The organism is Colwellia sp. BRX10-1 (assembly GCF_014077545.1).
Classification (GTDB): Bacteria; Pseudomonadota; Gammaproteobacteria; order Enterobacterales; family Alteromonadaceae; genus Colwellia_A.
Window position 1 is genome coordinate 1 of the sequence record NZ_JACGWC010000027.1, and the last position, 51,203, is coordinate 51,203.

At 38.0% G+C, this 51,203-nt stretch carries 45 protein-coding genes and 4 tRNA genes; 33 read left to right on the forward strand and 16 right to left on the reverse strand.

The window, feature by feature from the left end:
- Positions 1-431 precede the first annotated feature (431 nt).
- Both H4J75_RS16635 and H4J75_RS16640 read left to right on the forward strand, forming a co-directional pair.
- Complete coding sequence (locus tag H4J75_RS16635; protein WP_182216751.1) at positions 432-2,039, forward strand: methyl-accepting chemotaxis protein; 1,608 nt, start codon at positions 432-434, stop codon at positions 2,037-2,039.
- A 97-nt stretch (positions 2,040-2,136) separates the two neighbouring features.
- On the forward strand, positions 2,137-2,415 hold the full coding sequence (locus H4J75_RS16640) for a hypothetical protein (RefSeq protein WP_182216753.1): 279 nt from the start codon (positions 2,137-2,139) through the stop codon (positions 2,413-2,415).
- Positions 2,416-2,499: 84 nt separating this feature from the next.
- Here the strand turns inward: H4J75_RS16640 and H4J75_RS16645 are convergent, their stop codons facing one another.
- The 3 genes from H4J75_RS16645 to H4J75_RS16655 all read right to left on the reverse strand — a co-directional run bounded on the left by H4J75_RS16645 (position 2,500) and on the right by H4J75_RS16655 (position 5,408).
- On the reverse strand, positions 2,500-2,691 hold the full coding sequence (locus tag H4J75_RS16645) for a hypothetical protein (RefSeq protein ID WP_070375607.1): 192 nt from the start codon (positions 2,689-2,691) through the stop codon (positions 2,500-2,502).
- Between the two features lie 163 nt (positions 2,692-2,854).
- Positions 2,855-3,979 carry an anhydro-N-acetylmuramic acid kinase gene (locus H4J75_RS16650; protein WP_182222743.1) on the reverse strand — a complete coding sequence of 375 codons (1,125 nt, stop codon included), beginning with the start codon at positions 3,977-3,979 and terminating at the stop codon, positions 2,855-2,857.
- A 34-nt stretch (positions 3,980-4,013) separates the two neighbouring features.
- On the reverse strand, positions 4,014-5,408 hold the full coding sequence (locus H4J75_RS16655; protein ID WP_182222744.1) for an OapA family protein: 1,395 nt from the start codon (positions 5,406-5,408) through the stop codon (positions 4,014-4,016).
- 237 nt (positions 5,409-5,645) lie between these two features.
- On the opposite strand from H4J75_RS16655, the gene tyrS reads away from it, so the two are divergent.
- The 11 genes from tyrS (at position 5,646) to H4J75_RS16710 (ending at position 17,429) form a co-directional block, all read left to right on the forward strand.
- The gene (tyrS, locus tag H4J75_RS16660; protein ID WP_182222759.1) at positions 5,646-6,851 is read left to right on the forward strand and encodes a tyrosine--tRNA ligase; all 1,206 of its coding nucleotides are present in this window, start codon (positions 5,646-5,648) and stop codon (positions 6,849-6,851) included.
- Positions 6,852-7,215: 364 nt separating this feature from the next.
- Positions 7,216-7,482, forward strand: a complete 267-nt coding sequence (locus H4J75_RS16665) for a hypothetical protein (protein WP_070375611.1) — start codon at positions 7,216-7,218, stop codon at positions 7,480-7,482.
- A 429-nt stretch (positions 7,483-7,911) separates the two neighbouring features.
- Positions 7,912-10,044, forward strand: coding sequence for a transcriptional regulator NosR (nosR, locus tag H4J75_RS16670; RefSeq protein ID WP_182222745.1), 2,133 nt, complete (start codon positions 7,912-7,914; stop codon positions 10,042-10,044).
- A gap of 71 nt (positions 10,045-10,115) precedes the next feature.
- Positions 10,116-12,005, forward strand: coding sequence for a TAT-dependent nitrous-oxide reductase (nosZ, locus tag H4J75_RS16675; RefSeq protein ID WP_182216762.1), 1,890 nt, complete (start codon positions 10,116-10,118; stop codon positions 12,003-12,005).
- Positions 12,006-12,160: 155 nt separating this feature from the next.
- Positions 12,161-13,528: a nitrous oxide reductase family maturation protein NosD gene (locus tag H4J75_RS16680; protein ID WP_404842497.1), complete on the forward strand. Its 1,368-nt coding sequence runs from the start codon at positions 12,161-12,163 to the stop codon at positions 13,526-13,528.
- 12 nt (positions 13,529-13,540) lie between these two features.
- Positions 13,541-14,497 (forward strand): ABC transporter ATP-binding protein, encoded by a 957-nt coding sequence (locus H4J75_RS16685; protein ID WP_182222747.1) that lies wholly within the window; start codon positions 13,541-13,543, stop codon positions 14,495-14,497.
- On the forward strand, positions 14,497-15,315 hold the full coding sequence (locus H4J75_RS16690) for an ABC transporter permease (protein WP_182216767.1): 819 nt from the start codon (positions 14,497-14,499) through the stop codon (positions 15,313-15,315). Before H4J75_RS16685 ends, H4J75_RS16690 begins: the two co-directional genes overlap by 1 nt.
- Positions 15,315-15,836 (forward strand): nitrous oxide reductase accessory protein NosL, encoded by a 522-nt coding sequence (locus H4J75_RS16695; protein WP_182216769.1) that lies wholly within the window; start codon positions 15,315-15,317, stop codon positions 15,834-15,836. The genes H4J75_RS16690 and H4J75_RS16695 overlap by 1 nt, the downstream gene beginning before the upstream one ends.
- Positions 15,837-16,020: 184 nt before the next feature.
- Entirely contained in the window at positions 16,021-16,560 is a 540-nt protein-coding gene (locus tag H4J75_RS16700; protein WP_182216771.1) for a DUF4136 domain-containing protein, read from the forward strand.
- Positions 16,553-17,038 carry a hypothetical protein gene (locus H4J75_RS16705; protein WP_182222748.1) on the forward strand — a complete coding sequence of 162 codons (486 nt, stop codon included), beginning with the start codon at positions 16,553-16,555 and terminating at the stop codon, positions 17,036-17,038. The genes H4J75_RS16700 and H4J75_RS16705 overlap by 8 nt, the downstream gene beginning before the upstream one ends.
- A gap of 67 nt (positions 17,039-17,105) precedes the next feature.
- Positions 17,106-17,429, forward strand: coding sequence for a ribonuclease E inhibitor RraB (locus H4J75_RS16710; protein ID WP_182216774.1), 324 nt, complete (start codon positions 17,106-17,108; stop codon positions 17,427-17,429).
- 17 nt (positions 17,430-17,446) lie between these two features.
- On the opposite strand, the gene H4J75_RS16715 is transcribed toward H4J75_RS16710, so the two are convergent.
- The 10 genes from H4J75_RS16715 to H4J75_RS16760 all read right to left on the reverse strand — a co-directional run bounded on the left by H4J75_RS16715 (position 17,447) and on the right by H4J75_RS16760 (position 28,932).
- Positions 17,447-18,433 (reverse strand): sensor domain-containing diguanylate cyclase, encoded by a 987-nt coding sequence (locus H4J75_RS16715; RefSeq protein WP_182216776.1) that lies wholly within the window; start codon positions 18,431-18,433, stop codon positions 17,447-17,449.
- Between the two features lie 138 nt (positions 18,434-18,571).
- Positions 18,572-19,201, reverse strand: coding sequence for a trimeric intracellular cation channel family protein (locus tag H4J75_RS16720; protein ID WP_070375615.1), 630 nt, complete (start codon positions 19,199-19,201; stop codon positions 18,572-18,574).
- A gap of 5 nt (positions 19,202-19,206) precedes the next feature.
- Positions 19,207-20,190, reverse strand: coding sequence for a cobalamin biosynthesis protein (locus H4J75_RS16725; RefSeq protein WP_182222749.1), 984 nt, complete (start codon positions 20,188-20,190; stop codon positions 19,207-19,209).
- 178 nt (positions 20,191-20,368) lie between these two features.
- Entirely contained in the window at positions 20,369-21,079 is a 711-nt protein-coding gene (gene mtnN, locus H4J75_RS16730) for a 5'-methylthioadenosine/S-adenosylhomocysteine nucleosidase (protein WP_070375616.1), read from the reverse strand.
- Between the two features lie 694 nt (positions 21,080-21,773).
- Complete coding sequence (locus H4J75_RS16735) at positions 21,774-22,448, reverse strand: DUF2726 domain-containing protein (protein WP_182216781.1); 675 nt, start codon at positions 22,446-22,448, stop codon at positions 21,774-21,776.
- A gap of 252 nt (positions 22,449-22,700) precedes the next feature.
- Positions 22,701-23,330 carry a dUTP diphosphatase gene (locus tag H4J75_RS16740; protein ID WP_070375618.1) on the reverse strand — a complete coding sequence of 210 codons (630 nt, stop codon included), beginning with the start codon at positions 23,328-23,330 and terminating at the stop codon, positions 22,701-22,703.
- An 88-nt stretch (positions 23,331-23,418) separates the two neighbouring features.
- Complete coding sequence (locus H4J75_RS16745) at positions 23,419-23,988, reverse strand: hypothetical protein (RefSeq protein WP_182222750.1); 570 nt, start codon at positions 23,986-23,988, stop codon at positions 23,419-23,421.
- 142 nt (positions 23,989-24,130) lie between these two features.
- A complete protein-coding gene (locus H4J75_RS16750) occupies positions 24,131-25,435 on the reverse strand; it encodes a hypothetical protein (RefSeq protein WP_182222751.1) in 1,305 nt (434 codons plus the stop codon).
- 116 nt (positions 25,436-25,551) lie between these two features.
- Complete coding sequence (locus H4J75_RS16755; RefSeq protein ID WP_182222752.1) at positions 25,552-26,343, reverse strand: outer membrane lipoprotein-sorting protein; 792 nt, start codon at positions 26,341-26,343, stop codon at positions 25,552-25,554.
- A gap of 9 nt (positions 26,344-26,352) precedes the next feature.
- On the reverse strand, positions 26,353-28,932 hold the full coding sequence (locus tag H4J75_RS16760) for an RND family transporter (protein WP_259366449.1): 2,580 nt from the start codon (positions 28,930-28,932) through the stop codon (positions 26,353-26,355).
- 118 nt (positions 28,933-29,050) lie between these two features.
- Between H4J75_RS16760 and H4J75_RS16765 the strand changes: the two genes are divergently transcribed.
- A complete protein-coding gene (locus H4J75_RS16765) occupies positions 29,051-29,359 on the forward strand; it encodes a metalloregulator ArsR/SmtB family transcription factor (protein ID WP_083277999.1) in 309 nt (102 codons plus the stop codon).
- A gap of 59 nt (positions 29,360-29,418) precedes the next feature.
- Here the strand turns inward: H4J75_RS16765 and H4J75_RS16770 are convergent, their stop codons facing one another.
- Positions 29,419-30,537 (reverse strand): beta-ketoacyl-ACP synthase III, encoded by a 1,119-nt coding sequence (locus tag H4J75_RS16770; protein ID WP_070375624.1) that lies wholly within the window; start codon positions 30,535-30,537, stop codon positions 29,419-29,421.
- Between the two features lie 159 nt (positions 30,538-30,696).
- The gene (locus H4J75_RS16775) at positions 30,697-31,701 is read right to left on the reverse strand and encodes a GlxA family transcriptional regulator (protein WP_182222753.1); all 1,005 of its coding nucleotides are present in this window, start codon (positions 31,699-31,701) and stop codon (positions 30,697-30,699) included.
- Between the two features lie 126 nt (positions 31,702-31,827).
- Between H4J75_RS16775 and H4J75_RS16780 the strand changes: the two genes are divergently transcribed.
- Positions 31,828-33,729, forward strand: coding sequence for a beta-ketoacyl synthase (locus tag H4J75_RS16780; RefSeq protein ID WP_182216791.1), 1,902 nt, complete (start codon positions 31,828-31,830; stop codon positions 33,727-33,729).
- Between the two features lie 78 nt (positions 33,730-33,807).
- Here the strand turns inward: H4J75_RS16780 and argE are convergent, their stop codons facing one another.
- On the reverse strand, positions 33,808-34,956 hold the full coding sequence (argE, locus tag H4J75_RS16785) for an acetylornithine deacetylase (RefSeq protein WP_182222754.1): 1,149 nt from the start codon (positions 34,954-34,956) through the stop codon (positions 33,808-33,810).
- Positions 34,957-35,141: 185 nt separating this feature from the next.
- On the opposite strand from argE, the gene argC reads away from it, so the two are divergent.
- The 18 genes from argC to H4J75_RS16870 all read left to right on the forward strand — a co-directional run.
- Positions 35,142-36,176 (forward strand): N-acetyl-gamma-glutamyl-phosphate reductase, encoded by a 1,035-nt coding sequence (gene argC / locus H4J75_RS16790; RefSeq protein ID WP_182222755.1) that lies wholly within the window; start codon positions 35,142-35,144, stop codon positions 36,174-36,176.
- Positions 36,176-36,982: an acetylglutamate kinase gene (gene argB / locus H4J75_RS16795; RefSeq protein WP_070375629.1), complete on the forward strand. Its 807-nt coding sequence runs from the start codon at positions 36,176-36,178 to the stop codon at positions 36,980-36,982. The genes argC and argB overlap by 1 nt, the downstream gene beginning before the upstream one ends.
- Before the next feature lie 49 nt (positions 36,983-37,031).
- Positions 37,032-37,982 carry an ornithine carbamoyltransferase gene (locus H4J75_RS16800; RefSeq protein ID WP_182216797.1) on the forward strand — a complete coding sequence of 317 codons (951 nt, stop codon included), beginning with the start codon at positions 37,032-37,034 and terminating at the stop codon, positions 37,980-37,982.
- A gap of 77 nt (positions 37,983-38,059) precedes the next feature.
- Positions 38,060-39,331 carry an argininosuccinate synthase gene (locus H4J75_RS16805; RefSeq protein WP_182216798.1) on the forward strand — a complete coding sequence of 424 codons (1,272 nt, stop codon included), beginning with the start codon at positions 38,060-38,062 and terminating at the stop codon, positions 39,329-39,331.
- Positions 39,332-39,333: 2 nt separating this feature from the next.
- The gene (argH, locus tag H4J75_RS16810) at positions 39,334-41,277 is read left to right on the forward strand and encodes an argininosuccinate lyase (RefSeq protein ID WP_182170403.1); all 1,944 of its coding nucleotides are present in this window, start codon (positions 39,334-39,336) and stop codon (positions 41,275-41,277) included.
- 102 nt (positions 41,278-41,379) lie between these two features.
- On the forward strand, positions 41,380-42,699 hold the full coding sequence (gene argA, locus H4J75_RS16815) for an amino-acid N-acetyltransferase (protein WP_182222756.1): 1,320 nt from the start codon (positions 41,380-41,382) through the stop codon (positions 42,697-42,699).
- A gap of 248 nt (positions 42,700-42,947) precedes the next feature.
- Positions 42,948-44,141, forward strand: coding sequence for an outer membrane beta-barrel protein (locus H4J75_RS16820; protein WP_182216802.1), 1,194 nt, complete (start codon positions 42,948-42,950; stop codon positions 44,139-44,141).
- 15 nt (positions 44,142-44,156) lie between these two features.
- Positions 44,157-44,672: a polysaccharide biosynthesis/export family protein gene (locus H4J75_RS16825; RefSeq protein ID WP_182216804.1), complete on the forward strand. Its 516-nt coding sequence runs from the start codon at positions 44,157-44,159 to the stop codon at positions 44,670-44,672.
- A gap of 110 nt (positions 44,673-44,782) precedes the next feature.
- Positions 44,783-46,948, forward strand: coding sequence for a polysaccharide biosynthesis tyrosine autokinase (locus H4J75_RS16830; RefSeq protein ID WP_182216806.1), 2,166 nt, complete (start codon positions 44,783-44,785; stop codon positions 46,946-46,948).
- 225 nt (positions 46,949-47,173) lie between these two features.
- Entirely contained in the window at positions 47,174-47,302 is a 129-nt protein-coding gene (locus H4J75_RS20285) for a hypothetical protein (RefSeq protein ID WP_259369268.1), read from the forward strand.
- Between the two features lie 354 nt (positions 47,303-47,656).
- Positions 47,657-48,682 (forward strand): UDP-N-acetylmuramate dehydrogenase, encoded by a 1,026-nt coding sequence (gene murB, locus H4J75_RS16835; protein WP_182222757.1) that lies wholly within the window; start codon positions 47,657-47,659, stop codon positions 48,680-48,682.
- A 2-nt stretch (positions 48,683-48,684) separates the two neighbouring features.
- Positions 48,685-49,695, forward strand: coding sequence for a bifunctional biotin--[acetyl-CoA-carboxylase] ligase/biotin operon repressor BirA (gene birA, locus H4J75_RS16840; protein ID WP_182222758.1), 1,011 nt, complete (start codon positions 48,685-48,687; stop codon positions 49,693-49,695).
- On the forward strand, positions 49,692-50,408 hold the full coding sequence (locus H4J75_RS16845; protein ID WP_182216812.1) for a type III pantothenate kinase: 717 nt from the start codon (positions 49,692-49,694) through the stop codon (positions 50,406-50,408). The genes birA and H4J75_RS16845 overlap by 4 nt, the downstream gene beginning before the upstream one ends.
- A 152-nt stretch (positions 50,409-50,560) precedes the next feature.
- Positions 50,561-50,636: transfer RNA gene (locus tag H4J75_RS16850), tRNA-Thr, on the forward strand.
- Between the two features lie 25 nt (positions 50,637-50,661).
- Positions 50,662-50,746: transfer RNA gene (locus tag H4J75_RS16855), tRNA-Tyr, on the forward strand.
- Positions 50,747-50,770: 24 nt separating this feature from the next.
- A tRNA-Gly gene (locus H4J75_RS16860) sits at positions 50,771-50,844 on the forward strand.
- A gap of 13 nt (positions 50,845-50,857) precedes the next feature.
- Positions 50,858-50,933 (forward strand) — tRNA-Thr (locus H4J75_RS16865).
- A gap of 67 nt (positions 50,934-51,000) precedes the next feature.
- Positions 51,001-51,203, forward strand: a 203-nt coding sequence (locus tag H4J75_RS16870) for a GTP-binding protein (protein ID WP_259364653.1), incomplete at its 3' end; no start/stop codon positions are given.

Below are 51,203 nucleotides of genomic sequence, written 5' to 3' on the forward strand. Positions count from 1 at the left end.
GCGTACCTAATACATCGAAAGTAAAGCGGTAACCATCGAAATGATATCGTATCAATATTCGTATGAAATAGGCACATGATCTGAACATCCTAATTATAGGTTTATTCAGACTTAAAGGACTATATCGTATCAAAGAGATCGTTACGAAGGATGATTTTTATTCGTAAATTTAGACCGCTTTGTGGCAGATACTGCGCTTAAACGTAATCATTCCAGTTTCCGATTGTATTTAACGGTTTCCATGTTTATTCCATTTCTACAATTGCCCTCGATCTATGAAGATAATAAATAAGTAAAGCGATGAGTTATAAAACGGTTGGTTTTATCATAAATAGATAAAAATATATGCTCGATTGTTAAAGTAAATCAAAGTTTTATTATGATAATAATTTACACTTTAATGACTTTTAACTATCGGGTTCATGAACACAATGTTTTCTACACTATCATTGGCAGTAAAGATTAATGCTGCATTAGTACTTATCGCAATAGCGTTCTTAAGTACCACAGTCATATTCTTTTATTATGATGAAAAAGAGCTCAGTGAAAATTTTGTTGAACGTAACCTAGAAAGTTTAGCACTTAATTATTTTGACTCTGTGAATACTATGATGTTAACCGGGACAATAGTAAATCGTCAGTTAATACAAAATAAAATACAGAGCCAAGATGAAATTGTTGAGGCACGTATTATTCGAGCGCCTGCTTTAACGGCTATTTTTGGTGACGGTTTTGCTGATCAAAAAGCGGTCGGTAATTTTGAACAACAAGGTATAAACGGCACTAAAGCGTTTGATGTTTTTGAACGTGACGGTAAGCGAATGATGAGTTTTATTTCGCCTATTCGTGCCAGTTCAGATTACCGTGGCACTAACTGTTTAACCTGTCATCAAGTCAAAGAAAATGAAATATTAGGCGCGGTAAAGGTGACCTATGATCTGTCTAAAGTTGACCAGCAAATTATGAGTTCTATAACTCAAGCAGCGATCCTACAGTTAGTTATCACTGTTGTTAGCTTTTGGTTATTAAGTTTAACCATAAAAAAATTGATTTTTAGTCGCCTCAAACGACTTAGAAAAACCATTAACGATGTAGAACATAATTTAGATTTGAACAAAGAAATCAAAGTACATCATGATGATGAATTAGGTGCAGTAAGTGTGGCATTGAATAGCATGATGCAAAAATTTAGAACAAGTTTTTTATCCATCTCATCAACAACAGACAAATTAATTGATTCAGCAAAAAGTGTTGATGAAATATCGAATTTAATGCGTGCGGCTGTGCTTGAACAAAAGAACGGCACCGACTCTGTAGCCGCTGCAATTAATGAACTAGATACATCTGCGAGTGAAGTACATCGTAATACTCAAACCGCCGCTGAGAATTCACTGTCGGTACGAGAAAAAGCAACGCAAGGCCTGGAATTAGTTGAAAATGCTAAAGATGGCATTGGTTTATTGCGTGATAAGGTAATTGATAATACCGCTATGATAGCTGCATTAAGCGACAAAACTCATGAAGTAGGAGGTGTTTTAGAAGTAATAACCAGTATTGCCGAACAAACCAATTTATTGGCATTGAATGCCGCTATTGAAGCAGCAAGAGCCGGAGAGCAAGGGCGAGGCTTTGCAGTGGTTGCCGATGAAGTGCGCTCATTAGCCACGCGTACCAGAGAGTCTATTGACCAAATCCAGTTAACGATTAGGGGATTACAAGTCGATGCCAGTAATGCGGTTAACTCTATGAATGATGTTAGTCAGCAGGCAAATGAAAAGGCAGAAGATGTAACGAATGTAGCCAGTTTATTAGTGGAAATAACGTCGCAAATAACAGAGCTTGATGATTTAAACACACAAATTGCTAGTGCAGCACAGCAACAAAATTTAGCGGCTGACGAAATTAATGTCAATGTTGTCAATATTAGTGACGTTGCAGAAAAATCAAGTAAAGATGCGATACGTGGTAAAGAGATAAGTGAACAGTTACTCGAGTTAGCTTACGAGCTTAATCAGCAATTATCACAATTTAAAATGTAATATTTAGCCGTTATATTTAACAAAAAATGGCGGTGTTTAATTATGATCAACGTGTTGTTTTATTATACGGTTATTGATCATTGAGGAGAGTTCTACGATGTCAGCACATAAAAATGGCGAAAATTGCACAAGCAAAGAAATAACTACAGAGTTAACACAAACCAAAAAAGGTTTTTTACAAAAATTGGCTAAGGTTACTGGCATTATTTGTTTTATGCTTGCCATGGTTTTTGGCGGAGTTTTAACGTTTTCAGAGAACAATGATGAGGTGTTTCGAGCGACGATAGGGGCAACAACATTCTTCTTTTTTATGGTCTCACTTGTATTATCGACGATTGCAAATACTAACTTACCCAATTTGAAGGTTGGCGGTTAACCTATTGAAATAAAAGTTTATTATCGAATAAAAAGCCTCTTTAAAAAGAGGCTTTTTATTTTATGTAATGGGTCACCATAGTGATTAATAATAGGCGTCAGTATTATTATGTGCTTGAGGGTCTTCTATGATTTCTTCAAAGTCCACTTCAAAGCTATTGTTTTCTTCTGTATTTGCCATATAAATAGTGCGCGTTGAACCGTCAATCCAGGTGACTGTACCACTACCTTTTTTACTACCGCATTTCATACCAATATGAATATCATGAAATTCCATTGAACCTCCTCGCCTAAATTGCTGTGTTGACATTGATAAATAAACCCTATGTTATTTAGATTTACAATAGATTGTTTAGTTCAATTAATCTGCTAAATGAGCATGTTTACTTAAACAGGTAATATTTTATTATAAAGATAAAGTGACTTAGGTCTAGAGTGAATTAGGCAAAAAACTCACAGCCGAGTACTGTTGACTTTCTAGCCCCTGTTACTGCTGGGATATTTCCATAGATTTTTTTGTCATAAGCGAATGCGAGCCAAGCAAATGCCATTGCTTCAAGTGCGTTATTATTCAGCTTTAGTGAATGTATCTTATTAACATTGAAGTTGTTAAGCTCTTGCTTTATAAGCTTATAACAAAAATTATTATCGATTCCTCCTCCGCATAAATATACATCTGCTGAATTTGATGTTTTTTTAATGTCGGCGGCTATAGAACAAGCAGTTAAGGCGGTGAGGGTTGCTTGTACGTCGACAGCGCTTATTTGTAATGGGGTGAGAAAGGGCGCTAACCATTGCAAGGTAAAATATTCACGGCCTGTACTTTTGGGGGCTGATAACAAAAAGTAGTCATCACTTAGTAACTGTATTAATAGTGCTTGGTTAATCGTTCCAGAGCTTCCCCAGTCGCCGTTATTGTCAAATCTCTTTCCTGAGTGTTCAAAGCACCATGCATCTAAAAGAGCGTTCCCTGGGCCGGTATCAAAGCCTAATACACTTTTAGACGAGTTTTTTTTAGGCAAAAAAGTGATATTAGCTATGCCGCCTATATTCACTAAAAAAGTTTCTTTTTCAGTGGCAGGTAATAAGAATTGGTGAAATGCAGGGACTAAAGGAGCACCTTGTCCACCTAAGGCAATATCTTTTGTTCTAAAGTCACCAATAACTCTAATGCCGGTTAATACCGCTAACGTTTGATTGCAGCCTATTTGTAAAGTAAAAGGCGCTTCAATAGCAGAGCTTTGAGTTGGGCGATGTCGAATGGTTTGACCGTGATTACCAATAGCAATAATATCAGCAGCTACTAAGTTTTCTTTGTCTAATAGTGTACTTATTGCCTCACTAAATTGATGGGCAAGAGTAATATCAAGTGAAAAGGCTCTGTCTATTTCGTTATGATTGGGTAGATAAAGCTCAGTGATTTTTTGTCGAGTGATATTGTCATATGCTTGATAATAACTAGCAACTAGTTCGGCACTTCCACTAGTAAAGTCAACAAGGGCTAAGTCAATTCCATCGGCACTAGTGCCAGACATTAACCCAATATAAAACGTAGCTTTTGTCATTTATACTCGCTAATTATTATTGGGCTAAAGAGGGTTAATGCGTCTGCATCGCCAACAAAGCTTGTCTAGAGCCTGAAAGTTCCATTAAGCGTTGGCTTGATAATACCGAAAACTCAGCAGCATATTTCTTATTAATGGGTTTAGCATCAGGTAACTTTACCGTTCTTGGATTACGGTGAACGCCATTAAGTAAAAATTCATAATGTAAATGTGATGCTTCTGACATGCCAGTTGAGCCGACATAACCAATAACGTCACCTTGCTTTACCCGTTGCCCTTTTTTAACATTTCGTTTTGAAAAGTGTAAATATTTAGTCTCAATGCCATTACCATGCTGAATAAATACGTAATTACCATTATATTTGTTATAGGTTGAATGGGTCACTTTCCCATTACCTGCAGCTACAACAGGTGTACCTTTATTTGCACGGTAATCAGTACCACGATGAGCTTTCCAGCGCTTTTGAATAGGGTGAAAACGCTTTGGTTTGAAATTTGAACTAATATACCTAAAGTTTACCGGCGCACGTAAAAAAGCTTTGCGCATACTTCTGCCATCAGGAGAATAATATTCGCCGTCTGTAAAGCGAATGGCTTGAAAAGGATCATCTTTATTAATAAATTCAGCGGCAAGAATCTTACCTGTACCTATATGATCGCCATCGACATATCGATTTTCAAAAACAACATGAAAACTATCCCCTTCACGAATATCTAAGGCAAAATCGATATCCCAACCAAAAATATTAGCAAGGTTAATTATTTGTGCATCGTTTAAACCTGATTCAATACCAGCATTCCAAAAATTACTTTTTATAACACCGTGGGCAATAGTTTCTCGAATTTCTACCGTTTTGGTTTCTTTACTTGATTGGTAACTGCCATCATCAATTAGTTTTACATATAAGGTTTCTGTTTTTGATAAAGGGTAGGTCAGTACTGCTAGCTCTCCTGCTGCGTTTTGGCCTATATGAAAGACATCACCAACATTAATTTTTTTCAATAATTTACTGTAGTCACCTTTTGCTGAGCTCACGTCGTATGTTGTTCTCGCGCTATAGCCAAGGCGTTTAAATACTTTGGCAAGAGAGTCACCACTGCGTACTTTTGCTTTTTTCCAGGTTAGTGTCTCTTCTTCACTGTTAATAGGTGCCGTTATATTTTCTTTATTTATTGATGATTCGATATTGCTAGCAGGCGTGTCTAAGGAGATATCTTCAACTTCAACTTCAGGTAAAGCTAATGCGTAACGTTTACCTATTTCTAGTGACGTATCTGTCAATTGACGACTGGCTGTTGCCTTTTCCGAAGGAATAAGGAGTAACAACAACACAATTATGCTGAATGAGCTAATAATTACCCTATGCGGTTTTGGTAACTGTAAATAGAATTTTTTTATGTTTTTCAACAGACTACAACCTAATTTCATGTATCTTAATACGATAGCTATCGTTTACTATATCAAAAAATAGCCTTGAGTAAAATTTAATTACCGTAAAGGTGAGTGATCTCGGGGACTCAGCGGCACTTCTTCCTTGAAAAACAAGCTGCAATAATTAAAAAATAGAACAATTGCCCTAAATATTAACTTAAGGCTTTTCACCCAAGGCATTATTGCAGTAGAATCGAGCAATAAATTATGATTATATTTTTTGGAGCTAAGTCGATGACTGATGTCAGCCAAGCGTTTGCTGAAATTAAGCGTGGTGCAGAAGAAATTTTGCTAGAGAGTGAATTACTAGAAAAATTAAAAACGGGAAAGCCACTAAAAATTAAAGCAGGGTTTGACCCTACAGCACCAGACTTGCATCTAGGTCATACGGTCTTAATTAATAAGTTGCGTCAGTTTCAACAACTTGGCCATGAAGTTATTTTCTTAATTGGCGACTTCACTGGCATGATAGGTGATCCAACCGGTAAAAATGTTACGCGTAAAGCGTTAACAAGAGAAGACGTGCTGGCAAATGCTGAAACTTATAAAGAACAAGTTTTTAAAATTCTAGACCCAGCTAAAACAACGGTTGCTTTTAACTCTACCTGGATGGATAAGCTAGGCGCTGCTGGTATGTTAAAACTGGCATCTCGTCAGACGGTTGCCCGTATGATGGAACGTGATGATTTCAAAAAACGTTACACCAGCGGTCAATCTATTGCCATTCATGAGTTTATGTATCCTCTCGTTCAGGGCTGGGATTCTGTAGCCTTAGAGGCTGATGTTGAGCTAGGTGGCACTGATCAGAAATTTAATTTGTTAATGGGGCGCGAATTACAAAAATCAGAGGGGCAACGACCGCAAACGGTCTTAATGATGCCTCTTTTAGAGGGGTTAGACGGTGTACAGAAAATGTCTAAGTCGCTTAATAACTATATTGGTATAACGGATAGCCCAACAGAAATGTTTGGTAAAATAATGTCTATTTCTGATGTATTGATGTGGCGCTATTATGAACTGTTGAGTTTTAAGCCAATGGAAGAAATTGCTGGCTATAAAACAAAAATTGCTGAAGGAATGAACCCTCGCGATGTAAAAATCGATTTAGCCAAAGAGTTAATTGCTCGTTTTCATGATGATGAAGCGGCTGAGGCGGCACATCAAGAATTTATTAATCGTTTTCAAAAAGGCGCAATGCCTGATGAAATTGAGGATAAATTAGTTCAGATAGCCGATGACAGTGGTGACATCGCTATTGCTAACCTACTAAAAGAAGCGGGCTTAGTAGCGAGTACTTCAGATGCCATGCGAATGATTAAGCAAGGGGCGGCTAAAATTGAAGGTGAAAAAATTACCGACAGCAAGTTACGTATTGCTTCGGGGACTACGGCTATTTACCAAGTTGGCAAACGTAAATTTGCTAAAGTAACAGTAAAATAACCTCACATATTTATAACCTATGTATAAGCCAGTATTTATTACTGGCTTTTTTATCAGTGCATTAAAGAGTCAGGTGTTTTACGCTAAAATCATAATGACTTTTATTTATTATCTCAGTAATAAAATCCAGCATGATTGCTTAATAATTATTCGTCAATTTTTTTTACACTAACGCTAAATCTAGTCGTAACTACAGAATGCTTCATCCCTATCTATTTGTTAAATAACAATATTTTAATCTTGGAATAATTTGTGCTTAATTTAAGTGTCGAGTTAAGGTTGTTAACCGATAAATCCCACTCATTAAAGTTGTCGAGTTGTTATTTTGTTGAACCAAATATTAAATACAGTATTGAGCCGCACTATGGAAAATAAACCCGAGAGAAATAATTTAATCGAACGGCGACAATATTTTGATGACAGTGAGTTTGAATCTGATAATAATTGGAAAAAATTAACGTTAGCTCAACGTTTTGCTGCACTAAGTTTAACTAAATATGGCTATGAACTCCGCTTTACCCGGTTTACATCGAGTGGCAGTACTGCTGTTCTTGTTTTAAAAAATGGTACACCAGCAACTATAAGCGAAGATGGCGACATTAATACTACACCAGATATCAATATACGATAGTGATACTAGTTGTCGACTTTATCTGCTGCCAGTAGAGTTCTGCTTCTAAACTAACTTTTATTCTGCATTGCTAGTATTGCTAGTAATGACACCATTGCTGCCATAACCACCATTGATACCATAACCATCATCGTCATTATTATCCGCTGCCAGTAGAGTTCTGCCCCTAAACTAACCTCGATTATCGATTACCTAAATTGAAACACCACCGTTATCACTCTACAGCCACTGCAGATATTCTACGACGCTAGTTGTTACCTTTCCTGATACTAATGTTTCTTTAACCCTATATTTTGGAGGGTTATTTTTCTTTTGTTTATTGATCTACATCAGATCACTGTTTAACCGTGAGCGTAATATATGCGACATATTGTCGCAGTAGTACCTTTAGGTTTACTGAATTAAAATTAAATAAAAGAATGTTAAGTCATGGCTAAGAATAGAGTAAAGACATCTAAAATTAACAGTTTGCTATTAATGCTTTCGATATTTTTATCTGTAGTAATGCCTGCACAAGCTTTGTTTGTTAGCCCGCCTAAAGACCCTATTCCACTTATCCATGAAATATTCCCAGAAGCAACATCAATATCAGATAAGCAAGGTGAACCGTTAATTTGGACCATATATAAAGACAAAGACATTATTGGCTATGCTTTTGAAACAAACGACTTAGCTAAAATGCCAGCTTATTCTGGTGAGCCAGTCAATATGTTAGTCGCCATTAGCCCAGCAGGTGTTTATTTGGGAGCTAAAGTTCTAGAGCATCATGAACCTATTATTCTTGCTGGCATCCCTGAAAGTAAACTGTATGAATTTGCTGATCAATATAATGGTTTAAACGTAAGTGACAGATTAAAGGTCGGTGGCAATAACAAGGAAGGCGTTATTCATATCGATGGGCTTTCTGGTGCAACTGTTACTGTCATGGTGATGAATGTAGCAATTACTAAAGCGGCAACAAAAGTCGCTCGTTCTTTAGGTATTATTAAAGCTAGCCAAGACATTATTCAACCTATGTCCAGAATATACCCAGATGTCTATCAAAAGCTTGATTGGCAAGGACTTCTTGGTGACGGCTCCATTCGAAAATTAGCCTTAAATAGAAAAATAGTTGATGAAGCGTTTGCGGGGACTAGAGTTGAGCATGTTGATGAAGCAAGTGCAGAGCAGAAACAACAGCTGTTTGCTGAAATTTACTTTGCTCAGGCTGATATCCCAACGGTGGGTCGTAACTTATTAGGCGATAGTGAATATCAATGGTTAATGGCAAGCCTTAAAGAGGGTGAACATGCCATTATTATGCTGGGAAATGGCTATTCTTATAAAGGGTCGGGTTATGTGCGTGGCGGTATTTTTGATCGTATTCAAATACTACAAAATAACGAAGCTTTTGCCTTTCGTGATTTAGATCATAACCGTGTTACTGATCTTTATATTGCTGGCGCACCTAGATTTAAAGAAATGTCATTATTTATTGTCCGTGCCGAGCACCAGTTTAACCCCGGTGTTGATTGGCAGGTGGAGTTACTTGTTCGCCGCCAATTAGGCGCAGTCGATAGCTTATTTACCTCTTTCAAAGGCGATTATCACACATTAGATAAGTATGTTGACCGTCCAGCTCTTATTTATCCTGAGCCAGAGTTAACCTTGATTCAAGAAGTTTGGCAAGAGAAAGAAGCTGAAGTCATTATCTTGATTATTTTACTTGCTGTCGTTGTCATGAGTTTGTTTTTTCAAGATATATTGGTACGCCACCCAACTTTTATGCACAACTTCCGTCATTTGTTTTTGATTATTACTGTCGTCTTTATTGGTTGGTCATGGGGTGGCCAGTTGTCTGTGGTCAATGTATTTACTTTCTTACAAGCCTTAATGTCTGATTTTTCGTGGGATTTATTCTTACTCGACCCGATTATATTTATTTTATGGGGAGCGGCAGCCGTTACCATGATTTTATGGGGCCGGGCGGTTTATTGTGGCTGGTTGTGCCCATTTGGCGCTTTACAAGAGTTGATGAATATCTTTGCTCGCTACATAAAAATACCACAATTTGAATTACCTTGGGCCGTGCATGAAAGATTATGGGCCATTAAATATCTGATTCTATTAGCACTTTTTGGTTTGTCGATGGAATCATTATCACTGGCTGAACATTTCGCTGAAGTTGAACCTTTTAAAACAACGTTCTTATTAAAATTTGATAGAGAATGGCCATTTGTTTTATATGCATCAGTACTCTTGATTATCAATATCTTTAATCGCAAATTCTTTTGTCGTTATTTGTGCCCATTAGGCGCTGCATTATCAACCAGTAATAGTATTCGTTTATTTAGCTGGTTACGTCGTCGCCCTGAATGTGGTCAGCCTTGTAAAACCTGTGCTAAAGAGTGTGAAATTCAAGCGATAGACCCTAATGGCGTGATCAATATGCGCGAGTGTCACTATTGTCTCGACTGCCAAGTCACTTACTTTAACGATGAGAAATGTCCACCATTGAAAAAATTAGCACGCAAAAAAGCAAAGTATAAAGAAACAGAAATAGAAGCAGTAAATGTCGGTTAGCAAGTAAATAAAAGTATACAAGCAAGTGTTGGAATCAATATTAAAAAAATTAACCATAATGGAGAAAAGTAATGAGTAATGACGATAAAAGCTCTAATAACGTAGAGTTAGAGAACGAAGGTAGACGTAAGTTTTTTGGTAAAACAGCGATATTAGGTGCTGGTGTTGTTGCTGCTCCAATGACGGCAGCTATGTTTTCATCAATGGCACAAGCTCGTGCTAAAGATGCCGGCAGTGATCCGTTTGTTCATCCTGGTGATTTAGATGAGTATTATGGTTTTTGGTCAGGTGGTCAATCTGGTGAAGTACGTATTATGGGTATTCCATCAATGCGTGAGTTAATGCGTATTCCTGTCTTTAACATTGATAGTGCGACTGGTTGGGGCTTAACAAACGAGTCTAAACGTATTAAAGGCGACAGTGCCAATATTATGGTTGGCGATACGCATCACCCTCATATGAGTATGACTGACGGTCGTTATAACGGTAAATATGTTTTCATTAACGATAAATCAAATACACGTGTAGCACGCATTCGATGTGATGTGATGAAAACGGATAAAATGCTTACCGTTCCTAATACACAAGCAATTCACGGTTTACGTGTACAAAAAGTACCCTATACAAAATACATAGTATGTAATGGCGAGTTTGAGGTGCCAATTGTCAATGATGGTAAAGCCTCTTTAGAAGATGTAAGTACTTATCGTTCAATATATAACGTGATTGATGCGGAAACGATGGAAATGGCTTTCCAAGTCATCGTTGATGGTAACTTAGATAACACCGACGCTGATTATGATGGAAAATATTTTGCATCTACATGTTACAACTCAGAAATGGGGATGAGCTTGGGTGAAATGATCACATCTGAACGCGATCATGTTGTTGTATTTAGTCTAGCGCGTTGTGAAGCTGCAGTTAAGGCAGGTAAATTCAAAACTTATAATGGCAACAATGTACCTGTTTTAGATGGTCGTAAAGGCTCTCAATTAACGCGTTATATTCCGGTTCCTAAATCACCACATGGTTTGAACACGTCACCTAATGGTGAGTATTTCATCGCTAACGGTAAATTATCACCGACCGTTTCAATCATCTCAATTAAAAAATTAGATGCATTATTCGCTGATGAAATTAAACCACGTGATACGATTATTGCGGAACCAGAATTAGGTTTAGGCCCACTTCATACCGCATTTGATAACAAAGGTAATGCGTACACAACATTATTTCTTGATAGCCAAATTGCTAAGTGGAATGTTCAAGATGCTATTGATGCCCACAATGGTAAGAAAGTGAACTATATTCGTCAAAAACTAGATGTTCATTATCAACCCGGTCACAACCATACAACAATGGGAGAAACACGTGATGCTGATGGTAAATGGTTAGTCTCTTTATGTAAGTTTTCTAAAGACAGATTTTTACCTGTTGGTCCTTTACGTCCAGAAAACGATCAATTAATTGACATTTCAGGTGACGAAATGAAAATTGTTCACGATGGACCTGCATTTGCTGAACCACATGATTGTATGATGGTACACCGCACTAAAATGAAACCATTAAAATTGTGGCCTCGTACGGATCCAATGTTTGCAGAAACAATTGCTATAGCAAAACGTGATGGCGTAGATGTGTACTCTGAAAATAAAATTATTCGTGATGGTAAAAAAGTACGCGTTTACATGACCTCAATCGCGCCAACTTACGGTATGACTGAATTTAAAGTGAAGTTAGGTGATGAAGTAACTGTTATCGTCACTAACCTCGACCAAGTAGAAGATGTAACCCACGGTTTTTGTATGACTGATCACGGCGCTCAAATGGAAATTGGTCCACAAGCGACTGCTTCTATTACTTTTATGGCAAATAAACCCGGTGTTTATTGGTATTACTGTAATTGGTTCTGTCATGCATTACACATGGAAATGCGCGGTCGTATGTTGGTTGAAGCTTAGTACTAAGTTAAGTACATTTTAGTTTTAATAGACTTAACGTTTAACGAAGTTAATCCAGATCAAGGGCATATCATTAAAAGGTGATATGCTTTTTTTACTTACAAATATTATTGATTTTTGGTGGTTGTCTCTTGGTAAAATGCAAATCAGTGTTTATATTTATTAGTGTGTTTTGTCTTTTTATTAAGCCGCTTTGCGCTGAAAATATTAAGCTGACGCCACAAGATAATTTACAACAACAGCTTGATAAAGCCGTTGATGGTGATGTTGTTATTCTTACTCCCGGTCGTTATTTAGGCAACTTCATTATTGAACATTCGATTACACTTTCAGCCCAGCGTGATGACTTAGGCAAAGTGATTATTGATGCGCAAGGTGATGGTCATGCTTTGCTACTGAAAAACTCTAACATCACCATAAAAAATCTCACCATAGTTAATTGGGGAAGTAACCTTACTGAGCAACATTCTGCTATTTATTCTGAAAAAAAATCCAGCCATATAGTGATTAAAAACAACAAGCTTAAAGGTGATGGCTTTGGTATTTGGTTACAAAAAAGCGAACACATAAAAGTCCTTAATAATACTGTTGAAGGTAATTTGAGCTTACGCTCAGCCGATAGAGGTAACGGTATTCAGCTTTCTATCGTGAAACATGCTGAAGTCCGAGGCAATGAAATATTTAACACCCGTGATGGGCTTTATATTATTTCTAGTCAAGAGAATATTTTAGAAAATAATACTCTGCACGACTTACGATATGGCATTCATTATATGTATTCATACGACAATTCGGTAATTAATAATTTTGCTTATAACACGCGAGCTGGCTATGCGCTAATGAGCTCTAGGCGATTAATTATCAGCGGGAATACAACGATAGACAGTGAAGATTATGGCTTTTTATTTAATTATATAACACAGTCAACTATCAGCAATAATATTGTTAAACGTGTTTGGACAAAGCCTGAAAATAAAGTATTAGGCCGTGATGGTAAAGGGCTCTTTGTTTATAATTCAGGTTATAACACTTTAAAAAACAATCTTGTCGAAGGCGCTGAAATAGGCATTCATTTAACGGCTGGTTCAGAAAATATTAAAATTTACGGTAACAGTTTTATTAATAACCCGACACAAGTTAAGTACGTTTCCAATAAAAAGCAAGAGTGGAGCTTAGCGGGTAAAGGTAATTACTGGAGTAATTACCTCGGCTGGGATATGAATAACGATAACATTGGCGATGTTATGTTTGAACCAAACGATGGTATCGACAAATTAGTTTGGCAATACCCAGAAATGAAAATGCTAATGGACAGCCCCGCGATTATTATTCTGCGATGGGTGCAACGTCAATTTCCAGTACTAAAACCACCCGGTGTGAAAGACAGTTTTCCGTTGATGTCCTCACCACATCACCGAAATACAGATGAAAATTTCTCAAGGGTACAAAAGATTAATGCCGAGGCACTAAAAACTGACACGGCAGATAATCAATCTGCTGTTGTGCAACGTGCAGAGCATTAAGGATATAAATTGATGAACACTACAGACAAAACACCTCTGGTTAAACTAACTAACGTGGGTAAAAAATATCCCAAATTAACAGCACTAGACTCTGTTGATATGCAACTTTCACAGGGAGAAGTCTTAGGACTTTTTGGTCATAATGGTGCGGGCAAAACCACCATGATGAAGCTTATTCTTGGCGTTATTACGCCAAGTCATGGCAATGTTAAAGTGATGGGGATGGCACCAGATTCTAAAGAAGCTTGGCACATGCGCGCTAAAATTGGTTATTTACCTGAAAATGTTAGTTTTTATGAGCAATTAACCGGTTTAGAAGTGCTTAGTTATTTTGCTAAACTTAAGGGCTTTGACAAAAAACATGCAATGGCTTTACTCGAGCAAGTTGGGGTTGCTCATGCCATGAAGCGGCAAGTTAAAACGTATTCAAAAGGAATGAGGCAACGTTTAGGGTTAGCACAGGCTTTTATCGGCAATCCAGCTCTGTTGTTGCTTGATGAACCCACTGTTGGCTTAGATCCTATGGCAACCGCTGATTTTTATAAAACGGTTGATGATCTAAAAAGCCAAGGAACCAGTGTTATTTTATGTTCACACGTTTTACCCGGTGTTGAACAACATATTGACCGAGCGATGATATTATCTTCCGGCAAAGTGCTTGCTATGGGCTCTTTAGAAGAGTTACGCCAAGCCGCCGCCTTGCCCGTCACCATCAAAGTTGAAGGTTTAAATGGTTCGCTTCAAGGCGATCCTAAATTGGCTAAATTTTTAGTAGATAAAAATCATGGTGATTTACTGACGGTACCTGAGCAAGATAAATTAGCGACCTTGCGTCAGTTACTGAGTTATCAAGCGATTAAAGATGTCAGAGTTGATTCGGCCAATTTAGAGCAAGTTTATCAATTTTATTTATCACGCCATTTAGCTGACCATGTCGATAATAAAAATACCGCTAAGGAGCCCCGCTAATGAAACAAATATTAGCCGTTGCCAACAAAGAATTTCATGATGGTTTACGTAACCGTTGGCTAGTGTCAATTACTGTTATTTTTGCTATTTTGTCTATTGGTTTGACCTATTTTGGTGCTGCAGCGTCAGGGACAGTAGGCGTAACCTCTTTATCAACAACGATAGCGAGTCTGGCCAGTTTAGCGGTATTTCTTATTCCACTCATTGCATTACTGCTCAGTTACGACAGTTTTGTGGGTGAACAAGAAAGCGGCACCTTGTTATTATTGTTGACTTATCCCTTAAGTAAAAGCCAACTGTTATTAGGTAAGTTTTTAGGACAAGGCGGTATTATTGCACTTGCAACCCTTTTGGGCTTTGGCTCGTCGGCGCTAATCTTATATTATCAACTAAACGATAGTGCCGTTTTTAATGTTTTTGCTACCTTTATTGGGAGTGCTGTTTTATTAGGTTTAAGTTTTACTGCCATCGCTTATTTGATCAGTTTATCGGTAAGTGAAAAATCAAAAGCAGCGGGTTTTGCTTTAATCACTTGGTTTTTCTTTGCGTTAGTTTTTGATTTAGCGTTGCTGGCGTTATTGGTCGGTGTGGAACAAGGTATTAGCCAGCAGGGACTTACCCAATTAATGATGCTAAATCCAGCCGATATATTTAGATTAGTAAATCTTGCCGGCCTTGATAGTGGTGACGTTAATGGCGCTTTAGCGATTGCAATAAAATCGAGTCTGTCACAAGGGCAATTATTTAGCATTTTACTGGCATGGGTCATGGTACCTATCATTATTGCCATTTTTATTTTTAGGAAAAAAACACTCTAATGAATATTTTAAAGCCTAGCTTACCCCTTTTATTGATAACCCTATTGTTGGCAGCACTGCTGTCTGCGTGTTCTAAAAATGACGAGGTCGCCCAATCGTTACATGAAGCCGTGGCGATAGAAACAGCCGATGAATGTCATTTGTGTGGTATGTTAATTTCAAACTTTAGTGGTCCTAAAGGGGAATTATTTAGAAAGGGTCTTACTAAAGCGGAAGGCGATAGTGTGAAAAAGTTTTGCTCGACTCGCGATATGTTTAGCTTTTACTTAGACCCTGAGAATAAGCGAAATGTTACCACCATATTAGTACACGATATGAGTAAATCACCGTGGAAAACACCAAATGACCAATACTTTATTGATGCCCGCAACGCATGGTTTGTTGCTGGCTCAATTAAAACAGGTGCGATGGGTAAAACGCTGGCAAGTTTTAGTAAACAAAAAGATGCGCAAACCTTTGCAGCTGAATTTGGTGGTAAGGTCATTAATTTTACCCAAGTTGATTTATCTGTGTTGATGTAAGCTATTTACACAAAACGCTCTGCTGTTATTTTATTACTTGCGCAAATAGTTGTAATTTTTTTTCAGCAGGGTAGGCTAAAGTTATCCTTTTCATTATCTATGCCTTTTATTCTTGATTAAAAATAGCCAGCCAATATCTTTTCAGCTTATTTTTTTAATAACCTTGCTATGCTTTTCAGCACTAATGCTCTCAGGTTGTACATTATACCAACCGGCCATTTCAAAATATCAAACTAACTTTAATTTTTCAAAGGTAAGCAGCTACGCTTTTTATAAGCGTAACTCTGACTTTGGCCAGTTTCAAAATATTAGTTATACCACGCGTAACAGTATTGAATTAGCCATAGAGCAAGTATTAGATAAGAATGGTTTTATTTATAATACGCTAGATGATGCTGATATTGTGATTACTTATCATCTTGTTAATGAAAACACTAAGGAATTATTAACCTACAATAAAGGGGTGCTTTATTGTTCTCTTTGTTTGCGTGGCGGTGAAGCGCAAGCGGACAAAAAACAGTGGCAAACTAAACCGGGAAGTTTAATTATTGATGTACTTGACCCTGAAAAAAAACGTTCAGTTTGGCGAAGTGTTTACCCTTTGAAAATTAATGCTAAAACCGATAATAGTAGAGAGGCTCAATTGAAAATTTACCGGGCTATTGATGCGATGATAGATAAATATCCTCATTCTCGTGATGCAAGTAAAGCTAACAATGCTTAAATGGTTAACGATAACACTGATAGCCGTAGTGATTTTTATTACTATTTTATTAGGCTTGGGGTATTTATTAAAAGAACATGAAATAGCAACAACGCACTTAAAACATCAGCTTGATCAGGAAAGGGCTGCTCAAAAAAGCAAAGAAAAAAGAAATAAACACAAGCTTAACACGGTTATTGAAACCTCTCTTGTTAACGTTGCTGCCAAGACGAATACATTAACAAGTAAAACCTTTGTCTCGGTCAAACAAAAAATATTGCTAGAAAATTTAACCTGCTCATCAAAAAAACAATGTGTGCTAGTTAACATTACCTTTGGAGAGTTAACATGTGCCTTTGCTATTAATACCATTGGCGCCTCTTTATTAGCGAAAACAGCAGATGAGTCGAGTTCAGTGGCAAGGTGTCCTCGCTACCCCGCAAAGAGTCAATTGAGTTGTCAGAATAATTTATGCAGCTACTCAAACATTAATAATTAACTCTCCTGTGGAGTTGAAGAAAATAGCGGTTTATAATGAAGTACTTTTTACCCAGATAATAACTTTTATGACCTTTCCAAATGATGAAACAGGCCAAATTTTGGCTGAAATGCAAGATGCTGGTATTGATTTGTCTATTATTCATCCCGTCGTGTTTTTTCAATTGTTCGAAAAAAAAGAACAAGCCCAAGCAATGGCTGATTATTTAGCAGAACATGCACCTGAAATGGAATTAGTCATTCATCCTGATGAAACACCTAATGTTTGGGATTTAGATTGCACTGTAAAAATGCTACCTTGCTACGATGGGATTGTCGCGCAAGAAGCACAGCTTGAACAACTTGCTGCAAAGTATAATGGCTATAACGATGGCTGGGGAATGGAGGCTTAAACAGAGGAACTCGACGTTTAACTTTCTTTGTCTTCGTCCCAAAAGGCATAATGATTTTTGCCTTTTCGTTTCACTGAATACATCGCTTTGTCAGCTCTCTCATAGATATTGGCAAAGCTTTCATTATTTTTTTCAAAAACGCATATCCCGATACTTAAATTAATTGATATTTTTATCCCTTCAATTTCAGTGGGTTTAGCTAATATTGTTAAGATCGACTGCGCTAATAATTCAAGGGCTAGTCTATCTGTTGTTTTACAAATAATCGCGAATTCATCACCTCCGAATCGGGCAATTAAGGCGTCTGTTGGTGCTAAGGCATCAAAGTTACTGGTAACATGCAGCAGTAATTTATCGCCCACTTTATGTCCGTAAATATCATTTATTGATTTAAAATCGTCTAAGTCAATAAAAAATAAGGCACCACCACAATATTTACTGGTGTTAGTGTAGACTTCAAAATTATGTTGAAGGGCTTTTCTGTTCAGTAAATTAGTGAGCGGATCTAAATTAGCATATTGAGCTAACTCTAGTTCATAAAGTTTTTCTTGGGTAATATCAGTATGTGTTCCTGTCATACGTAAAGGATTATTATCATCATCAAATTCAATAACCCTACCGCGATCAGATACCCATACATCACCTCCGTCCTTGTGCTTCATGCGGTAAGTCATATAAAAGTAGGGTGTTATTCCCGCTAAATGTTCTTCAAATGCAGCGATAACTTTTTCTTTATCATCTGGATGTAAGTTGTTTTTCCAAGAGGATACTGTTGATTCAATTTCATTGGTTTCAAAACCGCACATGCTACCAAACGCTTGATCTAATATTTTTAACTGCCCACTAGGTATGTGTTGCTCCCAGATAAATAAACCAGTTCTATCTAGAGCCGCAGATAAGTACTCAGTTAATTTTTTATGTTCATCTTTAATAAGCTCATTTTCTTGAGTTAACATGACTATTTTGTTGGATAGTTTTTCAATGATTTTATCTTTATCAGTCATAAAATAGTTCGATGAGTATTATTAATGGCTTAGTCGCTTAATGAAATCATAAAGTGATTAAAAATTAGTCTTTAGTATCTCTTAATTATCTAACAGAAACAAACAACTTATCGACATCTGTAAAGCACTGAGCTGGCATTATTTACTTTCTTCTTTTTCAACAATATGAAACGCTGGCAGTGAAACTCGCCAATAAATAGCGGCTAGTCTCAGCGTTAATGCGCCAAGAATTGCAGAAATGATGGCGATATTTTCTGGCCAAGCTAAGTATCGAAATAACGCATACAAAGAGCCGCCTAAGATCGCAGCAGTAGCATAAATTTCTTTTTGTAAGATCATTGGAATAACATTACATATAACATCACGGATCATTCCTCCAGCAACACCGGTAATGGTGCCCATTACAACAGCAACAAATACAGGAGCGCCTAAACTTAATGATTTCTCAGTACCTAAAACAGCAAATAATGCTAAACCAAATGCATCAGCAATCAGTAAAAAGCGCTTTGGAATACGCTTAGGACGGCGAATAATGATAATTGTTAACACTGCAGTCAATAAAATAACATAAAGATAAATGGGATTGGCAACCCAAAATACTGGCGTATCTAAAGTAATATCGCGGATGGTACCGCCGCCAATCGCTGTCACTGCGGCTAATACGACAACACCAAAAGGGTCGAGCTTATACCGCCCCGCCATTAATGCACCCGATAAGGCAAAGACAACAATACCAAATAAATCTAACCAGTAAAGAAGTTCATACATGTTTGTTACCTATTGATATTGAACGAGTAAATAAATAATGTCAGTAGTGTTAAAAATAGAAAACAAAAATAGAACACTTGGCTAATACGTTTGCTGGCATGAATAATATCAGTAGCTTGAGGCTGCCTTCCGTGATCGTTGTAACTTGTTTTACGTAATTTTATATTTTGATACATAGCCACACCACCAAGTTTAACCTCTAATGACAAGGCAAATAAATTGAGCACATAGCTATTATTTAATTGAAAAAAGTAGCGGCGATTTAACCGAAAAAATAAAACGAAATTTTTGCCAATACAACCAAACAGCAGGATTAATGAAAAAATACGGCTAGGTAGCCATTGTATAATGTTGACAATAAAAGCAACACTGTCGCCAAAAGGTTGAAAACTATTTTGTTTGTTATTCCAGCTGTAATGCATCTCAATAAGCAATCGACAAACTAAAGCAGTAAGCGGACCAAAAAGTAAAAATACCAAGCTAATAGTGAATAGATTTTGCACCGCTCGAAGCAATAACATTTCAATACAGCTCTTTGCTAAGCCTAAAGAGGAAAGCTGTTCGGTATTTCGCAACAGCCAGGGGTTTAATAACTGTTTAGCCTCGAAATTTTTGTTGGCGACAATTAACTTAGCAATCTCTTTACTTGTTTTTCCTAGTTGTAAACAGCCTAAGGCAAGATAAAGTAAAAATCCCTGCCAAAGCCAGGTGGCCTCAACAAAAGCTTCAAATAACCAAAGAATAATGACTATAGGCGTAAGGCTAACGGCAATAGCAATTAAGCCAGAAATAAAACGCTGACGGTCAGTATTCTTACTTTTATTGACTTTTTTGGCGAGCTGATCGCAAAAAATTCGAAAAAACCTTAAGGGTTGATGACTCGCTAAATAGCCAGTAAAAAGCTTAATCAAAATAACACCGTAAAGCATGACAACTGAATAGGCGAAAGGGCTGATATCAATTAAGTTTGTTAGATTATTAGCAGTCATATTTATAGCCATTCCATTAAATTATTGCTCACTTGTGCGGGTTAAAATACTCCAAACCTGCTGCGCACTCAACGCCTATAGCCAGTGATTAGAAAATCGTCAGCCTTGCCTTGATATATTCTCCTTGCGCGAACAAGCTCACAAAATTAGTGGAGTTGGTATCGATTAAACTTAGGGCTTAAGTTAACTTTTTACCTTGCAATGCGTCGAGCATATTTTCAACTAACTGAGATGAATTCACCGAAGCTGTTTCTAAATAAGCTTCAAAGGAGGTAGGAGACTCTTTACCTGCTATATCAGACATAGAACGAATAACCACAAAAGGCACCTTAAATTGATGACAGGTATGAGCAATTGCGGCTCCTTCCATTTCAACCGCGGCCATAGTCGGAAAGTTAGCGCGGGCTTTAGCAATATCATCATCAGCAGTCATAAAGGTATCGCCGGTAGTGATTAAACCCAGTAAGGTCTGGATATTTTCCAACTCAGCAACACCTGCCTGTGCGGCTTTAACGAGTGTCGGGTGAGGAATATAAGCAGCTGGATTACCTGGTAACTGACCAATCTCATAGCCAAAAGCGGTGACATCGACATCGTGATAGCGAACTTCTGAACTAATGACAATATCGCCTACTTTTAGTGATTGTTCAAAACCACCAGCAGAGCCAGTATTAACAATATAGTCAGGCTGGAACTTATCAATTAAAATCGCGGTTGCTAAGGCAGCAGCCACTTTACCAATACCCGATTGTACAATAACGACATTACTGCCGTTGAGTTGCCCTTGATAAAAGGTATAACCTGCATGTTCGGTTGTTACTGCATGAGTTAATTTTGCTTTTAAAATAGCAACTTCTGGCTCCATTGCGCCAATTATTCCTGCTTTCATTTTATTTCCAATTCGTTGATAACATCTAATAAAACAATTATAACGTGAAGATTCCCAGATGTCGTATATTTATGTTCAGGATGAACGGTATAGCGCGGTGCTGTGACTACATGGATGTAGGAAGTAGAGTAACGCAGGAGCAGTTACCGAGATGGCAAAGAGCGTATATGTTCAGGATGACCTTTCTCAGACATCCTGTCTTTCTAGGCATTAGTGCATCCTTGCACGTCAACGGTATAACGCGGTGCTGTGACTACATGGATGTAGGAAGTAGAGTAACGCAGGAGCAGTTACCGAGATGGCAAAGAGCGTATATGTTCAGGATGGCCTTTCTCAGACATCCTGTCTTTCTAGGCATTAGTTCATCCTTGCACGTCAACGGTATAACGCGGTGCTGTGATTACATGGATGTAGGAAGTAGAGTAACGCAGGAGCAGTTACCGAGATGGCAAAGAGCGTATATGTTCAGGATGGCCTTTCTCAGACACCCTGTCTTTCTATGTATGAGTTCAATAGGCACAAGATTATACGTCAACGATATATTACGATCACATTGCCACTCTCAGCCTTTATGTAGCCTTTATGGCATTAAAAACTGCCAAGCACGGTAATTATATCTAAGGGAAAACAAAAAAGTCAGCGAGTTAAATCGCTGACTTTTTATTTTAATAATGAGTTGATTTTATTGTAGAGTTTAATGAGGTAATGCGGCTACTTGCGGTGCAGGGATACGTTGCGACATAGCATTGCCTGTTGATGAGCCTAATTGCGCACGAGCGGCAATAGGAGACAAAGCGCCAACTTCTTCTCTATTTCTATTGGGTCGAGGTTTTAGCATGGGAGCAGGAATAATTTTTCCTTTAATTTTTGGCTCTGGTGGTCTGTTTCCTAAAAGTCGACTGTAAATACAAGCGCGGATCTCGTCAACGGTATAATTAGTTTTCACTTTAATACGAATATGAGGAATTGAAGATGCTTCTAATGCGCCGCTGACAAACCAGTCTTTTTTGATTTTATAGCCTTTACCTTGGGTATCAACTAAATCAATAACGCCACATAGCTTCATACTCTCACGATCACAAATAGCAAAGTCTAAGTATTTACTTTCGGCATTCGCTGATGCTGTTTGGCTTGCTCTGTTCGACACACCATGACGAATAGTGACAATATCAGCAAGTTTTACTCGATTAATAATACGGTATTTACCACCAAGGGCTTGTTCGAGCAAATTCTGAAAATTCTTCTCTGCTGGCGTAAAAAGACTTTGCTTTTTATCAAATGGAAAAGGAAAACTATTGTCGTTTAAGCGGCTAGCTAACAAAGCGACAATAACAATTAGGCTGATCATGGCAAAGAGAATTAATTCCATACACTGCTCCGGCGGTTCAAATTCTTGACGGTCTTCTTAATAACTGTTGAATAAGCAGAATTTGTGCCACAGATCATAATTTTGCTAGATTCTTTTAATAACCGTTAATTAAGGAGAATTTATGCCATAGATCTTAATATAAAAGGGGTGTATTAATGACCGTTCGGAAAGGAGAATTTATTCTATATATTTTAAGCTAAAAGACTCTAGTTATTATTTATCTAGAGTCTTCATTAGGTTTTGAGCGAATAATTATGCTGGGTATTTTGCCTCAAGTGCTGCATAAAGTTGTTGCTGAAAATCACTTGCACTGGCATCTAAGGTATTAACTAAATTAGCTAATACTTCATTGTCTTCTTCGCCATGCCAAACTTTGATATATGTCCCTTCTTTATAACCGTGGTCTTGACGGAAAAAATTCAAGGTGTTTTTGCCAACATATTGACGAAATAATTCATCTAGGTCCATATTCATCAAACGCATACAATCAGCTAAGGCAATCGCATCAAAACTTTTGTTAGTAACGGCGGCTGACGCTAGGTTTTCAAGGGCAATTTTAAAATCTTTTTCGCCTGAGCTTTCAGTGAGTTCTGTTGCTAAGGTGTCAGTAATACTTGTAACGGTTTCGCCTGTCATTAAACGTAAGCTTAATCCAAAATGAAAAATATCAACCAACTCCAGTTGCACTTGCGCAATATCTATTTCTTGATGTTTCCACCATTTCCATCCGTGATGGTCTAACATTTCAGCACACTCAACCCAAATGGCGCGATACCACTCATAACCATTTTCTTGCCAGGTATCACTAACACGAGTATTCATCGCGTCTTGCATGGTTAGCATTTGTTTTATTTGATTTTGTGCTGCTGAATTTGCGCTCATTTTTTTCTCTATTATTTGTAAATATCTATGGGGACTATTTTGCCGTAGAGAAAAGAAAGAAACAAGCAAACAAACGATGGTAATTTAATTAAAAAACTACCGCTAACTCAATACCGCTAAAGGCATAGTTTTTTGCTTGCCAGTTATAACCACTTATTTCACGAAAACGAACAAATGCTGTAACTTTTATTTGCTCAATCATCATCGAACTACCAATCCCTATATAGCCATCTGAATCGTTGTCATTGTAATGATGGTCAAAGTTATCATTTTCGAAATCTGTACTATAGCCCTTATTTCTATGTGAATAGTCATCGTCACTTCGATCATTAAAGGCAAGCTCAAGCAGATCAACGCCAAATTCAGCATAAAGACTAAAGTTAGAAAAATAACCTATTTTTATACCGCCTTCCCATGCAATAAAACCATGTTGATAATCAAAGGTATCGGTAACCCTTGCATAGCCTATTGAGCTATTAACCGAGAAACCTAAATAACTATTAAGTTTACGATGAATTACCTCTACGCCAACACTTGAATAATAGTCACTGTCGTTAGTTGCATGCTTAATAGAAATAATATAATCATTAGATTGCATTGCGTAACTATTCAAAGAAAACAAAATGTTAAAACAGATGACGATAATAATTTTGTTCATAATAAGCTCAGCAGAAGATTTACAGCCATTCTCATCTTATTACGGGTAAGTTTCAGTGATCTAATTGTTAGGATATGCTGAAAAACTGTAAGTTATTGTCAGATTAATTCTGTAGACATTGAGCCTTTAGTGCTGGCGTCATTTAAAAGTGGGCTTTTACTCTAAGCCAAGCATTGCTGTTTTGTTGATGTTGACCAAAAAAAGTATACTTTTCTTCACCCCAAAATAAATTCGCCCCAGCCGAGAATAACCACTTATCGCTATAGCGATAAGTAATTGAAGGTTTAAGATAACCATCCTTGTCTGTGGGAGAATAAAAGTTAAAAACGCTATAAATTAATTTTTGCTGCAATGTTCTGTAGGTTAAGCGAACGGTTAATAATTGACGGTTTTCATCGACTTCTGTTGCTGGCGTAGCAGAATGGCTAATAAATTGCTGATAATGTTTGGTTTGCTCAACATAGAACTGAACGCTAGCGGTCAGGTTTTTAATTACTTCTCTTTCAAACGCCACTAAAAACCTATTTTGACCATTAGCAATAAAAGGGTTAGTGCCGTTATTATCCTCAATACTGTTATAACTTGCATATTCAGCATTAAATAATCCGCCGGCTAATGACAATCGAACACTGGCTCCCCAAGCATTCATTTCTGGAAAATAAGCTTGTGGTGGCTGACTGTTATCTTCTGTAATACCTACGGGAGTTGGCCAAAAACCTTTATAACCATACAGCGCATATTCCACGCCATTATTGTTAGTCGCAAGGCGCGCTGAAAATTGTGCTTTATTGGTTTCTTTTACCCTAAAATTATCAGCGGGTGCAACAATGGCTTGTGCTTGCGGTGAATAAAAAGAAAAACGTTCGCCAGTGATGTAAACATCAGGGGTGAACTCAGGAGTCCAAGTGAGATCAAGTGAATAGTGACCAATATACCAAGTACCTTTCGCACTATCTGAAGGCGCTTTTAGATATTGGTCATCACGTCCTGAGAAGAATGATTGCCAGTTTTTTGCAAACAAGTCGTTAAGGAAAATATAATCACCGGTACCCCATGTCAGAATTTGCCGACCTAACTTAACATCTGTTTTATCAGAGGGGCTAAAACGGATATTTAATTCGCGTGTTTGCAAAAAAGTATCTTTTAATACATCGTCATAAATTAACTCTGCTTTTGAAACCAGCTCAAAAGATTCATGACTGTAATCAAGATTAACGCGTGTGGTGATTTCACTTAATGATGCGTTTGACTCAACAATATTATCCTGTAATAAATAGCCATAACCGGCTTCAACAAAACCTGAAAACTTCCAAGGTGAAACTGCTGCTTCGCTCCACTCATCACCCCAATTATCTGTTTCGTTTGCGAGAACATTAGCGGCAAAACTTGCGCTAACGACACAGAGGCTGGTCACTAGAAAAAAGAAATTTTTTACTGATTTTTGCACAATAATTTTGTCCATTTTTTGTTAAGCGATATAAAGACTCATAATAATCACGATACTGAATTAATTTCAGCAGTTAAAACGGGTCAGGATGAGCTCATACGATCACCCTTAGCTTATTAATCTAACCACTCTTTCGGTGGGTTACGTAAACTGCGCTCAGAAAAAATATCATTGGGTAAGCCAACATTATATTTAACATTTCTAAATTGCATTTCAGTATAGCTACCATCGGAGTGTTGAGTTATTTTTGAATGCATAACCGTGGTAAAACCATCAATAACTTCAGTTTTTAATACTTGCAGAGAACGTGATTTTTTACCTTGGCTGTCATAAAAGTCAACTTGCATCGGTAAAAAAGTGTTTTTATCAACACTGACAATATAATGATCAAATTCAACACTGTTTAGATCTTTAGGCTGAGCCTTGATCGTATAAAAGTTGTTATCAGTTTTTAACAGGGTAAAGTTATCTTCTGCGGGGTTTCTGCCTGAAACATCCTCATAAAAAAAATGTGCGCCAACAAAAGAAGTACGCTTATCACCGGCTGAAATACGTTTTACTAAATCTAGTGCTGGCAAGTACAACCAGCGGTCGTCATCGCTTGTGACTTTTTTAACTACACGAAATACCGTACCTTGGACATCGGTGGGGCGAGAGAAGAACACTAAAATGTCTTGGTTACCTAAATCGGTTTGGTCTTTACGCAAGATGGTAAATTGTCGCATCTGCTTATTGCCCTGCGCATCAACAATAATCATACGTGCTTGGGCACTTCCATCATCAGCAGAATAATATGAGGCTAAATTTGCCTTAGTAATAATTTTATTAGCATCGGTTAGATCGCCAGCATGGCCAACAAAACTTGAAAGGGAGCAGACCAGTATCAATAGTTTTGATAAATATTTCATCTTTATATCCTATAGTTGTTCAGTTTTTAGGTTTTGCTTACCAGCAAAAAGGGTCATTAATGCCGGCAATAGCACTAAAGTAACTAACGCCGATAGCGCCATAATACTCGCCAGGAAAAAACCAACGGTAATATAAGGCATTAATGGTGAAAGTAATAATGGGGTAAAACCAACCGCAATAACTATTGCATTGCGTGAAATTGCTCGGCTTGGCTCTTGGAACATTGCGGTTAATGCTTGTGTTAAGCTGCCCAGTTCTTTCTCTAATTCTCGTGCACGTTGGAGAAAATGAATGGCAAAATCGATAGATAGTCCTAATGTGAGCGCCGACAACACCGCGATAGGCATATCATAGTCTTTACCTATCCAGCCAATTAATCCATAGATCATCGAAATAGTAAGTGTTAGCGGCAACATGGCTAAAATACCGTACTTGAAAGACCGAAACAGTAAAACCATCATCAAGAAAACGATGACAAATGAAGACAATAGGCTGTCGATCATTCCATTTACCATCGCATCTTGCCAAACAATGTTTAAATAAGATTTACCTGCCCATTGATAACTAATATTTTTTGGCATTGGATTGTTGGTAATGTAAGTTTCTGTCCAGTTAACAACTTTGGTGGTGTGTTGATTATCGCCACTAGTCATTTGCAACCATAAGAGACTTTTTTGGTAATCTTTAGTGACAAAATGCCATAAGTCTTGTGGACGATGTGACGACTGATATTGCAATAATGTTTGCGCCACGCCATTGCTCGTTTCAGGCAGAGTAAAGTCTTTATCTTCACCGGAGAAAAGTTCACGATTGACCGTTTTAACGATATCAGCCAAGCCATTACTTTTACCAACTAAACCTGTAGCTAGTAACGCTTGTTGAAAGTCGCTTTGCCAGTTTAATAACGTGGGGTCTAGAAATACTTTGCTGTCGTTGAAAGCGCTATCAGCAATATTGACTAACTGCTCAATAATAACCTGGTCTTTATCAGGGGCAGAAAACGTTAAGTCATCTAATAAAACCAACAAATGCTGATTGAATAATGACTCTTTTTTAGCCGAGTTAACGTTATTTATAAAGGTATGAATTTTTTTAGCGCTAGCTGAATCAGCGGTAAACGTTGCTAGAACTTCTTTGAATTTTTTTACCTCGCCGTTATTGTCACCCTCGTTATTGTTAAACACTAACCAAGCATCATAAGTACCAGCAAAATGTTCATTAAGCACCTTGTCAGCAATTCTTATTTCGTGATCTGCTTTAAACCAATTAACAGGATTATCATTAATTTCAATACGACTAACGCCTTCAATACTAATTAAAAATAAGGCAACAAAGCCGATAAGAATAAGCTTGGTTTTTTGAGTAGCAAAACTGCCTAACCGTTCTAATACATTGGCTAATCTGCCTTTTTTCTCCATACGCACTATAGCGTCATGCAATTTGGCTAAAGTTTCAGGTTTTAAACGAGAAATATAAGCAGGGACGTAAATAATTGTCAGCACGAATGCCAATAAAATACCAGTACCAATAAAAGCACCAAAGACTTTTACCGGCGGAATAGGGGTTAGCATTAACGAATAAAAACCGATAGCAGAGGTGATTGATGTATAAAGCATTGGCGTATATAAATGCTTCATGACACCTTTTACAACATCGCCGGCATCATCACCTGTTTTATATTTTTCAGCAAATTCAGAGAGAATATGAACTGAGTCAACCACTGCTATTGGCATTAAGAATATAGCGATCATTGATGACATAATATGAACAGTAAAGCCCATACCGATGAGTGAGCCCATGATTATAATCACCGTAGCCATCGCGACCACCATAGGTGCAATTATTAACGGAAAATTGCGAAAAAAGTACCAAAGTAAAACAAAAATAGCTAAACCAGCAAGTGGGGCTGCTACACCCATTTGAACAAACATCTCATAGCCAAATTGGTCTTCAGCGACAGGTAAACCTGTGATATGAAAGTCTACATTAGCCACCAACTCTGCGGGAAAATTGCCACTGATAGTACGAATTTTTTCAGCAATATTATAACTCATGTCTTTGGCTTGAATAGGCACGTAAATCGCTATCGCTTTGTTGTCTCCAGAAACTATGGTGTTGTTAAGCATAGGTAAGCGTTTTACGGCTTGTTGAATGGCTAAGCTGCCTTCGAGTGAAGACGGTGCCTGCTTCATTAGATATTCAAAGCGTATGCCGTTATTTTCACCTTGGTTATTTTTTTCTTGGGTAATATTGTCAACAACACTCAAGGATAATAAATCTTGTTGAATAACCCCTTCAATTTGTAATATTTCTGTTGAAAGTTGCCCAACAACCTGTAATGCATTAGGAGTAAAAATACTATTTTTACTAACAATTCCAACGACTATCATATCGCGCATTTGAAAGTCAGCTTTTGTTTGGTTATGAAAAACACGTGCTGGCGCATCACTGCTCAGCATATTTTCAGGGTCGGTATCTATTTTCAGGTTTGGCATCATCGCCAGACTAATTGCCACCATTAATAAGACTAAGGTGTAAACAAGTTTAGGTTTCTCAATAGCGAGTTGCAGCAGTCTGGTGTAATTCAAAAGGGATCCTTAACTGAAAAGTTATTATATTAGATAAATGTAATGTACTTTTATATTAGCACTATCTAATGTAATATCAATTAATATTTACTTTTTGCTGACAATAAAGACCCAAATGATGAATAATGAAACTCAAATAGACATAGCTGAAATGCGTGGTAATGCAACTCAAGCCGCTGAGTTACTGAAGGCGATGAGTAATGAAAATAGATTGTTGATACTTTGCTATTTAGGTGAGAAAGAAATGTCGGTATCAGAGCTTAATGGTTTTATTGATTTGAGCCAGTCGAGTTTATCACAGCATTTAGCTCGATTGAGAAAAGACGGCTTGGTAAAAACTCGCCGAGAATCACAAACGATATATTACACAATTGCTCATCCATCGATAGTAAAGCTAATTACTTTTTTACATAGTGAGTTTTGTTAAAGGTTAATTAACGATTAAGTCACAGAGGTTTTTCTCAGTGACTTAACCGCACAGCAGAATTAAATATGCTCTATAACGATACAGCCTGCCGAATAACCGGCACCAAAAGAACAGATTAAAGCTTTATCGCCAGTAACCATGTCATCATGGTTCAAGTGAAAAGCAATAATAGAACCCGCCGAAGCCGTATTTGCAAACTTGTCTAAAATAATTGGCGCTTCATTGCCCATAGGGTCACGGCCTAATACTTTCTTTGCAACAAAGTTATTCATGTTGATATTGGCTTGATGTAAAAATAACCTTTTTAAATCTTTAGCTTCAACATTTGCTTCTGCCATTTGCTCGGTAATTAATTGAGAGACCATTGGCAGTACTTCTTTAAAAACTTTTCGTCCTTGCTGAACAAACATTTTGTCATTATCAAGCATGGTTTCTGGATCACATTTATTGATATGACCAAAGTTACTACGAATGTTATTAGAAAAGGTCGTGATCGGCTTCTTAGTTAATATTTTAAAGCAATGGTCAGCCGTAGCGGTTGCTTGTTTTTCAATAACAATAGCCGTTGCAACATCGCCAAAGATAAAGTGACTGTCGCGGTCGCGTAAATTAATTTGTGGAAAATTGAGTTCAGGGTTAATCACTAACACTGTTTTTGCTGTGTCGCCATGCAAAGCATTTGAAGCATTCATAATACCAAAGGTTGCCGATGAACAAGCGACGAGCATATCGTAAGCCCAACCTTTACAACCTAGTTCTTTTTGTACTTCAATGGCAATTGCAGGATAAGCGCGTTGTGTGTATGAACAAGCAACAATGATTAAATCGATATCGTCTGCTGTTTTATTTGCTGCAGCCATCGCTTGTTTCGCGGCGCCAACAGCCATTTCTGCTTGTGCTGATAATTGCTCATCACTACGCTGAGGAATAAGTGGCATCATGGTTTTAGGGTCAAGTGCGCCGTCTTTATACATAACATAGCGACTTTTAATGCCTGATGCTTTTTCAATGAATTCACTTGAAGACGGTTTTAAGGCCGTTAACTGCTCACTGTTAATAGCGGCGGCATTTTCAATATTATAGTCTTCAACATATTGATTAAATGCGGTGACTAATTCATCGTTTGAAATACTGTGTGGTGGTGTAAATAGACCTGTACCACTGATCACGATTGACATGTATTTTCTCCGTTTGTAATTTTCTAGTGGTCGTACCATGAGACTTATTGTATTAAAGTACAAGCACTTCAATGCTTTTAATTTATCTGTTATGGATTATACCCGTTACTGATAAAAGTGCACTGTCAAAAATTTAGCTTGTTTGACAGACGTTAACCGTTAATTAAAAAGCTTTTTACGCACCATTGCTCGATAGTCTCTTGGAGTGAGTTTTAATTGTTTCTTAAACAGCCGAGTTAACTGGCCTTGCTCTTGATAACCCACCTGAAAAGCGATTTCTTGAATAGACAGATTACTTGATGATAGTAAATCTTTGACTGTTTCTACACGCATTTTTTGCCAATAATGAGAGGCTTTAACGCCGGTAGCATTTTTAAAACGCCGACTAAAGGTTCTATGGCTAATACCAAATTGTAACGCCAGTTCAGTAAGCGATAATGTTGATGATAGATTAGTACGCATCCAGAATTGAATTTGAGTGATCAATTCATCAGGATGTCGATCGACCGCACCTTCTAAATAACGTTGTTCTTCATATGGTTTTCTTATTTCATGAGAGAAATTACGCTCAACATGTTGTGCAGCAGTCTCACCGTACGTTTGATGAATAACGTGAACGGTAATATCAGCTAAGGCATTTAAACTTGCCGCACAGTAAATACGTTCTGACTGGGTAATAAAAAAATCTGGTTTCAATTCAACGTTAGGGTAATTTCTTTTGAATTGGTCAACATAATGCCAGTGTGTTGTTGCCGGATGATGATCAAGTAGTCCTGACTCAGCAATAAAACAAACCCCTGTACCACCACCAATAAGCGTTGAACCTTGTTGCCACATACGATTAAGCCAACTTACCATTTTGGGCTGTTTTTTGATTATTGGCCTAGGGTTGCGCCAAAGACTAGGAATAAAAATATAATCTGGACTTTGGGCATGCTCAATATCTTTATCGGGATAAAGCTTAATAAGTGCTCTGGTGCGCACTGGGGCTAATAGTTCGCTCACCATTTCAATACTGAGTTTAGGTGATTGCCTATCTTCTCTTCGAGCAAAAGCTTCGCCTGCTCTAAGCATTTCAATAGGTAAGCTTACGCTGGTTGCTAACATATGATCATATAAAACCAAGGCAACATTGATTGTTTTTCGGCTTGTCTTGAGTGGCATATTAATAACTTTTGCAACATTTGGCTGTTATTGTATTATTTATGGCTGAAAACGACAATTAATTATTGGTATTTCTTTTTACACTAGTGACAAGAATTACGACTCATGTATTTAAGAGAATTATAAATGACTGCTTTACCTATTATTGTTGGCATGGGCGGCGTAAACGCTGCTGGCCGCACCTCGTTTCATCAAGGTTTTCGTCGTATTGTTATCGACAAATTAACTGCAGAAGCACGCCAAGAAACTTTTGTTGGTCTTGCTACTTTGATGAATATCTTAACTTTCCAAGCAGGTCAGTTAGTTGACGTTGAGGGTAATAGTGTTGCATTAAGCGAAGTAGAAGCACGTTTTGGCCAGCAAATTCTTGATGGCACCCTTATCCGTAAAATTGAAAATAATCACTTTGACCCTGACGCGACGCATTGCCACACAAATATGGCGGCAACACCGAGCACTGAAAATATTACTTTTGAAATTAAAGAAAAAGAATTACCAAAACCCTTACCGCGCTCATGGACAGTAACACCCTTAGCAGATAAACGTGTAAAGGTTGAAATTACTGATAATTTAGATATTAAACATAGTAGTTATCGCGATAATCCGATTAAAGCAGCGGGGCAATTACCTACCGGCTTTGAACCGTCGACATTATATAATAGTCGTTATCAGCCACGTGGCTTACAAACGACTATTTTTGGTGCTGCAGACGCTATTCATTCAACGGGCTTTAGTTGGGATGAAATATTAGAAAAAGTAAGCCCAGACCACGTGGGTACTTATTCTTCTTCAGCTTTCGGTCAAATGCAATCGGAAGGTTTAGGGGGCATGTTGCAAAATCGTTTGCATGGCGATCGTGTTACCACTAAAAACTTAGCGTTGGGCTTAAACACCATGTCAGCTGATTTTATTAATGGTTATGTGACCGGCAGTGTGGGTACCACCTCGACTTCGACTGGCGCTTGTGCAAGTTTTCTTTATAACTTACGCAATGCTATTCAAGATATTAAATCAGGTCGAGTGCGTGTTGCTATTGTGGGCAGTAGTGAAAGCCCAATAACACCGGAAATTATTGAAGGTTTCGGTAACATGAGTGCATTGGCTAATGAAGAAGGTTTGAAAAAACTTGATGGTATTACTGATGGCCAAGCTGACCATCGTAATACCAGTCGCCCGTTTGGTGAAAATTGTGGTTTTACTATTGGTGAAGCTGCACATTTTCTGGTGATTATGGATGACGAATTAGCCGTTGAATTAGGCGCTAAACCTTTGGGGTCGGTTGCTGATGTATTCATTAATGCCGATGGTATTAAAAAATCTATTACCGCTCCAGGTCCTGGTAATTACATTACCATGGCGAAGTCAGTGGCATTAGCAAAAAGTATTTTAGGGGAAGAGTCGGTACAAAAGCGTAGCTTTATATTAGCTCATGGTTCAAGTACCCCACAAAACCGTATCACCGAGTCGTTAATTTATCACCGTTTGGCCGAAACTTTTGATATTCATAATTGGCCGGTAGCCGCGCCTAAAGCTTATGTTGGCCATACTATTGCACCAGCAAGTGGTGACCAAATCACTATGGCGCTAGGTGTTTTTGCTCATAATATTATGCCGGGTATTACGACCATTAAATCGATAGCCGATGATGTACATAATGAGCGCTTGAATATCGCTCTTGATCACTGGCAGTGTGAAGCGATGGATGTTGCTTTCATCAATTCAAAAGGTTTTGGCGGTAACAATGCCACGGCCACTATACTCTCACCAGACGTAACGCTCTCTATGCTGAAAAAACGATATAGCATAGCAGAAATGACCCGTTACCAAGAAAAGTTATCTGCGGTTGAAGTGAAACAAAGTATCTATCAAGAAAAAGCCAACAATGGACAGTTTGAATTAATTTATAAATTTGGTGTGGGTGTACTAGGTGATGATGATATTGAAATTAACACTGAAAATATCTCAATGACCGGCTTTACTAATAGTATTGCCTTACCCAGTAAAAATCCGTTTGCGGATATGGTGTAGTCATAACTTAACCCCTTGCAAGGTTATACTAAGTAAAAACGAAAGAGCAAAGCATTATCGCTTTGCTTTTTTGTACCTTTATAAACAGTACCTTTCGATCATCTTCAGTAATAGTTGTTCAGTTTTATCAATTTCGCTATGCGCTAGAAATTCATTAGGCTGGTGTGCTTGATCAATTGAACCAGGACCTAAAACGATAGTTTGACAACCCAGTTGTTGAATGAAAGGAGCTTCGGTCGCATAGTTTACCGCACAACATGAATGACCACTTATTTCTTCGGCTATAGTGACAAAATCACTGTTTTTACTTTGTTCAAAGCTGGGTGAACTCGGATCCAATTCACTAAATGAAATTCTATTAGGGTATTTTTCAGCTAACGGTTTTAACGCTTCACTGAGTAGTAAGATAAGTTCGCTGTCAGTCATGCCGGGTAGGGCACGCATATCAATGTCTAACTCGCAGTGACCACAAATTCTATTAGCATTGTCGCCACCGTGTATTGCGCCAAAATTAAGGGTTGGCTCCTTTACATCAAAGGCTTGATTACTATAATTGAGAGCCAATTTTTCTTTGAGTTGCATTAATTGGCCAATCACTTGATGGATAATTTCTATCGCATTCACGCCTAAACTTGGCTTGCTTGAGTGTCCTGATTGACCTTGAATAGTTATGCGATGGGACATATGACCTTTATGCATGATGACAGGGACCAAATTTGTTGGCTCACCAATAATAGCAACATCGGGTTTTATCTGTTGGTTTTTGGTGAAAAAACGTGCGCCAGCCATGGTGGTTTCTTCATCTGCGGTGGCCAAAATGTAAAGTGGTTTTTTTAACTGTTGCGCGGTTAATCCTTTACAAACTTGTAAAATAAAAGCAAAAAAACCTTTCATATCACACGTGCCTAAACCATAAAATTTATTATCTTTATCAACAATTTTGAACGGGTCTGACTGCCAACGATTTTCATCAAAAGGTACAGTGTCACTATGACCTGCCAGTAACAATCCTCCTGTTCCACTACCGAGTTTTGCTAATAAATTATATTTATTGCGCGTTTCTGGCACCGCTTGAATGTCGATACTAAAACCGAGTTGTTCAAACCAACTTGCCAATAGTTGAATAACTGCTAAATTTCCTTGATCCCAGTTCGCTTGTGTCGAGCTAATAGAAGCACTGGCAATAAGTTGTGTTAATGAATCAGTAAAGTTGGGCAAATTTTTCATAGTGGCTCACAGTTGAAAATGAATAAATAAAAAAAACCATGGGTAATTATGCTTATTTGTTGCATAACGAGTCATTGGGTGTTATTTTCCTATTCTAGTGTAAATAACCTAAATATAGAAGGCTATTGAAAATAATTTGTTTTCTGCTTTCCTTAGGTTAATAAAAAATTAATAGATGAGGTTGTATGAAAGTCGCGGTTATTGGAGCAAGTGGATATGTGGGTGCAGAGCTGATTAATTTATTGTCTGCGCACGATAAAATTTCCCTTGAATATTTACTGGTGTCAGAAAACAGTAGCTCGGCAGATATGACCTTTTCGCAATTACATCCGCGTTACTTAGGCGTATGTGATTTACCTTTAGTCTGTTTTTCACAGCGTTGGTTCGATGATACGGTACAAAAGCTTGATGCGGTATTCTTTGCTACTCCGCATGAGTTCAGTGCTGACTGGGCACAAGCTTTTGTTGAGAAAGGTGTTAAGGTTTTCGATCTCTCGGGTGGTTTTCGTTTAAAAAATAGTGAAGATTATCCAACATTCTATGGTTTTGAACATAAAAACTTATCGGCGCTTGCCCAAGCAACTTATGGTTTAGCCGAATGGCAGCAAGATGATATTGCTAATACACAATTAGTTGCTGTACCTGGCTGTTACCCAACAGCAAGTTTATTATCACTTAAGCCGATTACCGTAAATAACTACCATCTTGAAAACTCTCTCATTGTTGTTAATGGGATCAGCGGCGTCAGCGGTGCGGGTAGAAAAGCCTCATTAGCGACAAGCTTTTATGAAGTCAGCCTAACACCCTACAATATTTTACAACACAGGCATCAACCCGAGATAAGCCAAGAAGCTAATGCCGCGGTTATTTTTAATCCTCACCTTGCACCTTATAAAAGAGGATTGCTGGCAACTGTCACTTTGCAAATCAAAGCAGGTATTACGACAAAACATATTAACGAAGCTTTTTTAAACGCTTATCAAGATAAGCCATTGGTGCGCTTAACTGGCGCTTGGCCGAAAATAGACAATGTGGCTAATACACCATTTGCTGATTTACATTGGCAAGTCGATGAAGAAAAACAAGTTGTTGTGGTGAGTTGTGCTATCGATAATTTATTAAAAGGTGCTGCTTCACAAGCGGTGCAATGTGCGAATATTTCTCTGGGTTTAGCGAGTGAATATAGTTTGTTGCACAATGTAACTTTGGGAAAGAGTTAATGACTAAGACAATAAACACATCAGTAACGTCTAAAACTAACAAGCCATTAGTGATCAAAATCGGTGGCGCTATTCTTGAAAAAAAAGATGCTTTAGCTGATTTATTAAAAATTATCGCGACATTAAAAAATCAAGCCGTGGTGCTAGTGCATGGCGGCGGCTGTGTTGTTGATGAAATACTCAGCCAAGCTGGTTTTACTTCAGAAAAAAAACAGGGTTTACGTGTTACACCTCAAGAGCAAATGCCCCTTATTGCGGGTGCATTAGCAGGTAGTGTTAATAAAGCGATTGTTGCCACTGCAGCAAGTTTACACATGCAAGCCGTTGGATTGTCACTGGTCGATGGTGATATGGTTTCGTGTCAGTTAAGCGATAAAGGCCTGGGTATGGTGGGTGAGCCTAGTGCAAATAATAGTAAGTTACTCGATACACTTTTAAGTGCAAACTTTTTGCCGGTTATCTCTTCTATTGGTTCATTAGCCAATGGTGAGTTAGTGAATGTTAATGCGGATGATGCAGCTGTCGCAATTTGTCAGTTACTAAATGCCGAATTGCTACTGCTAACCGATGTTAATGGTGTAAAAGATGCGCGTGGCGAATATATTGCTTCACTGAGTAAAACTCAGGCAAATTCCTTAATAGAGCAAGGTGTTATTGCTGGTGGGATGACCGCAAAAGTTAATGCCGCTTTGCATGCAGCAAGCCAATTGCGACGAAGTATCGCGGTTGCCAGTTGGCAGTCGCCTGAGCAAATCATCAATCTAATAAAGGGTGATGCCATTGGCACACGCATTCAGCCACATTAACCACAGTTAAGTCACACTTAATTTAACGATTTTTCGGATAGGACTTATCATGTCACCGACACACACAAGATTAGAAAACTTTTTAGCAGATGATCAACTGACTAAAACACAAATAATTGATCTGATTGCTTTAGCAATAAAGATTAAAAACCATCCTAGCGACTATAGTAAAGCTTTAGCGGGTAAATCTGTAGTGATGCTCTTTGAAAAACCTTCATTAAGAACACACGTTAGTTTTGATATGGGTATTAACAAATTAGGCGGCCATGCGCTATATTTAGGCCAACAAAATGGCAAACTAGGTGAGCGAGAACGAGTTAGTGATTACGCTAAAAATCTTTCTTGCTATGCTGACGCTATCGTTGCACGTGTTTTTGAAAACAGCGCCATCGAAGGTTTAGCTGAGCACGCAACTATTCCAGTGATTAATGCACTGTGTGATATATATCATCCGTGCCAAGCACTAGCTGACTTTGTCACTTTGCAAGAATATTTTGTTTTAGGTAAAGGTATAGATTTAACAAAGGTTAAACTTGCTTATATTGGTGATGGTAACAATGTGTCCAATTCGTTGATGTTTATGGCTGCAATACTAGGGGTCGATTTTACCTTGGTTTGCCCAGCGGGGCATGAACCAGAAGCACAATTATTGAGTAAAGCGAAAGCTTTTGCAGATAAGTCAGGGAGTAAGTTGGTACTTACATCAGATGTTGAGGCTTTAGGGCCGCAAGATGCTATTTATACCGATACATGGGTATCAATGGGCTTTGAAGATGCCAGTAAAAAAGCTGCACTTCTAGAGAAGTTTGCACCCTATCAAGTGAACCATCAAATGATGAAAGGCAGTGGCGCCAGTATTGTGATGCATTGCCAACCAGCGCACTTAGAGGAAGAAATAACAACCGCACTTTTTGACAGTGAAATGTCGGTAGTTTTCCAAGCAGCAGAAAATAGAATGTGGGCGCAAAATGCGGTACTCGTTACGCTATTAGCTAAATAATAGTGTAGAAATTATTAGGTCAGCAGCTGATTTATATTCAGCATGACAATTTATCAAGATTAGTTAGGAATAAGACAATGGCTTTAGCAAAAAAACAAATCAAAAAAGTAGTATTAGCATATTCTGGTGGATTAGATACCTCAGCGATTATTCCATGGTTAAAAGAAAATTATCAAGGCTGTGAGGTTATCGCGTTTTGTGCTGATGTTGGCCAAGGTGATGAAGAGCTTGAAGGTGTTAAAGAGAAAGCGATTGCTTCAGGGGCATCTGAATGTTACGTGGTTGATCTTAAAGAAGAATACATAAAAGAGTATGTGTACCCCATTTTAAAAACCGGTGCGGTATACGAAGGTCAATATTTATTAGGTACGTCAATGGCACGACCTATTATTGCTAAAGCGCACATAGAAATCGCTCTTAAAGTGGGTGCTGATGCCGTGTGTCATGGTTGTACGGGTAAAGGCAACGACCAAGTTCGTTTTGAGTCTTGTTTTGCTGCACTAGCGCCAGAGCTTACTGTTATCGCCCCATGGCGTGAGTGGGACATGGTTTCGCGTGAAGACTTACTAGATTATCTTGCCGAACGTAACATTCCTTGTGCGGCTTCATTAACTAAAATCTACAGTCGTGATGCTAATGCTTGGCATATTTCTCATGAAGGTGGTGAGTTAGAAGACCCTTGGTGTGAGCCATCAAAAGAAGTATGGACCATGACAGTTGATCCTATGGATGCGCCTGATGAGCCTGAAAAAGTACAATTAAGTTTTGCTGACGGTGAGCTTGTTGCTATTGATGGTATAGACTTCTCTGGTAATGGCCAGGAAAACAGTGCCGGTGCTTATCAAGCGTTAATGTACTTAAATGCTAAAGGAGCTGCCCACGGTGTTGGTAGAATCGATATTGTCGAAAACCGCTTGGTTGGTATGAAGTCTCGTGGTTGTTATGAAACGCCAGGCGGTACTATTTTGATGGCGGCTTATAAAGGTTTAGAGTCACTTATTCTCGACAAAGAGTCACTTAAATATCGCGAATCTATTGGTCTTGAATTTTCACATGTTATTTATGATGGTCGCTGGTTTACCCCGCTTGCTAAAGCTCAATTGGCTTCTGCTGCCTCATTTGCTGAAAAACTAACGGGTGATGTCGTTGTTAAATTGTATAAAGGCATGGCGCAAGTCATACAACGTCGTTCGCCAAATAGTTTGTATTCTGAAGCATTTGCTACTTTTGGTGCTGACGATGTTTATGACCAAAAACACGCCGAAGGATTTATTCGTTTATTTAGCTTATCGAGTAGGATCACCGCACTTTCTCAAAAAGATACTGTGCTAAAGCATAAGGAAAAATAATCATGGCTTTATGGGGTGGACGTTTTAAAGAAAAGGCGAGTTTACAATTTAAGAAGTTCAATGACTCATTGCCGGTAGATTACCGCATGGCAGTGCAAGACATTGTTGGTTCAATAGCCTGGGCGCAAGCTATTCATGAAGTAGGCGTTATAAATGAAGATGAACTGGTTCGCTTAACGGCAGCATTGCAAGAATTAAAAGCGTCGGTAGAAGAAAATCCGCAACAAATATTGTTGTCTGATGCGGAAGATATTCATAGTTGGGTAGAGATCCAGCTAATTGAAAAAACGGGTGACTTAGGTAAAAAGCTTCATACAGGGCGCAGCCGTAATGACCAAGTCGCGACTGATTTAAAGCTATGGTGTAAAGAAAAGGGCGGCGATTTACTGTTTGCTCTTGTCAATTTACAACAAGCGATGATGAATTTAGCGGAACGTGAAAAAGATACGGTACTACCAGGCTATACCCATTTACAAAGAGCGCAGCCAATAACTTTTGGCCATTGGTGTTTAGCGTATGTAGAAATGTTTAACCGTGATATTGGCCGTTTAAAAGATGCGCTTTATCGTTTAGATGTTTCGCCACTGGGCTCAGGCGCTTTAGCCGGTACCGCTTATCCTATTGATAGAAATGCACTGGCAAGTCGCTTAGGTTTCAGAACGGCCACCATGAACAGTCTTGATGCTGTTTCTGACCGCGATCATGTCATTGAATTGTTGGCTTCAGCCAGTATTTCAATGATGCATTTATCACGTTTCGCCGAAGATTTAATTTTCTACAATTCAGGTGAAGCTGGCTTTGTTGAAATGAGTGATTTGGTCAGTTCTGGTTCATCATTAATGCCACAAAAGAAAAACCCTGATGCCTGTGAATTAATCCGCGGTAAGTCAGGTCGTGTTTTTGGCGCCTTAACGGGGATGTTAACCACAATGAAAGCGTTGGCACTTGCTTACAATAAAGATATGCAAGAAGACAAAGAAGGTTTATTTGATGCGCTTGATACGTGGCAAGAATGTATGGAAATGGCAGTACTCGTTGCTGATGGTCTGAAAGTAAATCGCTCACGGACATTAGCCGCGGCCCAACAAGGCTATGCGAATGCCACTGAACTTGCTGACTATTTAGTCGGTAAAGATATTCCGTTTCGTGAAGCACATCATATTGTTGGTGAAGTCGTATTAGCTGCTATTGACAAAGGTGTACCTTTAGAAGATTTAACGATAAGCCAACTACAAGAATTCAGCGATAGAATTGAGCAAGATGTTTATCAGCATCTTTCTATTGAATCGACACTTAATAAGCGTGAAGCACTCGGCGGTACTTCTCGTTCACAAGTTGAAAAAGCACTGGCGACTACTCAGTCTGGCAATGAAGCTATCTTAAATGAGCAAGTTGTTGGTGCGCCAGGCAAACAAAGAATTCAAAGGGCATTAAAGCAAGTAAAACAGCGTTTAAATGCGCAACGTGCTGCCGCTATGTCTGTTCGTCGAGCGAGAATGTCTGATGTTGATAGTATTTATCAACTGACCAACTTTTGGGCCGATAAAGGGGAAATACTGCCACGGTCACGTGACAATATTATTCATGATATTCAGAATTTTGTTGTTGCCGAGCTTGACGGTAAGGTTGTTGGCAGCGCATCACTTTATATCTATCAAACAGGTTTAGCTGAAATACGCTCAGTTGTTTTACAAGATGATGCCCAACAGCAAGGTCAAGGCAAAGCACTTATTCAGTATTTGTTAGAATTTGCCTATCAAATGGAATTAGAGCAAATTATTGTTTTAACTTATATTCCAAAATATTTTCAGCAGCTTGGTTTTAACTTAATTGATAAAAGTTCACTAGCCGATAATATTATTGAAGATAGCGAACCCAGCCCACATAAAGACCCTGCTGATGAAGTCGCCATGGAATACATACTTAGTCAGCCTCAACAGGCATAATTTCAGTCGTCATTTTAACTGATTTAGGCAAGGTATTTACTTTAGCTAAGATCCTAAACGCTAGCGTTTGGGATAAACAAATAGGTAGTTACAACTTAGAAAATGGATAGCATCAATAATAACGAACAAAATTATGTTAAATGGTTTAGAAATGCTGCGCCCTATATTAATGCGCACCGTGGAAAAACAGTGGTGCTTATGTTTGGTGGCGAAGCCGTGCTTCACCCAAATTTTGCCAATATTATTCATGATATTGCTTTGTTGCGTAGCTTGGGTGTTAAGTTAGTCTTAGTTCATGGCGCTAGGCCACAGATAGAAGAGCGTATGGATCAGCGTAACATTACTCGCCATATTGAAAATAATATTAGAGTAACCGACGCTGAAACTTTGGTTGCAGTAAAAGATGCGACGGGTTCATTGCGCTTACATATCGAAGCTTTACTCACTATGGGCTTAGTTAACTCGCCTATGCATGGTTCGCGAATTCGTGTTAGCACCGGGAATTTTGTCATTGCTAAACCGATAGGGGTCCGTGATGGCGTCGATTATAAATATACCGGTAGCGTAAGACGAATCGATGCGGTCGGTATTCATACCCAGCTTGATTATGGCTCGATAGTGGTATTATCGCCGATTGGCTACTCTTCTACCGGTGAAGTGTTTAACTTAGCACTTGAAGATGTCGCGACTAAAACAGCACTCGCCCTTAAAGCGGATAAATTAATTACCTTTACTCAAGAGGATGGTTTAATTGATGAGTCGGGTGAGCTTATTCGTAGCTGTAGTGTACGGCGAGTAAAAACGTTATTGGATGATAAAGATTGTCATGTTCGCCAATTATTATTAAGAGCGATAATCGAGAGTGGAGAAAATGGTATAGAGCGTTGTCACTGCGTGAGCTACCAAAGTGATAGTGCTTTACTACAAGAGTTATTTACCCGCGATGGTGCCGGTACTTTAATTGCTAAAGATCATAAAGAAGAAGTTTGTACCGCTAGCATCGATGATGTCGGTGGCATTTTAGAACTGATTGCCCCCTTAGAAGAGGAAGGTATTCTGGTGAAGCGCTCAAGAGAACTACTTGAAGTTGAAATTGATCGCTTTACGGTACTTAAAAAGGAAGATGTTATTATTGCTTGTGCTGCTTTGTATCCTTATCCCGAAGCAAGTTCAGGAGAAATAGCCTGTGTGGCGATTCATCCTGATTATCGCAATGGAAATCGAGGTGAGCGCTTAATGAATGCCATAGAAGTAAAGGCTTTTGATCAACATTTAACCTCATTATTTGTCTTAACAACGGTCAGTGGTCATTGGTTTAGAGAACAAGGTTTTATCGAGAGTTCAATGGAAGATTTACCTGAAGGTAAAAAACAGCTGTATAACTTCCAACGAAAATCTAAGGTATACATCAAACATATTTAGTGAATAGGTCTCGCTGTTATCAATTCAACGTTTATTTATGAAAATAAATGCCGCTTTTAAAAGCGGCTTTTTTGTTTTTAAGGTGGGCTTTAAATATTTGAGTTTGTTTATTTATGCAACAAAGTAAATATAAAAGCATTTATATACAATAATCGTGCACTTATGTAACAGTAATGTTTCATATTCGTTACTTTTAGGGCATATTGTGTGCCGCGCTCATTATTTGTTTGTAAGGTTTATACTTTTCAATGGTCATATTTAGACTTTTAGTCATTCTTCTCATTGCTTTTGCAATGACTTTGCTGACTTCTTTTGCACTCAAAGCAGAAACTGACTTCGCGCTAGAAAGTGGTGATCAATTTACAGCAACGCTGTTATCTGAATATGGTCAAATAAGTAACTTTCTTAATCAAGGAAGTGATGAAGAAAGTACCGGCTACATAAAAATTGAACCGTCCGTCTTTATTCAAACACAGTTATCACGACATTTAATACAATTAGCGACAAAGGTCAGTCATTACCAATTTAGTCACTTTAGTGAAGACGATCATAATAATTTATTATTTAAGCCAAGCTATTTCTTTAAGCTTGATCATAACAAAACACTGTTTGCAGATATTAAGTTACAGGAAAGTTATGAATATCGCGGTACTGGCCTATCTTTAGGCAATGCAGAATCAAAAACAAGCGGAGATGATAAAAAATCGCTTGCCGCTAATATAGGTTACTTATATGGCCAAATTGATTCAGTGGCGAAATTAAAACTTTCAATCGGTCAAGAAGACTTTCGCTATAAAACAAGACGAGCCGAAAATAAGGCACTTGACCGTGTTGATCAAAGTGTTGCGGCTAGTTTTGATTATTTACTGTCAGGAAAGACATATTTCGCTGCAGATTTAGCTTATACCCAATCAAACTTTCAAAATAATAGCCCGTTAAATAAAGACATATATGCGGTATTAGTCGGTATGAAGTGGCAATCGACGGCTATAACTCAACTGCAAGCATTAATTGGTTATCAAAGATTAACTTTTGAAGAAACATTATTTGCCAGCGATACTCGCTTTAAATGGCGAGTTGATATTAATTGGCAGCCAACGAATTTTATGCAAATGAATATAAACACCCAACGAAATTATGAAACAACCAACAGAATTGTCGATAGCTATCGAGTTGTTGACAGTACTAATTTACAACTTACTCATCAACTGACTGATTATTTTCAGACATCTGCGGTTGTTGGGTATAGACAAGAAAAGGTCGTTTACCTTGAGCAAACGATTAATGAAGATTATTTATACTCAGAGGTTAGGTTGAATTATCAACGTAATGATTGGCTGACTGTATTTGCAGGTTTTACTTTTAAAGAACTAACAGCAAGTGATGATAGGCTAAACAACCAGGGCAATAGCTTATCGTTAGGCTTTAATGTTAATATTTAGTATTGGATAAAAAATATGCGTTACTATGTTTTGTCACTAATTTTAGTGTTCTGCAGCTTTTTTTGTGAGGCAAGTGATTATTTACTGGGCCCTGGCGATAAAATACATATTGTTGTTTACGGTGAAGACGATTTAACAACTGATGTGAAAATTGATAAATCGGGTTTTATATCTTTTCCGTTTTTAGCTGATATACAAGTAATAGGTTTATCAACTAAGAAACTTGAAACCACGATAAGAAAAGGCTTACTAGGAGATTATATTGTTGACCCACAAGTCTCTGTTTCTGTGTCTATTTATCGGCCGTTTTTTATCCACGGACAAGTTACACGACCAGGAGGTTACCCTTATCAAGATTATTTGACCTTAGATAAAGCCATTGCAATCGCTGGAGGATTATCTAATAGAGCGTCGACTTCTGATTGGAAAATCACACGACTAGTCAAAGGTGTTAAAGTGACGTTGGAGGGGAATATTGCTACTGAGATCCACCCTGATGATATTATAAAAATAGAACAAAGTTTTTTCTAAAATAAAAATAAAAATAAAAATAAAAATAATTATAAAAACTGAAAAAAGGATTTTCGACAGATTTTATTAGCCGTATTTATATGTGGTTTTGCAAATAATAATGAGCAGTAATGTTAAACGATAATCAAAGCGTAAATTTTAATGCCCCAAACCAAGAGATAGATTTAAAAGAGGTCTTAAGACCGCTTTGGTCTCGACGTTGGCAGATTGTTTTCTTTACTTTACTCGTTTCACTGATGGTTTCTTTTTATGTTTCGTTGCTCAAGCCTTCCTTTAAAGCCACGGCTATTTTACAAATAGGCAGTAATAAACCCGCTAATACTTTATCGATTAATGACGCCTTTAATGAATCTAGCGCCAGTAAAGAGCAAGTTAAAACCCAGTACGAATTATTAAAGTCTCGAAAATTTGCTGAGCGCGTTATTATTAGTTTAAATTTGGTTGAACATCAGGAATTTAATAGTGGTAAATACAATGACAAAATAAGCTTCTTCGCTGACATAGGAAAGCGGACTAGTAGACCAACGGTCAGTAGCTTAATCTCAATCTTTGAAAGTCGTTTAACTATCGCTCCGATAGCGAGCACCGAACTTGTTAAAATAAGTTTTGCTGCTCACTCACCTCAATTAGCACAAAAAGTCGCTAATCAAATCGGTCTCACTTATCTTCAATACCAAGATGAAATCCATAGCGCGTCAAAGGAGTCAACGTCGCAGTGGCTTGTTGACCAACTTGAAGAGTTAGAGAAAAAGCTTGAAACATCAGAGCAAGCACTACAAGAATACCGTGAAGCGGAAGGTATTGTTGATATTTTAGGGATTGCTGGCCTAGTTAGCTCTGAGTTAACCGAGTTAACTTCTTCAGCAATACGAGCTGAAAAAATCAAAGATGATTTAGAAGTAACTTACCAAAGTATGCAAAAGCGTCGAAAAAATACCGCGCAACTTCTGGAACTTCAGGAAATCAGTCAGCAAAGTGATCTTGTACAATTAAGGCGTGCCGATGAAAAAGCAGCACGTAAGATATTTGAGCTTTCCAAGCGTTACGGGCCCAAGCACCCCAAACGTATAGCGGTACAAGCAGAGCTAGAGTCATTACAAAAAGGCATCGTACAGCTCGTTGATGAAATTGTAATATCTATTGAAAAAGATTACCTAAACTCTTCTGAAAAAGTTAAAGCAACGAATAATCGTTTGGCAATTGCGAAAGTAGATTACTTACGCTTGAGCCGTTTACAAAATAAATTTTCACAATTGCAACGCGAAGTTGATACCAATAAAGAACTTTATAATAACTATTTAGTCCGTTTAAAAGAGACTGACGCTATGGGTAATTATAAAGCAAACTTTTACGTGCGTTTTATTGATAAAGCGATTATACCCACGGATAGATTCGCCCCGAAAAAAGCCCTCATAGTGATTATGAGTTTTATGCTATCGTTTGCGATTATTGCCATAATTATCATTATGCGTGAGATATCAATGGATACGTTAAATTCACGTCGAAAACTTGATAGCTTTACCGAAGCACCTGTTCTCGCTATTTTACCAAAGTTTCAAGCGCCAAGTGCTGAAAAAAAGAGTGATCCCTATTACACAGATAATCGCTTTACCGAAGCGGTGCGCACGTTAAGAACCTCTTTATTGTTTAATGGCGAAAGTAAGCCAGCTAAAGTGATTGCGATAACATCCTCGGTGCCAAATGAAGGGAAGTCGACTATAGCACTACATTTAGCCCGCTCGTTTAGTGAAATGGAAAAGGTTTTGCTCATTGAAGCGGATATGCGACATCCGACCGTAGCAAAAAATATGAATTTAAGTCCACATCGCCCAGGATTATCAAATTTATTAGCGAAAACACATCAAATTAATGAATGTATTATCCGCGATAAAAACTTAAAGTTAGATATTTTAACCTCGGGTATTTCTCCGGCTAATCCGCTAGTTTTTTTATCAATGAAGCGCCTTAATATGCTCATTAAAGTTTTTGGTAATTTTTATGACCGAATTATTATTGAGACACCACCGGTAAATGCTGTGAGTGATGCGGCTATTATTTCTAAATTAGTTGAAACGGTTTTATATGTTGTTCATGGTGAAAAAACGAAACGAGAGCAAATTACCACAGGTTTACGTATGCTAAAGCAAGTCAATGCACCCATCGAGGGCATCATAATCAACCATAGCCAAAGCATTGATGCTGATAAATACCAAAACAAGTATTACAACGAACGTGCTAATAACATTGTTAAACTACCGGTACGCAAACAAGGTTAATAAACATTGTTAAATTACCGGTACGCAAGCAAGGTTAGTGTTCTTCTTTTTATCAATAGTCGATAGTCAATGCAGCCAATATTTGAAGGCATCATAATCAACCACAGCCAAAGCATTGATACTGATAAATACCAAAATAAGTATTACAACGAACGAGCCAATAACATTGTTAAATTACCAGTACGCAAACAAGGTTAATGTTCTTCTATCAATAGTCAGTAGTCAATGCAGCCAATATTCGAAGGCATCATAAACAACCACAGCCAAAGCATTGATACTGATAAATACCAAAACAAGTATTACAACGAACGAGCCAATAACATTGTTAAATTACCGGTACGTAAACAAGGTTAATGTTCTTCTATCTATCAATAGTCAATGCAGCCAATATTCGAAGGCATCATAATCAACCACAGCCAAAGCATTGATACTGATAAATACCAAAACAAGTATTACAACGAACGCGCTAATAATATTGTTAAACTACCGGTACGTAAACAAGGTTAAAAAACATTGTTAAATTACCGGTACGCAAGCAAGGTTAGTGTTCTTCTATCTATCACAACGAACGCTTAAGCCATTTTACATAGTTAAAAAACACGTACGCAAACAAGGTTAATCTTTTTCTCAATATTAACCTCTTCCGCTTATTGAAAACTGCGGTAGAATAAGAGTAAGTTTTTACCAGCAAGTACTTCTGCTTATAATATGAAATCACGCCAACAATTTTCCCTACAAAAAAATAACAGTTTTGCAGTCTATGCAACGACACCCATTATTTATTATCCAAATAGTGAACAAGATCTGCAATTATTAGCAGCGGTGACTAGCGAACCTTTTTATATTTTAGGCGCGGGCAGTAATACGCTTTTTGTCGAGGGTGTTACACCGGTAATTATTAAGCCTGAGTTTTTAGGGATTCATGTTAATGAAACAGAAGAATATTATCAGGTCAATGCCGCTTGCGGTGAAAATTGGCACGACTTGGTATGCTTTTGTATTGATAAAGGCATTAACGGTCTAGAAAACTTAGCACTTATTCCTGGCAGTGTTGGCGCTGCTCCAGTACAAAATATTGGTGCTTATGGCGTTGAAATTGCTGGTTTTATTGAAAGTGTAACTTGGTTTGATTTTGCTAAAAATAAATCACAGCAGTTAACTCAGGCACAATGTCAATTTGACTATCGCGATAGTATTTTTAAAAATGCTTTAAAAAATAAAGGTATCATCACAGATATTACTTTACGTTTTCCAAAAAACTGGCAGCCTAAGCTGAATTACCAAGGATTAAACACCTTGCCCAAAAATAGTCATGCTAGGGTTATTATGGATACCGTGATTGCCATACGAAATGCTAAGTTACCTGATCCCAAGGTTATCCCAAACGCTGGCAGCTTCTTTAAAAACCCTGTGGTTAGCGCTGAGCAGTTTTTATTATTAAAAAGTAACCATCCAGAAATTGCGGCTTATCAACAAGATAATGGCACTGTTAAGCTAGCAGCAGGTTGGTTAATTGAAAGAGCAGGGCTTAAAGGTTATCAACTCAACGGTGCAGCTGTGCATAATAAGCAAGCGCTAGTGCTAACCAATATTGATTCGGCCTGCGGGGCAGATATCAAAAATTTAGCCCTACATGTACAGCAAACCGTATTAGCATTATTTGCCATTATGCTGCAACCAGAAGTAAGAATGCTCGGTGAGCAGGGCGAAGTTACCTTAGGAGCTATAAACTGATCATGGCCAAAGCAATACGAGAGCAATTAATACAATATTTAGCCGATGGACAATTTGTTTCTGGGCAATGGTTAGGTGAGCAGCTAGGGGTGAGTCGCGCAGCAATATCTAATCATATCGCCTCGCTAATTGAAATGGGGCTTGATATTTATAGTGTTACCGGCAAAGGCTATAAATTATCTGAACCGTTAACACTATTAGATGAAAAAGAAATTCAATACAAGTTAAGCGCATTGGGTCAGAAAAACAAAGTCGAAGTGCATAATATTATTGACTCAACCAATAGTTATTTATTGCGTCGTTTACCCAATCAAAATCATAATTTGCAAGTCTGTTTAGCTGAATATCAAGATGCAGGGCGGGGTCGACGCGGTCGTAAGTGGATCTCACCCTTTGGTTCACATATATATATGTCGATGTATTGGTATTTAGAACAAGGTATGGCGGCAGCTATGGGATTAAGTGTCGTGTCGGCTCTAGCGGTTAGCGATGCAGTAAAAGAACTTTATCAAATTGATGTGCAGTTAAAGTGGCCCAATGACATTTATTTTGGCGGGGTTAAGCTGGCTGGTATCCTTATTGATTTGGATGGGCAAGCTCTTGAACCGTGTCACTGTGTTATTGGTATTGGTTTAAATATTAATATGCCCCAAAAAAGTGCAGAACAAGTCGATCAACCTTGGACAGATTTGCAAACAGCTATGATTCAAAGTACCACCGAGCATGAAAATAACGCGGTTAATACGATTGACCGAAATGTTTTAGCTGCAACGTTAATTTCTAAACTCTCATTAAGGCTTCAGCAGCATCAACATGAAGGGTTGTTGTCTATGGCCAATGAGTGGGCCAAACAAGATTATTATATCAATAAACCGATAAGGTTAATCACCGGCACGCGTGAAAAGAAAGGTATTTGTCGAGGCATTAATAACCAAGGAGCTTTATTGTTAGAAGTTGATGGCCAAATTAGTCCTATTTATGGTGGTGAAGTTAGCTTGAGGGCTGACACATGAGGTTATTAGTTGATATTGGCAATACTCGCACCAAATACACTTTTGAGCAGCAAGGTGAATTATCAATAATTCAAAGTGAAAGAAATGAAACCATTAATGAAAAGTGGCTATCAAGTATCACTGAATCAGTGGTATCTATCGTCGTTGCGAGTGTTAGCGAAGCTTATATTATAGAGGTCTTTATAGCCTATGCTCAGCAGCATAATATTGAACTGCACATAGTAAACAGTGAAAGCAAATGCTTTGGCGTTACTTCAAGCTATCAACAACCGACAACGTTAGGTATTGATCGATGGTTGACGTTACTGGCGGCTAATATTTTGTACCCAGATGAGAATGTCCTTATTATTGACGCGGGAACAGCGACAACCATAGACTTACTCGATAGTCAGGGCATACATTTAGGTGGGTGGATTTTGCCAGGTATTGATATATTATTTAATAGTCTTTTATCAAATACTACAAAAGTGCTGGCAACTCAAGAACATCAGGCCAACATTTCTTTTGGTAAAAGTACCTCTGACGGTGTCAATAATGCTTGCTGGGCAGCAACACTTGGTTTTATTGAACAAGGTATCAAGCAAGCTAATAAACAAGTCTCATTAGATAAAGTATTACTTACTGGCGGTAACGCTAAAAAAATAGCGGCTTTATTAAACAGGCAACATTACATTATTGATGAGCTAGTCTTTATCGGCATGCAACGATTCTAATTCGCTTATGGCAAATTATATCGCCAGTTTGTGGCAACATTTAACGTTAGGCGATTAAAAAAACATCAAATGGTTAAAAACATGGTTTTTTTTTGTTTTTACGCTTGCAAGGGAGAAAACATTCCACTAGAATTCGCACCACTTAATGTAGTGCCGACTTAGCTCAGTTGGTAGAGCAACTGACTTGTAATCAGTAGGTCGCCAGTTCGACTCCGGCAGTCGGCACCATTAATAAAATTGTTGTAAAAGTATTGGAGGGGTTCCCGAGTGGCCAAAGGGATCAGATTGTAAATCTGACGGCTCAGCCTTCGGTGGTTCGAATCCACCTCCCTCCACCACTTTGCAATAATGAAGATAGAAAAGCGGACGTCGTATAGTGGTAATACCTTAGCCTTCCAAGCTAAAGCTGCGAGTTCGATTCTCGCCGTCCGCTCCATCTTTAAGTGATTGCTGATATGGCTCAGTTGGTAGAGCGCACCCTTGGTAAGGGTGAGGTCGGCAGTTCGAATCTGCCTATCAGCACCATTCCTTAAGATTTCTATCTCACTAAATTTATTTTATTTTTGTTAATTTATCTCAGAGGCATTACATAATGGCTAAAGCAAAATTTGAACGTTTAAAACCGCATGTAAACGTTGGTACTATCGGACACGTTGATCACGGTAAAACTACTTTAACAGCTGCTATCTCTGCAGTATTAACTAAAGTACACGGTGGTGAAGTTAAAGATTTCGCACAAATCGATAATGCTCCTGAAGAGCGTGAGCGTGGTATTACAATCAATACTTCTCACAT

Excerpts from the sequence above, each read along its gene's own strand:
- H4J75_RS16645 (WP_070375607.1), bottom strand. The coding sequence starts at position 2,691 with ATGGAATTTCATGATATTCATATTGGTATGAAATGCGGTAGTAAAAAA.
- H4J75_RS16705 (WP_182222748.1), top strand. The coding sequence starts at position 16,553 with ATGCTTAAATGGTTAACGATAACACTGATAGCCGTAGTGATTTTTATT.
- H4J75_RS16745 (WP_182222750.1), bottom strand. The coding sequence starts at position 23,988 with ATGAACAAAATTATTATCGTCATCTGTTTTAACATTTTGTTTTCTTTG.
- murB (WP_182222757.1), top strand. The coding sequence starts at position 47,657 with ATGAAATCACGCCAACAATTTTCCCTACAAAAAAATAACAGTTTTGCA.
- birA (WP_182222758.1), top strand. The coding sequence starts at position 48,685 with ATGGCCAAAGCAATACGAGAGCAATTAATACAATATTTAGCCGATGGA.
- H4J75_RS16845 (WP_182216812.1), top strand. The coding sequence starts at position 49,692 with ATGAGGTTATTAGTTGATATTGGCAATACTCGCACCAAATACACTTTT.
- H4J75_RS16765 (WP_083277999.1), top strand. The coding sequence starts at position 29,051 with ATGAATAATGAAACTCAAATAGACATAGCTGAAATGCGTGGTAATGCA.
- H4J75_RS20285 (WP_259369268.1), top strand. The coding sequence starts at position 47,174 with ATGCAGCCAATATTCGAAGGCATCATAAACAACCACAGCCAAAGCATT.
- H4J75_RS16820 (WP_182216802.1), top strand. The coding sequence starts at position 42,948 with ATGGTCATATTTAGACTTTTAGTCATTCTTCTCATTGCTTTTGCAATG.
- H4J75_RS16700 (WP_182216771.1), top strand. The coding sequence starts at position 16,021 with ATGCTCTCAGGTTGTACATTATACCAACCGGCCATTTCAAAATATCAA.
- argH (WP_182170403.1), top strand. The coding sequence starts at position 39,334 with ATGGCTTTATGGGGTGGACGTTTTAAAGAAAAGGCGAGTTTACAATTT.
- mtnN (WP_070375616.1), bottom strand. The coding sequence starts at position 21,079 with ATGAAAGCAGGAATAATTGGCGCAATGGAGCCAGAAGTTGCTATTTTA.
- argA (WP_182222756.1), top strand. The coding sequence starts at position 41,380 with ATGGATAGCATCAATAATAACGAACAAAATTATGTTAAATGGTTTAGA.
- H4J75_RS16715 (WP_182216776.1), bottom strand. The coding sequence starts at position 18,433 with ATGACTGATAAAGATAAAATCATTGAAAAACTATCCAACAAAATAGTC.
- H4J75_RS16710 (WP_182216774.1), top strand. The coding sequence starts at position 17,106 with ATGACCTTTCCAAATGATGAAACAGGCCAAATTTTGGCTGAAATGCAA.
- H4J75_RS16655 (WP_182222744.1), bottom strand. The coding sequence starts at position 5,408 with ATGAAATTAGGTTGTAGTCTGTTGAAAAACATAAAAAAATTCTATTTA.
- argB (WP_070375629.1), top strand. The coding sequence starts at position 36,176 with ATGACTAAGACAATAAACACATCAGTAACGTCTAAAACTAACAAGCCA.
- H4J75_RS16635 (WP_182216751.1), top strand. The coding sequence starts at position 432 with ATGTTTTCTACACTATCATTGGCAGTAAAGATTAATGCTGCATTAGTA.
- nosZ (WP_182216762.1), top strand. The coding sequence starts at position 10,116 with ATGAGTAATGACGATAAAAGCTCTAATAACGTAGAGTTAGAGAACGAA.
- H4J75_RS16685 (WP_182222747.1), top strand. The coding sequence starts at position 13,541 with ATGAACACTACAGACAAAACACCTCTGGTTAAACTAACTAACGTGGGT.
- H4J75_RS16725 (WP_182222749.1), bottom strand. The coding sequence starts at position 20,190 with ATGACTGCTAATAATCTAACAAACTTAATTGATATCAGCCCTTTCGCC.
- H4J75_RS16665 (WP_070375611.1), top strand. The coding sequence starts at position 7,216 with ATGGAAAATAAACCCGAGAGAAATAATTTAATCGAACGGCGACAATAT.
- argC (WP_182222755.1), top strand. The coding sequence starts at position 35,142 with ATGAAAGTCGCGGTTATTGGAGCAAGTGGATATGTGGGTGCAGAGCTG.
- H4J75_RS16720 (WP_070375615.1), bottom strand. The coding sequence starts at position 19,201 with ATGTATGAACTTCTTTACTGGTTAGATTTATTTGGTATTGTTGTCTTT.
- H4J75_RS16805 (WP_182216798.1), top strand. The coding sequence starts at position 38,060 with ATGGCTTTAGCAAAAAAACAAATCAAAAAAGTAGTATTAGCATATTCT.
- argE (WP_182222754.1), bottom strand. The coding sequence starts at position 34,956 with ATGAAAAATTTGCCCAACTTTACTGATTCATTAACACAACTTATTGCC.
- H4J75_RS16740 (WP_070375618.1), bottom strand. The coding sequence starts at position 23,330 with ATGAGCGCAAATTCAGCAGCACAAAATCAAATAAAACAAATGCTAACC.
- H4J75_RS16775 (WP_182222753.1), bottom strand. The coding sequence starts at position 31,701 with ATGCCACTCAAGACAAGCCGAAAAACAATCAATGTTGCCTTGGTTTTA.
- H4J75_RS16695 (WP_182216769.1), top strand. The coding sequence starts at position 15,315 with ATGAATATTTTAAAGCCTAGCTTACCCCTTTTATTGATAACCCTATTG.
- tyrS (WP_182222759.1), top strand. The coding sequence starts at position 5,646 with ATGACTGATGTCAGCCAAGCGTTTGCTGAAATTAAGCGTGGTGCAGAA.
- nosR (WP_182222745.1), top strand. The coding sequence starts at position 7,912 with ATGGCTAAGAATAGAGTAAAGACATCTAAAATTAACAGTTTGCTATTA.
- H4J75_RS16690 (WP_182216767.1), top strand. The coding sequence starts at position 14,497 with ATGAAACAAATATTAGCCGTTGCCAACAAAGAATTTCATGATGGTTTA.
- H4J75_RS16800 (WP_182216797.1), top strand. The coding sequence starts at position 37,032 with ATGTCACCGACACACACAAGATTAGAAAACTTTTTAGCAGATGATCAA.
- H4J75_RS16825 (WP_182216804.1), top strand. The coding sequence starts at position 44,157 with ATGCGTTACTATGTTTTGTCACTAATTTTAGTGTTCTGCAGCTTTTTT.
- H4J75_RS16755 (WP_182222752.1), bottom strand. The coding sequence starts at position 26,343 with ATGAAATATTTATCAAAACTATTGATACTGGTCTGCTCCCTTTCAAGT.
- H4J75_RS16830 (WP_182216806.1), top strand. The coding sequence starts at position 44,783 with ATGTTAAACGATAATCAAAGCGTAAATTTTAATGCCCCAAACCAAGAG.
- H4J75_RS16640 (WP_182216753.1), top strand. The coding sequence starts at position 2,137 with ATGTCAGCACATAAAAATGGCGAAAATTGCACAAGCAAAGAAATAACT.
- H4J75_RS16650 (WP_182222743.1), bottom strand. The coding sequence starts at position 3,979 with ATGACAAAAGCTACGTTTTATATTGGGTTAATGTCTGGCACTAGTGCC.
- H4J75_RS16780 (WP_182216791.1), top strand. The coding sequence starts at position 31,828 with ATGACTGCTTTACCTATTATTGTTGGCATGGGCGGCGTAAACGCTGCT.
- H4J75_RS16770 (WP_070375624.1), bottom strand. The coding sequence starts at position 30,537 with ATGTCAATCGTGATCAGTGGTACAGGTCTATTTACACCACCACACAGT.
- H4J75_RS16735 (WP_182216781.1), bottom strand. The coding sequence starts at position 22,448 with ATGGAATTAATTCTCTTTGCCATGATCAGCCTAATTGTTATTGTCGCT.